Origin of the sequence: Halobacillus sp. GSS1 (assembly GCF_017307035.1) — a bacterium.
GTDB lineage: Bacteria > Bacillota > Bacilli > Bacillales > Halobacillaceae > Halobacillus > Halobacillus litoralis.
This window is the reverse complement of the sequence record NZ_JAFLHE010000001.1, coordinates 229,677-287,347: the sequence shown is the minus strand read 5'-3', so window position 1 is coordinate 287,347 and position 57,671 is coordinate 229,677. Positions and strand designations below refer to the sequence as shown.

At 43.2% G+C, this 57,671-nt stretch carries 57 protein-coding genes (2 of these 57 cut by a window edge); all 57 read right to left on the bottom strand.

Going from position 1 to position 57,671, the window contains the following annotated elements:
* Positions 1-167: the 5' portion of a DUF3243 domain-containing protein gene (locus J0K78_RS01450; RefSeq protein ID WP_160913302.1), read on the bottom strand. The gene continues 94 nt to the left of window position 1, outside the view; only the first 167 of its 261 coding nucleotides appear in the window; it begins with the start codon at positions 165-167; its stop codon lies beyond the left edge, outside the window.
* Between the two features lie 67 nt (positions 168-234).
* Entirely contained in the window at positions 235-939 is a 705-nt protein-coding gene (ymfI, locus tag J0K78_RS01445) for an elongation factor P 5-aminopentanone reductase (RefSeq protein WP_370550844.1), read from the bottom strand.
* Between the two features lie 7 nt (positions 940-946).
* Positions 947-2,239 carry an EF-P 5-aminopentanol modification-associated protein YfmH gene (gene yfmH / locus J0K78_RS01440; protein ID WP_206945084.1) on the bottom strand — a complete coding sequence of 431 codons (1,293 nt, stop codon included), beginning with the start codon at positions 2,237-2,239 and terminating at the stop codon, positions 947-949.
* Positions 2,239-3,525 carry an EF-P 5-aminopentanol modification-associated protein YfmF gene (gene yfmF / locus J0K78_RS01435; protein ID WP_206945083.1) on the bottom strand — a complete coding sequence of 429 codons (1,287 nt, stop codon included), beginning with the start codon at positions 3,523-3,525 and terminating at the stop codon, positions 2,239-2,241. Before yfmF ends, yfmH begins: the two co-directional genes overlap by 1 nt.
* A gap of 140 nt (positions 3,526-3,665) precedes the next feature.
* Positions 3,666-4,625, bottom strand: coding sequence for an ABC transporter permease (locus J0K78_RS01430; RefSeq protein WP_206945082.1), 960 nt, complete (start codon positions 4,623-4,625; stop codon positions 3,666-3,668).
* Entirely contained in the window at positions 4,626-5,672 is a 1,047-nt protein-coding gene (locus tag J0K78_RS01425; RefSeq protein WP_206945081.1) for an ABC transporter permease, read from the bottom strand.
* A complete protein-coding gene (locus J0K78_RS01420) occupies positions 5,672-7,198 on the bottom strand; it encodes an ABC transporter ATP-binding protein (RefSeq protein WP_206945080.1) in 1,527 nt (508 codons plus the stop codon). Before J0K78_RS01420 ends, J0K78_RS01425 begins: the two co-directional genes overlap by 1 nt.
* Positions 7,199-7,326: 128 nt before the next feature.
* Positions 7,327-8,442 (bottom strand): BMP family lipoprotein, encoded by a 1,116-nt coding sequence (locus J0K78_RS01415; RefSeq protein ID WP_305037800.1) that lies wholly within the window; start codon positions 8,440-8,442, stop codon positions 7,327-7,329.
* Positions 8,443-8,557: 115 nt separating this feature from the next.
* On the bottom strand, positions 8,558-9,283 hold the full coding sequence (locus tag J0K78_RS01410) for a GntR family transcriptional regulator (RefSeq protein WP_160913291.1): 726 nt from the start codon (positions 9,281-9,283) through the stop codon (positions 8,558-8,560).
* Between the two features lie 541 nt (positions 9,284-9,824).
* On the bottom strand, positions 9,825-12,116 hold the full coding sequence (locus J0K78_RS01405) for a DNA translocase FtsK (protein ID WP_206945079.1): 2,292 nt from the start codon (positions 12,114-12,116) through the stop codon (positions 9,825-9,827).
* 128 nt (positions 12,117-12,244) lie between these two features.
* Positions 12,245-12,451 (bottom strand): YlzJ-like family protein, encoded by a 207-nt coding sequence (locus J0K78_RS01400; protein WP_160913287.1) that lies wholly within the window; start codon positions 12,449-12,451, stop codon positions 12,245-12,247.
* Entirely contained in the window at positions 12,448-13,167 is a 720-nt protein-coding gene (locus J0K78_RS01395; protein ID WP_206945078.1) for a ClpP family protease, read from the bottom strand. The genes J0K78_RS01400 and J0K78_RS01395 overlap by 4 nt, the downstream gene beginning before the upstream one ends.
* Before the next feature lie 228 nt (positions 13,168-13,395).
* Positions 13,396-14,268 carry a 4-hydroxy-tetrahydrodipicolinate synthase gene (gene dapA, locus J0K78_RS01390; protein WP_206945077.1) on the bottom strand — a complete coding sequence of 291 codons (873 nt, stop codon included), beginning with the start codon at positions 14,266-14,268 and terminating at the stop codon, positions 13,396-13,398.
* Complete coding sequence (dapG, locus tag J0K78_RS01385) at positions 14,265-15,506, bottom strand: aspartate kinase (RefSeq protein WP_160913282.1); 1,242 nt, start codon at positions 15,504-15,506, stop codon at positions 14,265-14,267. The genes dapA and dapG overlap by 4 nt, the downstream gene beginning before the upstream one ends.
* Positions 15,507-15,531: 25 nt before the next feature.
* Positions 15,532-16,578, bottom strand: coding sequence for an aspartate-semialdehyde dehydrogenase (gene asd, locus J0K78_RS01380; RefSeq protein ID WP_206945076.1), 1,047 nt, complete (start codon positions 16,576-16,578; stop codon positions 15,532-15,534).
* Positions 16,579-16,682: 104 nt separating this feature from the next.
* Positions 16,683-17,282, bottom strand: a complete 600-nt coding sequence (locus J0K78_RS01375) for a dipicolinate synthase subunit B (protein WP_370550837.1) — start codon at positions 17,280-17,282, stop codon at positions 16,683-16,685.
* Positions 17,279-18,172, bottom strand: a complete 894-nt coding sequence (dpaA, locus tag J0K78_RS01370; RefSeq protein ID WP_206945074.1) for a dipicolinic acid synthetase subunit A — start codon at positions 18,170-18,172, stop codon at positions 17,279-17,281. The genes J0K78_RS01375 and dpaA overlap by 4 nt, the downstream gene beginning before the upstream one ends.
* A gap of 110 nt (positions 18,173-18,282) precedes the next feature.
* Complete coding sequence (locus tag J0K78_RS01365; protein ID WP_202412449.1) at positions 18,283-18,510, bottom strand: YlmC/YmxH family sporulation protein; 228 nt, start codon at positions 18,508-18,510, stop codon at positions 18,283-18,285.
* Between the two features lie 27 nt (positions 18,511-18,537).
* Positions 18,538-19,458, bottom strand: a complete 921-nt coding sequence (locus J0K78_RS01360; protein WP_206945073.1) for a polysaccharide deacetylase family protein — start codon at positions 19,456-19,458, stop codon at positions 18,538-18,540.
* 161 nt (positions 19,459-19,619) lie between these two features.
* Positions 19,620-21,743 carry a polyribonucleotide nucleotidyltransferase gene (pnp, locus tag J0K78_RS01355; protein WP_206945072.1) on the bottom strand — a complete coding sequence of 708 codons (2,124 nt, stop codon included), beginning with the start codon at positions 21,741-21,743 and terminating at the stop codon, positions 19,620-19,622.
* Positions 21,744-21,865: 122 nt separating this feature from the next.
* A complete protein-coding gene (gene rpsO, locus J0K78_RS01350) occupies positions 21,866-22,135 on the bottom strand; it encodes a 30S ribosomal protein S15 (RefSeq protein WP_128522718.1) in 270 nt (89 codons plus the stop codon).
* 198 nt (positions 22,136-22,333) lie between these two features.
* The gene (truB, locus tag J0K78_RS01345; protein WP_206945071.1) at positions 22,334-23,230 is read right to left on the bottom strand and encodes a tRNA pseudouridine(55) synthase TruB; all 897 of its coding nucleotides are present in this window, start codon (positions 23,228-23,230) and stop codon (positions 22,334-22,336) included.
* 68 nt (positions 23,231-23,298) lie between these two features.
* On the bottom strand, positions 23,299-23,649 hold the full coding sequence (rbfA, locus tag J0K78_RS01340) for a 30S ribosome-binding factor RbfA (RefSeq protein ID WP_075037583.1): 351 nt from the start codon (positions 23,647-23,649) through the stop codon (positions 23,299-23,301).
* Positions 23,650-23,675: 26 nt separating this feature from the next.
* Entirely contained in the window at positions 23,676-23,954 is a 279-nt protein-coding gene (locus J0K78_RS01335; RefSeq protein WP_146816380.1) for a DUF503 domain-containing protein, read from the bottom strand.
* Complete coding sequence (gene infB, locus J0K78_RS01330) at positions 23,951-26,011, bottom strand: translation initiation factor IF-2 (RefSeq protein ID WP_206945070.1); 2,061 nt, start codon at positions 26,009-26,011, stop codon at positions 23,951-23,953. The genes J0K78_RS01335 and infB overlap by 4 nt, the downstream gene beginning before the upstream one ends.
* Before the next feature lie 7 nt (positions 26,012-26,018).
* Positions 26,019-26,333 (bottom strand): YlxQ family RNA-binding protein, encoded by a 315-nt coding sequence (locus tag J0K78_RS01325; protein WP_160913265.1) that lies wholly within the window; start codon positions 26,331-26,333, stop codon positions 26,019-26,021.
* Positions 26,330-26,605 carry an RNase P modulator RnpM gene (rnpM, locus tag J0K78_RS01320; RefSeq protein WP_206945069.1) on the bottom strand — a complete coding sequence of 92 codons (276 nt, stop codon included), beginning with the start codon at positions 26,603-26,605 and terminating at the stop codon, positions 26,330-26,332. Before rnpM ends, J0K78_RS01325 begins: the two co-directional genes overlap by 4 nt.
* 14 nt (positions 26,606-26,619) lie before the next feature.
* Positions 26,620-27,729, bottom strand: a complete 1,110-nt coding sequence (gene nusA, locus J0K78_RS01315) for a transcription termination factor NusA (RefSeq protein ID WP_206945068.1) — start codon at positions 27,727-27,729, stop codon at positions 26,620-26,622.
* Between the two features lie 14 nt (positions 27,730-27,743).
* Positions 27,744-28,217, bottom strand: a complete 474-nt coding sequence (gene rimP, locus J0K78_RS01310; protein WP_206945067.1) for a ribosome maturation factor RimP — start codon at positions 28,215-28,217, stop codon at positions 27,744-27,746.
* A gap of 577 nt (positions 28,218-28,794) precedes the next feature.
* Positions 28,795-33,087: a PolC-type DNA polymerase III gene (locus J0K78_RS01305; protein ID WP_206945066.1), complete on the bottom strand. Its 4,293-nt coding sequence runs from the start codon at positions 33,085-33,087 to the stop codon at positions 28,795-28,797.
* 89 nt (positions 33,088-33,176) lie between these two features.
* The gene (locus J0K78_RS01300; RefSeq protein WP_206945065.1) at positions 33,177-34,880 is read right to left on the bottom strand and encodes a proline--tRNA ligase; all 1,704 of its coding nucleotides are present in this window, start codon (positions 34,878-34,880) and stop codon (positions 33,177-33,179) included.
* A 145-nt stretch (positions 34,881-35,025) separates the two neighbouring features.
* A complete protein-coding gene (rseP, locus tag J0K78_RS01295; RefSeq protein ID WP_206945064.1) occupies positions 35,026-36,282 on the bottom strand; it encodes an RIP metalloprotease RseP in 1,257 nt (418 codons plus the stop codon).
* A gap of 106 nt (positions 36,283-36,388) precedes the next feature.
* Positions 36,389-37,534 carry a 1-deoxy-D-xylulose-5-phosphate reductoisomerase gene (gene dxr, locus J0K78_RS01290; RefSeq protein ID WP_206945063.1) on the bottom strand — a complete coding sequence of 382 codons (1,146 nt, stop codon included), beginning with the start codon at positions 37,532-37,534 and terminating at the stop codon, positions 36,389-36,391.
* Positions 37,535-37,554: 20 nt separating this feature from the next.
* Complete coding sequence (locus J0K78_RS01285; protein ID WP_206945062.1) at positions 37,555-38,352, bottom strand: phosphatidate cytidylyltransferase; 798 nt, start codon at positions 38,350-38,352, stop codon at positions 37,555-37,557.
* A 16-nt stretch (positions 38,353-38,368) separates the two neighbouring features.
* The gene (locus J0K78_RS01280; RefSeq protein WP_206945061.1) at positions 38,369-39,136 is read right to left on the bottom strand and encodes an undecaprenyl pyrophosphate synthase; all 768 of its coding nucleotides are present in this window, start codon (positions 39,134-39,136) and stop codon (positions 38,369-38,371) included.
* 275 nt (positions 39,137-39,411) lie between these two features.
* The gene (gene frr, locus J0K78_RS01275; protein WP_089652385.1) at positions 39,412-39,969 is read right to left on the bottom strand and encodes a ribosome recycling factor; all 558 of its coding nucleotides are present in this window, start codon (positions 39,967-39,969) and stop codon (positions 39,412-39,414) included.
* A gap of 2 nt (positions 39,970-39,971) precedes the next feature.
* Complete coding sequence (gene pyrH / locus J0K78_RS01270; protein ID WP_089652386.1) at positions 39,972-40,694, bottom strand: UMP kinase; 723 nt, start codon at positions 40,692-40,694, stop codon at positions 39,972-39,974.
* 116 nt (positions 40,695-40,810) lie between these two features.
* Positions 40,811-41,695 (bottom strand): translation elongation factor Ts, encoded by an 885-nt coding sequence (gene tsf / locus J0K78_RS01265; protein ID WP_160913246.1) that lies wholly within the window; start codon positions 41,693-41,695, stop codon positions 40,811-40,813.
* 121 nt (positions 41,696-41,816) lie between these two features.
* The gene (gene rpsB, locus J0K78_RS01260; RefSeq protein WP_074734064.1) at positions 41,817-42,554 is read right to left on the bottom strand and encodes a 30S ribosomal protein S2; all 738 of its coding nucleotides are present in this window, start codon (positions 42,552-42,554) and stop codon (positions 41,817-41,819) included.
* A gap of 145 nt (positions 42,555-42,699) precedes the next feature.
* Positions 42,700-43,188 (bottom strand): DUF6115 domain-containing protein, encoded by a 489-nt coding sequence (locus J0K78_RS01255; RefSeq protein WP_206945060.1) that lies wholly within the window; start codon positions 43,186-43,188, stop codon positions 42,700-42,702.
* 87 nt (positions 43,189-43,275) lie between these two features.
* Complete coding sequence (locus J0K78_RS01250) at positions 43,276-44,052, bottom strand: FliA/WhiG family RNA polymerase sigma factor (RefSeq protein WP_206945059.1); 777 nt, start codon at positions 44,050-44,052, stop codon at positions 43,276-43,278.
* 43 nt (positions 44,053-44,095) lie between these two features.
* Positions 44,096-44,386, bottom strand: coding sequence for a hypothetical protein (locus tag J0K78_RS01245; RefSeq protein ID WP_206945058.1), 291 nt, complete (start codon positions 44,384-44,386; stop codon positions 44,096-44,098).
* Entirely contained in the window at positions 44,383-44,880 is a 498-nt protein-coding gene (locus tag J0K78_RS01240; protein WP_206945057.1) for a chemotaxis protein CheD, read from the bottom strand. The genes J0K78_RS01245 and J0K78_RS01240 overlap by 4 nt, the downstream gene beginning before the upstream one ends.
* Positions 44,873-45,517 carry a chemotaxis protein CheC gene (locus tag J0K78_RS01235; protein WP_206945056.1) on the bottom strand — a complete coding sequence of 215 codons (645 nt, stop codon included), beginning with the start codon at positions 45,515-45,517 and terminating at the stop codon, positions 44,873-44,875. Before J0K78_RS01235 ends, J0K78_RS01240 begins: the two co-directional genes overlap by 8 nt.
* Positions 45,510-45,977, bottom strand: a complete 468-nt coding sequence (locus J0K78_RS01230; protein ID WP_206945055.1) for a chemotaxis protein CheW — start codon at positions 45,975-45,977, stop codon at positions 45,510-45,512. The genes J0K78_RS01235 and J0K78_RS01230 overlap by 8 nt, the downstream gene beginning before the upstream one ends.
* Before the next feature lie 18 nt (positions 45,978-45,995).
* A complete protein-coding gene (locus J0K78_RS01225; protein WP_206945054.1) occupies positions 45,996-48,005 on the bottom strand; it encodes a chemotaxis protein CheA in 2,010 nt (669 codons plus the stop codon).
* A 4-nt stretch (positions 48,006-48,009) separates the two neighbouring features.
* Positions 48,010-49,062, bottom strand: coding sequence for a protein-glutamate methylesterase/protein-glutamine glutaminase (locus J0K78_RS01220; protein ID WP_206945053.1), 1,053 nt, complete (start codon positions 49,060-49,062; stop codon positions 48,010-48,012).
* A gap of 4 nt (positions 49,063-49,066) precedes the next feature.
* On the bottom strand, positions 49,067-49,927 hold the full coding sequence (locus J0K78_RS01215) for a MinD/ParA family protein (RefSeq protein ID WP_206945052.1): 861 nt from the start codon (positions 49,925-49,927) through the stop codon (positions 49,067-49,069).
* The gene (flhF, locus tag J0K78_RS01210; RefSeq protein WP_206945051.1) at positions 49,911-51,017 is read right to left on the bottom strand and encodes a flagellar biosynthesis GTPase FlhF; all 1,107 of its coding nucleotides are present in this window, start codon (positions 51,015-51,017) and stop codon (positions 49,911-49,913) included. The genes J0K78_RS01215 and flhF overlap by 17 nt, the downstream gene beginning before the upstream one ends.
* On the bottom strand, positions 51,014-53,044 hold the full coding sequence (gene flhA, locus J0K78_RS01205; protein WP_206945050.1) for a flagellar biosynthesis protein FlhA: 2,031 nt from the start codon (positions 53,042-53,044) through the stop codon (positions 51,014-51,016). Before flhA ends, flhF begins: the two co-directional genes overlap by 4 nt.
* A gap of 17 nt (positions 53,045-53,061) precedes the next feature.
* The gene (flhB, locus tag J0K78_RS01200) at positions 53,062-54,147 is read right to left on the bottom strand and encodes a flagellar biosynthesis protein FlhB (protein ID WP_206945049.1); all 1,086 of its coding nucleotides are present in this window, start codon (positions 54,145-54,147) and stop codon (positions 53,062-53,064) included.
* A 5-nt stretch (positions 54,148-54,152) separates the two neighbouring features.
* Positions 54,153-54,929, bottom strand: coding sequence for a flagellar biosynthetic protein FliR (gene fliR, locus J0K78_RS01195; RefSeq protein ID WP_206945048.1), 777 nt, complete (start codon positions 54,927-54,929; stop codon positions 54,153-54,155).
* Between the two features lies 1 nt (position 54,930).
* Positions 54,931-55,200: a flagellar biosynthesis protein FliQ gene (fliQ, locus tag J0K78_RS01190; RefSeq protein WP_089652403.1), complete on the bottom strand. Its 270-nt coding sequence runs from the start codon at positions 55,198-55,200 to the stop codon at positions 54,931-54,933.
* 17 nt (positions 55,201-55,217) lie between these two features.
* Positions 55,218-55,883, bottom strand: coding sequence for a flagellar type III secretion system pore protein FliP (gene fliP / locus J0K78_RS01185; protein WP_206945047.1), 666 nt, complete (start codon positions 55,881-55,883; stop codon positions 55,218-55,220).
* The gene (locus tag J0K78_RS01180) at positions 55,876-56,535 is read right to left on the bottom strand and encodes a flagellar biosynthetic protein FliO (protein WP_206945046.1); all 660 of its coding nucleotides are present in this window, start codon (positions 56,533-56,535) and stop codon (positions 55,876-55,878) included. The genes fliP and J0K78_RS01180 overlap by 8 nt, the downstream gene beginning before the upstream one ends.
* A gap of 11 nt (positions 56,536-56,546) precedes the next feature.
* Positions 56,547-56,909: a response regulator gene (locus tag J0K78_RS01175; protein ID WP_160913216.1), complete on the bottom strand. Its 363-nt coding sequence runs from the start codon at positions 56,907-56,909 to the stop codon at positions 56,547-56,549.
* A 27-nt stretch (positions 56,910-56,936) separates the two neighbouring features.
* Positions 56,937-57,671, bottom strand: partial view of a flagellar motor switch phosphatase FliY gene (gene fliY, locus J0K78_RS01170; RefSeq protein WP_206945045.1) — the 3' portion only. 480 nt of this gene lie beyond the right edge of the window; 735 of the gene's 1,215 nt are visible here — the last part of the coding sequence; its start codon lies beyond the right edge, outside the window; it ends in the stop codon at positions 56,937-56,939.

Here is a 57,671-nt window from a genome sequence, read left to right as displayed (position 1 = left end):
AAGACAGCTTCCTGCTCATTCTTTGCATCCACGGAGTTAGCTAAATAACCACCAATTTCATAAGCAAGTTCAGAAACCGCTTGTTCTTGCATCCCTTGACCTTTCGCCTGATGTAAGCGATCACCCAAGAAATCCTTCCAAGAATCGAAATTATCGAGAACAGACATGATGTAACCTCCTCTGAATTTTTTCATGCTTAGTATGAGAAGGAAACAGGGATCTTATGCAACAGAATTAAGACCAACCCCCATCGACTTGGATCACTTGCCCCGTTATATAACTGGATTTGTCACTTAACAAAAAGCCAGCCAGGTCTGCGACTTCCTCAGGTGTTCCAGATCGTCCAAGAGGAATGTCGTCCTCAAGGAAGTCCAGTTCTTCCTGATTAAGATGTGCGTTCATCTTTGTTGCAATTAAGCCTGGGGCAATACTGTTGACTCGAATTCCACTAGGTGCGACTTCCTTTGCAAGACCCTTCACAAAGCTGTTCTGCGCACCTTTTACAGAGCTGTAAATAACCTCCATACTGGCACCTTCAAGACCGAAAATAGAACTGATGACAAGAATATTGCCCTTCTTCTTTCGAATCATGTATGGAATTACTTTGTGAGCAATCATCCACAAAGATTTAACGTGAACCAAATAAAGTTCGTCCATCTCACTGGATTTCATATCCTGGAACAAACCGCTGTACATTTGACCACCAGCAAAGATCATAGCGTCCCAATCTTCATCAATTTTATCTAAAAGTACATGAATGCCTTCTATGGTAGAGAGGTCTGCTCCATATGCTCCAGCCCATTGAGCATCAGGGATCTGCTTCTTGCTTTCTTTAATGGTTTTTTCACTATGATTGTAATGCAGACCAACGGAATAACCCTGCTCAACCACACGTTGCACGATTGCCTGACCAATTCCTCCGCTGGCCCCTATGATCAAGCACTTCTTAAGCATCAGCTTGAGGTTTGATTTGGAAGACAGTGATGGCGTCTTCTTTCAGCCAGTGTTGCAAATATTCTTCCGCATCATCAGCGGTCAAGGATTCAATGATTGGCAGTACTTCAAATAAGTCTGTACCAAGTGTATGGTAGTGAGTAAACTGATTAGCAATAAACTCCAAGGAGTTCATAGCTCTCATAAACTGACCGATTTTTTTCCTTTTCATCCTTGTGAAATCTTCATCAGAAATCCTTTGTTCCTTTAATTCGTGCAACATTTCCTTAATTCGAGAAGCCATTTCGTCAGGCTTCCTGGAGTCCCCTCCTAGAATAGTGAAGCCAAACTGGCGATCAAGCTCCGTTTCAAACTGGAAACTGTCATCAATGAGGTCGTTTTTGTACAGTTCTTCGTAGAAAACGCCGCTTCTTGAAAAGTAATAATCAAGAATCATCCCGGAGAGAAGTTCTCCACGTACCAATTCTTCACCTGTTAACCCATCCACATTTTCCTTGACCCCGACCATAGCCTTTGCTGTTGTCACAGGCATCGTAATCGAGTGTTCTTTTTTAGAAGCAGAAGGCGGTTCTTCAGGATAAGATCGATTGATTTCAGGTGCCTCAGGGAATTCTTTTTTCGCTTGATTGTCCCTGATCATTGTCATCATTGATTCAGGTTCAATATTTCCAGCTACGAACAAGACCATGTTGGAAGGATGATAAAACGTCTCATAACAGGTATAAAGATCATCTTTGGTAATTTTCTGTATACTCTCAACTGTTCCTGCGATGTCTACCTTCACAGGATGGTCGTGGTACAAACTTTGGATGGTTCCGAAAAAGGAACGCCAATCAGGCTGATCATCGTACATGCGGATTTCCTGAGCGATGATTCCTTTTTCTTTCTCCACAGACTCTTCTGAGAAATAAGGGTCCTGAACAAAATCAAGAAGTGTCTTTACATTCTTGTCTATTTGACTGGTTGCAGAAAACAAATAAGCCGTTTTAGTAAAGGATGTAAAGGCATTTGCCGATGCGCCGAGTTTAGTGAAATCCTGAAACACATCACGATCTTCTTTCTCAAACAATTTATGTTCAAGAAAGTGTGCAATCCCTTCCGGTACCGTCACTTTCTCATTTTTCCCGATCGGTGTGAACGTTTGGTCGATCGATCCATAATTTGTCGTAAAGATCCCAAATGTTTTAGCCATTTCAGGCTTAGAAAGTAAAAACACTTTCAATCCGTTATCCAATGTTTCCTGATATACTGTTTCATTCAGTTGAGTATAGACCAGTTCCTCCATTAAGATTCCCCTCCTTCTTTGCTCGTCAAAAAGTAAATCGTGTCCAATTCAATCTTTTTAGCCATCTGGACAACTTGTTCTTTCGTAACTTTTCGGATATTATCGATCAACTCATTTGCAGGCATTTCTGCACCTGATAACATTTGATGATAAAGGACTTCAATCATCCCATTCGCATTATCCATCGTTTCTTGAAGTTGGTGAATAACCTGTTCTTTCGTTTCTTCGACCTGCTCCTCTGTGAAATCCCCGTTTTTCATAGCATCCATCTGCTCCAGGATAATCGATTTCGCCTGATCAAAATCTTTTGGATCAACGCCACTGAACACAAGCAGAAGCCCTTTATGACTTTCGAACCTTGAAGCGGCATAATAGGCCAAGCTGTGTTTTTCACGAACGTTCATAAACAATTTGGAACTAGGGAACCCTCCAAAAATGCCATTAAAGATTTGGAGTGCATAATAATCATCATCTCCGAATTTCGTGTATGTCCGATAGCCAAGATGAAGTTTACCCTGGTTCACTTCTTCCCTTTCGACAACTTCTTTTGCTTCCTTGACTTCTTTCGTGACAGCTACCTGATCGTCATCCGCATTTGTGCTTCCTTTTCTAGCGAAATACTGATCTGTAAGCTTTTCAATTGCTTTTTGATCCATGTCACCAATCACATATACGTCAAGCATATCCTTGGAAATCATTTCCTTATAATAAGCGTACAGCTTTTCAGATGTAATGGTTTTAAGATCCTCCAGGTATCCATGGACATGCAGAGCATAAGGTTCGTCTTTACACATATGATCCATGAGCCTCATATTGGCATAACTCATTTTATCATCTTTGATGCTGGTGATTTTTTGCTCAAGTGTCTGCTTTTCACGCTCGACGATGGAGGAATCAAAACCTTCTCCTTCTGTCTTCGTATCAAACAAGACTTCGTTAAACAATTGGACGGCTTCCTCAAGAATCGGTTCCTGGTCATTTAAGTACGCCTCGTTAACAACTTCCATGCGGAAGCTGATCACATGGTTCTCACCTTTCTTTGAGCCATCGCTAGAAAGAGCGGTTCCATAAAGGTTTTCAAAAGCAGACTGCAGCGAGCGCACATTAGGATGGTTGTTCGTGGCTTTTTGCAGGACATGAGGCAGTAGCGCCCGTTCTGTTATCCCTTCTCTCTTTAAAGGGGCTTTGAATTTTGCAACAATCGTAATGGTTTTGTATTTTTTACTTGGTAAAATATGTAGACGATACCCTTCTTTTTCGAGTAACGTTTCTTCAGTTATTTTCATATTCATCCTCCTTATCATTCTCTTCTATTATAGACCTACATGTCCATATTCATCCATTCGAGCTAAGTCTTATGCTAAGGTATATGTGTGAAAAAGTAAAAAAATTAAGTCCGGCACTCTTGTGCCGGACTTTAAAACCCTTAACGATTCCCTTTTACATAAGCTTCTCCTAAAGACTTTGGTGCTTCTGCTCTTCCGATAAAGCCTGCCAAAGCAAGGATTGTCAGGACATAAGGAGCGATAAGCATAAAGACAGAAGGAACATTTTCCAAAAGGGCGATATCTGATGAAACAATACTTAAACTTTGAGCGAATCCGAAGAAAATAGCTGCGCCGAGCGCTCCCAGCGGATGCCATTTCCCAAAGATGACTGCTGCCAATGCAATAAACCCCTGACCTACGATTGTACCATGAGAGAAATTATGTGTGACTGTCAAAGCATAGACAGCACCACCAAGACCACCAAAGGCTCCAGAGAGCATCACTCCGATGTATCTCATCTTGTATACATTAATTCCGTTGGTATCTGCAGCCATTGGATGCTCACCTACCGAACGTAAACGAAGTCCAAATGGTGTTTTGAAAATAATGAACCATACAAGAAAAGCCATAGCAATCGCCAAGTAAGAAGTCCAGTACCACCCAGTGAAAAACATGTCCCCAATAATAGGGATCTTATTAAGTAATGGGACATTCGAAGAATAGATCGGACTTTCGATGAAATCTGTCTGCCCCTTGTCGTACCATTGCTTAGTAAGAAATAGACCGATTCCTAAAGCTAGAAAGTTTATAGCTACTCCACTCACCACTTGATCCGCACGGAATGTAATGGAAGCGACCGCATGCACGAGTGCAAAGATAGCGGATACGACCATAGCGATAATAAGAGATACAATCGGAGTCGCGGCACCGAAAACACTATAGAAAGTCAAATTAGAAACAATCGCAACGAAAGCTCCCATAATCATTAAACCTTCAAGTCCAATGTTGATGACTCCTGATCGCTCACTGAACACTCCCCCTAATGCGGTGAAAATAAGAGGGGTTGCGAATACAACAGATGCGCCGAGAATACGGCTGATCAGTTCAATAATCTCCATTTACTTCCCCTCCTTTTTAAACCGAAGAATGACCCAGCGGATCATATAGCTGGAAGCTACGAAAAATATAATCAAAGCAATAATGATTTCTACAAGTTCAGTCGGTACACCAGCAGCTGTGGGCATATTTAACGCCCCTATTTTCAGGATACCGAAAAGGAAAGCTGCAAGAATTACTCCAAAAGCTGTATTCGCACCGAGTAAAGCAACGGCGATTCCGTCAAATCCGATATTGGTAAAGCCAGATTTGATCGACATAAAACCAAATGTTCCGAGGCCTTCCATCGCACCTGCAAGACCTGCGAAAGCACCGGAAATGACCATTGCAAGGATGATGTTTTTACTAACATTCATTCCGGCATACTTGGATGCATGCTGGTTAAACCCTACAGATCTTAATTCAAATCCAGTTGTCGTCCGGTTAATAATGAACCACATAATAAGTGCCATAAGTAACGCGACAATAAAACCATAGTGGATCCTTGAATAAAAGGTCATTTCTGCAAGCCAGGTAGATTGTAAAGATGCCGTTTCAGCAACGTTTTCTGTTCGATCCGCACCGTCGCTCAGTAAATTACGGACGATAGAATTACTTAAATACAAGGCAATGTAGTTCATCATGATGGTGACGATAACTTCATGGACACCTAATTTCGCTTTCAAAAGGCCTGGAATAAAGCCCCAGAAGGCACCTGCAACAGCCGCAGCTAATATAGCTAAAGGCAAATGAAGGATCATCGGCAGTTCAAAAGAAATACCGATCCAGACCGAAGCCAGCCATCCCATAAATACCTGACCTTCCACTCCAATGTTCAACAGCCCAGACCGAAGAGCAAATGCGACTGCAAGACCTGAAAGAATATAGGGAGTCACCTGCCTGATCGTCTCTCCAAAGAAGTAAGCATCACCAAACGCCCCATTCCACAGGGCAGCAAAGCCTGCAAGCGGATTATAGCCGAAGATCAGCATAATGATGGCACCGGAAATCAGACCGAGCAAAACAGAAATGATCGGTACTAATATATTAAACAGTCGATTGGAAAACATCATTGCTCACCTGCTTTCTCTGTAGAATTACCAGCCATCAGCAACCCTAGCTTCTGCTCATTCGTTTCTTCCGGTTGGACATCAGCAATGATCCGTCCGTCGAACATGACGGCGATCCGGTCACTTAAGTTCATGATTTCATCGAGTTCAAATGATAGAAGGAGAACGGCGCGCCCTTTGTCTCTCTCTTCAATCAATTTTTTATGGATAAATTCAATGGCTCCTACATCCAAGCCACGTGTGGGTTGAGCAGCAATAATCAAATCCGGGGATCTGTCCACTTCCCGGCCAATGATGGCTTTTTGCTGGTTTCCACCTGAAAGTGCCCTGGCTGGAGTATAGGCATCTGGAGTACGGACATCATACTCCGCAATTAAATCTTTGGCCTTTTGATAAATATTCTTAAAGTTCATGACACCTTTTTTTGAATATGGTTTTTGATGGTAACTTTGCAGCACCATATTTTCACCAATAGGAAAATCAAGTACAAGACCGAATTTATGACGATCCTGAGGGATATGCGAAACACCGGATTGAGTGACTTTACGAGGCGTCAAATTGGTGATTTCCTTATCATGAAGACGGATGATTCCTGACTCACTTCTCCTTAGACCTGTAATCGCTTCGATTAACTCGGACTGGCCATTTCCATCAACACCTGCAATTCCAACAATTTCGCCAGCACGAACTTCCAAGTTCAGCCCTTTGACCATTTCGACACCACGGACATCCTTCACCCGTAAGTCCTTTATAGAAAGATAGGATTCTTTCGGTTCAGCCTTTGTTTTCTCTGTTGAAAAATTGACATCACGCCCCACCATCAAAGAAGCAAGTTCTGTAGGGTTGGTTTCAGACACATCTACAGTTCCAATACCCTGCCCTTTCCTTATGACGGTACAGCGGTCACAGACCTCCATAATCTCCTTCAACTTGTGCGTAATCAGGATGATAGATTTCCCCTCTTTTACAAGGCTTTGCATAATATCAATCAGTTCTTTGATTTCCTGAGGAGTAAGAACCGCTGTGGGCTCGTCAAAAATTAAGATTTCCGCACCACGATAAAGCGTTTTCAGGATCTCGACACGCTGCTGCATACCTACGGATATATCTCGGATTTTCGCTTTTGGATCGACATTTAGACCGTATCTTTCCGAAAGCTCTCTCACCTGCTCTTCTGCATGTTTTAAGTTCACGGTTCCCGCCTTCTTCGGTTCGCTTCCTAAAACAATATTTTCAGTAACCGTAAACGTGTCCACGAGCATAAAGTGCTGGTGAACCATCCCGATCCCCTGTGCGTTCGCGACGTTGGGATCTGTGATGTTGACTTTCTCTCCGCGCACCCTGATTTCTCCTCTTTCCGGCTGATAGAGGCCAAACAGGACGTTCATCAGTGTAGATTTACCCGCTCCATTTTCCCCAAGAAGAGCGTGGATTTCACCTTTTTTCACCTGCAAATTAATATTGTCATTCGCTACAATACCCGGGAATTCTTTTCTAATGTTCAACATTTCAATAACATAGTCCATTCGTCTCTCTCCCTCCCCCGTTCACCTTAAAAAATCACCAAAGGAAAAGGGCCGGAACAAGCTTTTCATTTGATGACTTTCCTTGACAGAAGAAAAGGCCGGCTCTCACCAGCCCTTTCTGACAATTGTTACATTGAATCTAAGAATGTTTGAAGATCTTCACGTGTGCTTGGCACTTCAACGTCACCGTTGACGATTTTCTCTTTCCACTCTTCAACAGCAGAAACGATTTCTTCTGTCATCGCTTCTTCGTTTGTGCGGGCAATGCTGATGGCATCATCAGCAAGACCAAACTCAAGAACTTCCCCTCCAGGGAACTCTCCGTTCATCGCTTGATTTGCTACTTCTTGAACAGCAATATCTACACGTTTAACCATGGAAGTAAGTGTGACGTTGGAGTCACCGATCTGACCTTCTTCATGTTGGTCACGGTCTACACCAATGACCCATACCTCTTCATCAGGGTTACTGTTCTTGATGTCTTTCGCCTGAGCGAATACACCGTTACCTGTACCACCAGAAGCATGGTAAATGACATCGATATCTTTGGAGTACATGTTGGACGCGATCGCTTGTCCCTTTTGGGAATCATTGAAACTCTCTGCATACTCTACTTCTACTTCGATTTCAGGGTTCACAGATTTAACACCTGCAACGAATCCTGCTTCGAACTTGTTGATCAAGCTTCCATCAACGCCACCAATAAAGCCGACTTTATCCGTGTTTGTCTTGTTGGCTGCAGCTACACCTGCAAGGAAAGAACCCTGGTGCTCTTTAAACACGATACTCGCGACGTTATCGCCTTCTTGGACGGAGTCTACAAGCGCGAAGTTTGTATCTGGATATTGTTTAGAAACTTCAGCGATTGCCGGTTGAAGAAGGTATCCGATTCCATAAATCAAATCATAATCCTGACGAACAAGACGGTTCAGGTTTGTCGCATAATCGGCATCACTCTCAGATTGAGCGTAATCAATACCTTCCCCTTTGCTCATGTCATTTTCTTCACCGAAAGCCTGTAAGCCTTCCCACGCGGATTGGTTGAATGACTTATCATCAACCCCACCCACATCTGTAACCATAGCTACAGAGAAATCGCTGTTTTCTTCTCCAGAAGATTCCTCACTGCCAGAATCATCACTGCTGCCACTGGACTCTCCCTCTTCTTCTGAAGAACCACAAGCGGCTAAAAATACACAAAAAGTTAAAAGAAATACTAGAACCATAAGAAAACGACTTTTCAACAAAACGATTACCCCCTAATTGTTTAGTATGACGTTAATCAAAATCCAGCAGATTTCTAGAATCTATGACCAGCCTCACCTCCCTAAAATGAATCTGTCACACTTTTGTAAGCCCTTACACTCTTTTTCTTAGTACGTGAAAGCTGAACTTGTCAGCTCGGAAGTAATTGGAGGAAAGTAACATTGGAACATCGTCCTGAGAGTAATGCATTTGTCTCAAAAGTAAGAGCGCCTGGTCGGGTTCACAATTCAGAATCGGAGAAATCCTTTCATGAAAGCCAATCGGTTCAATATGTGTCACCGCATAGCCAATCGTTTTCCCTGTATAGCGCTCTAAAACGTTAAATAAGGAATCGGATTCCCTGATTTGATCGATTGGGAGTAAACCTTCAGGGATTTTATCTGTACAATAAACCACTGGCTGGTCGTCAGCTGTCCGAACACGTTCGACCTTCGCAATACTATGTACTTCCAGTGGAGAGAATCGTTTCCGATCTTCTTCTGTCGGTTCGATGAGCTCTGCAGACAAATACTGAGATCCCGGTGTCATTCCTGACTTGGCAATCATGCCTGTTACACTATCTAATTCCTCAATGCCTGATGTGAACAGGGGTTTAGGGTTAACAAAAGTACCCACCCCATGCCTTCGAGTAACGACACCTTCTTCTTCTAAAATCCTTAATGCTTCCCTCAGTGTCGCCCTTGAAACCCCAAGCGATTTGGAAAGTTGGAATTCGGAAGGCAATTTTTGCTTTTCTAAAAAGATACCGTTTTCAATATCGCGTTTAATCTGCTCGATCACCTGTAAATAAAGATGTCGAGTATCTTGTCTGATGGACATCACTTTCACCCCAAGTCTATTGAACTATACGTCTAGAGATCTGACCTCTGACGTTCGACACATCACATTTTGACAATAATATAACACTATTCGATAAATAAATAAATAGAATTAGGACATTTTTATGAATTTTGACTCATTTCCATGTAAGCGTTTGATAGATTTACTTCATCATTCCATTATTGTTAAATATATACATTTATAATAGAAACGCTCCCTTTTCTTGAAGACTCAGTTTCGAGACTTTTGTTGGGCGGATGGGGCTGCGGGCAATAGCTCGCTTTCCGCAGGAGCTTGGTGAGCCTCCTCGGACTGCGTCCTGTGGGGTCTCACCAAGCACTTTTTTCCCGCAGGAAAGCGAGTAGCTTCCCAGCCAACTCTGACGCCCAATAACGTAACGAACCCCGAAAACATCTCGATACTGAGTCTTAAACAATCATGCCCAGTTTGTTTAATAAGTAAAAAGGGAAGCTTTGGTCATGTCTAAATTGAAGCACACAAAAAAAGGATCCAACCTAATTAGGTTGGATCTTTTTAAGATTTATGAAGTATGTTGTTCTTCTGCTTGCTGTGAAACAAGGACAGCACGTGGTTTACTGCCTTCATATGGTCCTACGATGCCGTTGTCTTCCATGGCATCGATCAAGCGGGCTGCTCTCGTATATCCGACACGAAAACGTCTTTGAATCATAGAGACACTAGCGCTCTGCATTTCGATGACCATCTGAACAGCTTCCGGATAAAGATCATCATCTACTTCCTGTTTAACTTCACTTTCTTCTTCCGGAATCATCTCTTCCTGATACTGAGCTTTTTGCTGCTCTACACAGAAGTTGACGATCCTTTCCACTTCTTCATCAGATAAAAAGGCACCTTGCACCCGTGTCGGCTTGTTGGATCCGACAGGCGTAAACAGCATGTCCCCTCTTCCCAGTAGCTTTTCTGCTCCTCCGGAGTCCAAAATCGTTCTCGAATCCGTCTGTGAAGATACACTGAAAGCAATTCTGGAAGGAATATTCGCCTTGATGACACCAGTGATGACGTCTACCGAAGGACGCTGCGTGGCGATGATTAAATGAATACCTGCTGCACGGGCCATTTGGGCAAGACGGGTGATGGCGTCTTCTACTTCGTTTGAAGCAACCATCATTAAGTCTGCAAGTTCGTCAACAAGGACAACGATGTATGGAAGTTGAGGCTGTTCGTCTTCATTTTCCTTGTTATGCTTTTTAATATATTCATTGTAACTTTCAATATTTCTTGTGCCCGTATCTGAAAAAAGATCATACCTTCGTTCCATTTCAGATACTACTTTCTTCAAGGCGCGTGAAGCTTTCTTAGGGTCTGTGACAACCGGAGCTAAAAGGTGCGGAATTCCATTATAGACATTCAATTCCACCTTCTTCGGATCGATCATCATCATTTTCACTTCATGGGGCTTTGCTCTCATCAAGATACTTGTGATGATTCCATTAATACAAACACTCTTACCACTTCCAGTAGCACCTGCGACAAGCAAGTGTGGCATTTTATTCAATTCTGACATGACTGCTTCACCCGAGATGTCTCTTCCAAGGGCAAAGCTTAACTTCGCATCTGGTTTTGATTTACCCGTTTCTAATACCTCACGTAAGGAAACCATGGAAACTTCCTGGTTCGGTACTTCAATTCCAACCGCTGATTTTCCTGGAATCGGGGCTTCAATCCGAATATCTTTCGCTGCTAAAGCAAGAGCTAGATCATCGTTCAGGTTTACAATTTTGCTTACTTTCACTCCTACATCCGGATACACTTCATACTTCGTTACAGATGGCCCCACATGAACTTTAGTTACTTTCGCTTTCACACCAAAGCTTTGAAATGTCTTTTCAAGCTTCCTAACGGTTGCCTGGATGTGCGAACGCCCCTGACTTTGTGGGGTTGAGGTAGGCTCATCCAACAACTCCAGGCTTGGTAACTGGTAATCCATGTTTTCAAGTTCAGCTGTCGGCATCGATTTTTCAATGTTTACCTCGTCATCCTGTTGGTCATCCGTAACATTTTCAACAGGCTTGTGCGTTTTCTCAGAAGCATAAGCAGTATCTGTAAAGTCCTGGATAATCGGCTCTTGGTCTGCTTCCTGATCACTCGCCGTATCATTCAATTCATAAACCACAGTATCTTCTACCTGTTCTTCTAATGCCTGTTTTTTCTTTTCTGCTTTCTGCTCTTTCTGTTCCTTCATCTTCTGTACTTGTTCTGTGCTCATCTCTTTCACTTTTCGACCAAGCTTAGCAAAAAGCTCACCTATGGATTTTTCACTGACAAAAATCACACCAATGATAAATAGGAAAAACGACAAAATGGCTGCTCCAGCTTTTGCAAAAAGGTAATAGCTGATCGAAAGCAGGATGGCACCTGTCAATCCTCCGCCAATACTGTAAAACGGAAGTTCTCCCCTCATCATTCCGGTGATTCTGTCCCAAGTCATGGCAAAAATGGAACCTTCCCCAGAGCCAAGCTCAGCTGAAAGAGTTTCAAGGTGTGTGAATAAGAGTAAAGCCGTGACTATGGTGTACACACCCAACAGGCGTTTATGTAAAAATGCAGGCCATTTTCTTTTTACCATTAAATACACACCAACAATTAAAAAGAACAGGGAGGCAATAAAGTACCATACCCCAAATAAGAACTGCCAGAACCTCTCCAAACCTCCTGGAACCGCTCCATCACTAATAGCAGAAGCACCGCTTCCGATGACTGCAATGAAGAGGAAGAATAGCCCTAAAAGTTCAAACTTTAAATGGCTTTTCATATTCGATTGCTTTTTTTTCTTTTTTCTTTTTCCAGCCATGGTCTTTCCTCCCCATATGTAAAACTAAAACGAGAAAAATGCCGATGGTTCCTTCAATATTCATGAAGAAATACAGCACCGGCATCCAGTCACTCATTTATTCTATTATACCATAGCCATCTACAATGTTACGAGTCCAACCATTGTCCTGGTTGAAGATCCGGATCCATATAATGAGAGGGATCTGTCGAAAGGACTTGCATAATCTGTTTTCTACCATCTTCCGATTTGCGACACATTAATGGGCAATTGTTATGCTCATGATACACCACAGACATTTCTTCTTCCATTGGAAAAATGTCATGTTCACTTAAGGGCGTGTATAGAATGGTCATTGAACCACCTGCTGGTCAGGACCTTTTCTTTGCTCAATAAGCTCATTCAGTTTGGACATGGCTTCTTTCACACCACCGACAGCATCAATAAGACCGTGATCCACTGCTTGCTGACCCACAACGTTCGTTCCGATATCCCGAGTTAAATTCCCCTTATCAAACATAAGCTCCTTGAACTTATCTTCTACTACATTCGAATGCCTTGTCACAAAACTGATGACACGATCCTGCATTTTATCCATGTACTCAAATGTTTGTGGAACACCAATGACAAGCCCTGTCATACGTATCGGGTGAATCGTCATAGTCGCCGTTTCAACAATAAACGAATAATCTGCAGAGACAGCAATTGGCACACCAATGGAGTGCCCCCCTCCTAACACAATGGATACCGTCGGTTTGGATAGGGAAGAAATCATTTCAGAGATGGCAAGACCAGCCTCAACGTCTCCTCCTACTGTATTTAACAGGACGACCAAACCTTCAATTTTAGGGTTTTGTTCAATCGCAATCAATTGAGGAATCAAATGCTCATACTTCGTTGTTTTATTTTGTGATGGCAACTGAACATGTCCTTCAACCTGCCCGATAATCGGCAGCACATGAATATTGGAATCAGCAGGCTGAGGGACATTGCTTTGTCCAAGCTGCTGAATCTTGTCAACCAGAGAGGATTGCGATTTGGATTGATCTTTTTCTTTAGAGTCGTCTTTCATGGATCGATCTCCTTTCGCTCTTTTCCCGTAGTATGACTCAAACGATGTGAAACATACTTTCAACATGAAGCTGTTGTTAACATTCTTCATAAGTCCTTCATTAAAATTTTTTTTAGGATGTGGCAGCCTTGGGTAAGACTCAGTGTCATCCCCCTACAATCACAAAAATATCTTGTATCGGGAGCTTGTCTATAAGAGTTCAATTAAAAAACCAGGGATGGCCCTGGTTTAGGTAATATGCTGTAAGCAGTTTGCAACGGCTGCTTCTTCATCTTTAGTTAAAGGAACCAGCGGTAGCCTTACTCCACCGGTTTCAAGACCCCGGATTTTCAAAGCTGCTTTCACAGGTGCGGGAGAAGGAGCGCTGAACATCCCATTAAACACTGGCAAAAGCATTCGATGGAGTTCTCCCGCTTCTTTCCATTTTCCTTTTTCAAAAAGGGAGAGCATCGTTTGCATCTGATTTCCAATGACATGAGAGGAAACCGATATGATGCCGTTTGCACCGACAGCGTAGGCAGGAAGGGTAAGATGATCATCTCCACTGTAAATGGAAAAGTGCTCATCCGTGCATGCACGGATGTTGGCCATCCCTTCCAGGTCTCCAGTGGCTTCTTTTAAAGAGACAATGTTTTCAATCTTAGAAAGTTCAATAATGGTTTCTGGTTGAATACGTACGACCGACCTTCCCGGAACATTATAAATCATCACAGGAAGCTTCACCGATCCTGCAATGGTTTTGAAATGTTGATAGAGACCTTCCTGATTCGGTTTATTGTAGTAAGGGGCAACAAGCATAATGGCATCCACGCCAGTGGCTTCCGCTCTTTTGGATAATTTTATGGATGATTCTGTACTGTTGCTTCCTGTTCCGGCGATGACTGGCGCTCGACCGTCAACGGTTTTGACGACATGCCGCCATAAGCTTACTTTTTCATCAGCTGTAAGCGTCGGGGATTCACCCGTGGTTCCGGCAATAACAAGGCCGTCGGATCCATTCTTTAATAAATATTCCACCAGGTCGGTCGTTTTATTAAAATCAATCTCACCATGTCGATCAAACGGAGTCACCATGGCAGTTAGGACCTTTCCGAAGTTCATGTCAGTTGTTCCCCTTTCTTAGGTGCTTTGCTCAATCGGAAAGTTTTATGGAGAGCGTTGACGGCTTCTATTAGGTCATCTTCCTTGACTAGGACCCAGATTGTCGTGTGGGAATCGGCGGATTGTAGAATTTGAATCCCCCGGTCAGTCAACGTCTGAACAATCTCTGCCGTTACCCCGGGAATCCCTGTTATGCCGGCTCCGACTGTGGAAACTTTGGCACAGCCTTCTCTCACTTCTGGTTCGTAGCCTAGTTCTTCAAGTATTTGGATGGCTTTGTCTGTAAAGATGTGGTTGATGGTGTAAAGGACACCGCTCGGAGATATATTGATGAAGTCTACAGAAATGTTGGCGGAAGCCATGGATTTGAACACATCAGATTGTAGTTTGGAAGGATCTTCTTTCGATTGAACTTTTATTTGTGTAAGGCCATCCATATGAGCAATTCCAGTTACGGTGCGTTCGGATATGTCTCTTCCTGTTCGATCTTCTTTCGTCCCTGTCACAAGTGTTCCAGGAAGATCAGAGTATGTGGAGCGTACACGAATGGGGACTTTTGCATACATAGCAATTTCCACAGCCCGTGGATGGATCACTTTAGCTCCTTGATATGCCAAGTTGCATATCTCATTGTACGTGATGGTGTTTAGGGGTCTCGCTTCTTGAACCAGTCTGGGATCTGCCGTCATGATCCCTTCTACATCAGTAAAGATATCTATAAAGTCAGAATGCAAAGCCGCTCCCAAAGCAGCAGCCGTTGTGTCACTGCCTCCACGGCCAATCGTTGTGACTTCTCCGTGAATCGTTTGCCCCTGAAATCCTGCCACGACTACGACTTCGTATGTCTTCAGTTCTTCTAATATCCTGCCAGGGTTTAATTGAGTAATTTTAGCTTTCGTAAAATCCCCATTGGTCATTATCCCTGCCTGAGCTCCTGTTAACGAAACGGCGTTTACTCCCGCCTGATTCAACTCATGTGCAAAAACGATGGAAGAAATCGTCTCCCCGCATGACATCATCAGATCCTGCTCTCTTGGCGAAACGTTTGTTTTCGGAAAGTCAATTAACCCAAGCAGTGTATCTGTGGCATATGGACTTCCTTTTCTCCCCATAGCTGAAACAGTAACGACGATTTTATATCCTTCTTTTAAGCCGTTTTTCACATGGTGGATGGCCCGGGACCGACTCTTCTGGTCCCGGACGGACGTTCCACCGAACTTTTGTACAAGTAGCTTCATTTGGCCACCTCAACTCAATAAAAGTTTACAGCCACTCATTCGCAATCAAGCGTTCTGCAATCTGCACGGAATTCCATGCTGCACCTTTTAACAAGTTATCTGATACAACCCATAAATGGAATCCTTTTTCATCATTGAGATCTTTTCTGATTCTGCCGACAAAAACATCTCGCTTTTCTGCCGCACTCAATGGTGTCGGGTATGTTTGTGTAGCAGGATCATCTTCGAGAACGATTCCAGGCGCTTCATTCATCAACTGTTTCACTTCTTCTACCGTAACCCCTTCTTTTTCTACTTCAATATATACACTCTCCGCGTGAGATGTGAAGAAAGGAAGGCGTACACAAGTAGCAGCTACAGAAAGGTCAGGAGCATGCATGATCTTTTTCGTTTCGTTGATCATTTTCATTTCCTCGAATGTGTACCCATTCTCCTGAAAAACGTCAATCTGGGGTAATGCATTGAATGCAATGGGATAGTGCTTTTTATCCCCTTTGACAGGAAGAAGATTCGCTTCAAGCTCTTCCCCATTCAAAAAGGATTGAGATTGTTCCCGCAATTCTTCAGCTGCTTCATTTCCAGCTCCGGAAACCGCCTGGTAAGTGGACACAATGACACGATTCATGCCAAAGGCTTTACGAACCGGCTCAAGGGCAGCCACCATTTGAATGGTTGAACAGTTTGGATTGGCAATAATTCCTTTGTGTTCCTTGATATCTGCTTCGTTCACTTCGGGTACGACGAGAGGTACATCTTCCGTCATACGGAAAGCACTCGTATTATCGATGACAACCGCTCCATGTTTCACAGCTTCAGGAGCCAGTTTCTTAGATATAGACCCTCCCGCAGAAAACAAAGCAATGTCTACACCTTGGAAGCTTTCAGGCTTCGCTTCTTCGAGTGTATATTCCCGGCCATTAAATACCATTTTCGTTCCTGCTGATCGACTTGATGAGAGAAGCTTTAAGTTATCAATAGGAAACTTTCGATCTTCTAACGTCTCCAGCATCTTTTGTCCGACAGCCCCAGTTGCTCCGACGACAGCTACATTATATTTTTTAGTTTCACTCATATTCGGCATCCTCTCTTGTATATCATTTGTAAGAATAGTAAGACATGTCACTATTTTTGTTATTTTATCATATTTACAAGAACACCTGGTATGAAAAAAAGATATTAATTCGGATACCTTTCAATTAAGACGGGCTGAAGCTGCTTTCCTTCAAGCGCTGTTTCAATCGTTTTAGGAATTAATGTCATATCCGCTACCAACGAATTCGGTTTTTTGAAAGGATGATCCTGACCTAAAGGTACAAAGTAAATGTTCTTCGTAGCCATGAGACGCATAATGTTCACACCATTCAATCCGAGAGCATCATTGGTTGAAACGGCTACGACAACAGGGCTTTCATTCCTCAAAGTCGCTTTAGCAGCCATCAACACAGGGGAATCTGTTAACGCATTAGCAAATTTACTCGTCGAATTCCCTGTAAGAGGCGCAATAAGCATGCAGTCCAAAGGCCGTTTAGGTCCGAGAGGTTCCGCATCAGGAATCGTCAAAATTGGTTCTTCCCCAGTAATTTCTTTTATTTTTTCTAAATGATCGGAAGCATCTCCAAAGCGTGTATCCGTTTTTTGTACCGTGTAAGATAGAACAGGTACCACAGTTGCTCCAAGATCAACGAGCTCCTGCATAACAGGAAAAACCTCATGGTACGTGCAATGGGATCCGGTTAACCCGAACCCAATCACTTTTCCTTTTAATATTGACATCATTCATTCTCCTTTCGTGAACCTTTCTGAACGATTCGTGACACCACATCCGCTATGATTCTACCTGCCGTTTTTGGAGCTACAATCCCAGGGAGACCTGGTGCGAGTAATGCTTTGATCCCGCGTTTATCTGCATAACGGAAATCGGTCCCTCCCGGTTTAGATGCAAGATCCAAAATCATCGCATGAGAAGGCAGCTGCTTAATAACCGAAGCATCTACAACCAGATGTGGAACAGTATTCAGTAAGATATCACAGGACATATCTGCCTTCTCCATGTCCTTCATATCAATCGGTTCCAGACCCATTTCATAAACTCTTGCTGCTGCCTTTGATGAACGTACTCCAACAGATACTTTGGCACCAAGGTGGTCAAACGTGCGCGCAAGACTCATCCCTACCCTACCCAGACCAAGCACAATAATTTTAGAGCCGTGTATCGTAAAATCTGTATGTTGAATGATCAACATGAGCGTTCCTTCTACGGTAGGAATAGAATTATAAATGGCAACATCATCCCGATCCATCAAGGGGATGAGTGTACGATTGGTTTTTGCGGCTAACTCTTTTAAATGATCATTAGCGATTCCAGAAAATACTTGACAATGGGCGGGCGTTCTTTTCAGCCATTCTTCTGATAAGTGAATCAACTGGTTGGAGAATATCCCTTCAATCTTTCCTTCCGAGTCCGTGCCCGGTACAGGAAGAATGATGGCATCTAATTTTTCCACCTGCTCGCTGTCAAAATCAAGGTCTATGGCTTCTCTAAAGCTTTCATTCAATTGGTCGAACCCGGCCAAATAGACGGTGGCATCCCACTCATTCAACCTTCGAATAAGTTCAATCTGCCGGGCATCGCCCCCTATGACTGCTACATGATATCCTGTTAGCATCCCGGATGTCTCCTTTATCTAGTATCTTATCTCCTTGTATCCTATGCCGGAATGCGGAGTTAGTGATTTCGATTAGCAAACAAAAAACACTGCAGCCTGGGCTGCAGTGTTCAACGTTTTTTTAAGAGGATCGTCTCTTCACCAATGGTCTCAATTTGACTCCAATCGATCGTCATCGCCTTTTTGGAAGATCCAAATCCAATAAATCCGTGATTCATAATGACCAATGACTTGATTACTCCTGAATCTGGGTCAATGATTAAGTCTGCTTTTCCTAAAATGCCTAATTTTTCCCCATTCTCTACATCAATCACTTGTTTTTGGGCTAGAGATGTCATTCTCACAAGAGCTTCTCTCCTTCTTCTCTATCTCTCTTCACTCAATAATTTTTGCAGTGAAGTCAGTTTATACCCTTGATCTTTAATCTGCTCAATGAGTTTCGGCAGGCTTTTTACTGTCACTTCAGTCGGATGCATGAGAATGGTTGCCCCATTATGGACTTTGTCCATCACCCTTGTGATCAACACATCAGATGTTGGCTTTTTCCAATCTATTGTATCCACTGTCCATAAGATGGTTTCCATATCCATTTCATCGGCGGCTTCAACGGTAGCCGTATTATAACTTCCAGATGGAGGAGCGAAATATTTCACTTTTTCTTTTGTTAAGGCGAATAAGAGCTCATCCGCCTGCTCTAGATTCGATTTCGCTTGCTCCTTCGTCATCCTCCCCATGTCCTTATGTCTGTACCCATGACTTCCGATTGTATGTCCTTCTTCTTCAATCATCTGCACGAGGTGTGTAAAATCATTCGCAAAAGCTCCATCAATGAAAAATGTTGCTTTCACTTGATATTCATTTAAAATCTCCACCATATCCGGAATGTATTCTTCTCCCCAGGAGACATTGATTAGAAAAGAAACGGCTTCTTTATCTGGATGACCTCTATAGATTGGAGAAGCTGGTAAATCCTCTAAAGAAACTTCTGGTTTAATCAATTTATAGACATATAATTCAGGATTGTACTTGCCGTATTTTTGCATTTTTTTATAGGAAGCTTCGACATCTACTTGGCGGCCAACAATCCCAGGTGTCTTTTTCCACACAGAATCAATTTTCGCATCCTGCGCTTCCCATTCGAACTTTTCTTTTTCATCCTGGATTTTTTGGTAGATGGTATCTTCTTTATTGACGGTTACGACATGGTCTGCAGTCAGAAAAGCCATGCCAAACCCTATAAAAAAACAGAGATTGACGCTGAATAATACGATTAATCTGAAGCTCATGGACCATCACCCCTATACCATCCTATGGGACAGGTCCTACTTCTAGACCAAAATCATTCTCCATTCTACGTACCGGAAATATCCTCACAAGACTCAGACGCTGAAATTCAGGCAAAAAAAAAGAGACTGGCAAGCCAGTATCTCTTCTTTACGTAACCCTATTAAGATTGTTCAACATTTTCCTGTTTTTTCTTCTCATCAAGAAGGATCGCTTTTCTGGAAAGGTTGATTCTTCCCTGGTTATCGATTTCTTTAACCTTAACTTTGATTGTATCGCCAAGGGAGACGATGTCTTCCACTTTACCAATGCGCTCTTCAGCCATTTCAGAAATGTGGACAAGCCCCTCTTTTCCTTTGAAAAGCTCAACAAAAGCACCGAACTTCTCGATACGTTTCACTTTACCATCGTAAACTTCGCCGACTTCTACTTCACGTACGATATCCTCAATGATTTTCTGAGCTGTTGTATTCATGCTGGCATCTGTAGAAGAAATGAACACCGTGCCATCCTGTTCGATGTCAATTTTCACACCAGTATCATCAATGATTTTATTGATTTGTTTGCCGCTTGGTCCAATGACATCACGGATTTTGTCTGGATTGATCTTCATCGTCATGATCTTCGGAGCATGGGCGGAAAGTTCTTTGCGAGTTTCAGGTATCGTTTCAAGCATGTGACCAAGGATTTCCATACGTCCTTTTTTCGCCTGAGCTAATGCTTCTTCAAGAATTTCTCTGGAAAGACCTTCAATCTTGATATCCATTTGAAGGGCTGTTACTCCCTTTTCAGTACCGGCAACTTTAAAGTCCATGTCTCCTAGAGCATCTTCCATGCCTTGGATATCTGTCAGGATTGTATAATCATCACCTGATTTCACAAGTCCCATCGCAATTCCTGCAACTGGTGCTTTAATTGGAACACCCGCATCCATCATAGCAAGGGTACTTGCACAAATACTCGCTTGAGAAGTAGAACCATTTGATTCAAGAACCTCAGAAACTAGTCGGATGGTGTAAGGGAATTCATTCTCAGAAGGAATAACCACTTCAAGCGCACGTTCACCTAAAGCACCATGACCGATTTCACGTCGACCAGGTCCTCGGATCGGCCCTGTTTCTCCAACAGAGAATTTAGGGAAGTTGTAATGGTGCATAAAACGTTTGGACTCTTCAAGGTCAAGACCGTCAAGGATCTGTACATCTCCAAGAGCTCCAAGGGTACATACACTAAGGGCCTGGGTTTGACCACGTGTGAACAATCCGGAGCCGTGTGTACGTGGAAGCAATCCTACACGGGAAGTCAGTGGTCGAATAACGTCAACACCACGGCCATCTGGACGAATCTTATCTTTCGTAATGAGACGGCGCACTTCTGTTTTCACCATATCTTCTAATATGGATCCTACTTGTTTAATTGTTTCTTCATCTGCTTCCTGATCTTCGTAAGAAGCGACCACATCAGCTTTCACTTGGGCAATGGCATCTTCACGAGCTTTCTTTTCTTCTGTTTTGATCGCTTGAACAATGGCGTCTGTTGCTTCTGCTTCGACCTTCTCTTTCAGTTCAGCATCGAGATCGAACAACTGCACTTCCATTTTCTCGCGACCTACTGCTTCAACGATTTCTTCCTGGAAGGCAACCAAGCGCTTGATTTCTTCATGTCCGAACATGATCGCTTCAAGCATGTCCTCTTCAGAAACTTCATTGGCACCGGCTTCAACCATATTAATGGCATCTTTCGTACCCGCTACTGTAAGGTCGATATCACTTTTTTCTTGTTGTTCAACGGTAGGGTTGATGACAAATTCACCATCTACTCGTCCAACGATGACACCTGCAATCGGTCCTTCAAAAGGAATGTCAGAAACACCTAAAGAAATGGAAGACCCTAGCATTGCAGCCATTTCTGAAGAACAATCCTGATCCACACTCATAACAGAACTGATCACCTGTACATCGTTTCGATATCCCTCAGGGAATAATGGACGGATCGGACGGTCAATAAGACGGGAAGCAAGGACCGCCTTGTCGCTTGGACGACCTTCACGTTTGATGAAACCACCTGGGATTTTACCTACAGCGTAAAGACGCTCTTCATAATTTACGGTCAAAGGGAAAAACGGCAGGTCCTTCGGCTCTTTACTTCCGGTAGCCGTGGAAAGGACAGTCGTATCTCCGTAATGAATGAGTGCTGCACCATTCGCTTGTTTCGCCAACTCGCCAATTTCCACGGAAAAAGTACGACCGGCTACGTCAATGGAAAACACTTGTTTTTCTTCTGCCATATAGAACTTAACTCCTCTCGATAACTCTTCTTATTTCATTATAAGGGTTTATTGTCAGTTTACACCCTTCTGTATGTAAACATACAGAAAAAGCGGGAATAACTCCCGCTTTTTCCCATACATTAGCGACGCAAGCCAAGGCTCTTGATTAGCTCACGGTAACGTGTAATGTCCTTATTACGAAGGTAGTTCAATAGGTTACGACGCTTACCTACCATTTTAAGCAATCCACGACGAGAGTGGTGGTCTTGCTTGTGAGCACGAAGGTGCTCGTTCAAAGTAGTGATCTGCTCTGTTAGTACAGCAATTTGTACTTCAGGAGATCCTGTGTCGTTGTCATGAGTTTTGTACTCATTGATTAGTTCTTGTTTACGTTCTTGTGTGATAGCCATTATAGCTACACCTCCTGGTAAAATTTAGAATTCCCTTTCCCCGAGCGGCCGTCGGAGTTACGTTCCGCCAAGCGAAGGTTCCATATTAAAGGGTACATTTTTTTCGAATGAATTGCAAGGAAAACCAACAAACTCTGATAAAAAACTATGCTTATGTTCCTAAGTAAGTCTCATTTCATACATCTAAAAATGAGTGCGTTAAAATACACGTACCGGCTTAATGAGACCGTTTTTTCGTGGATGCTGCTGGTAAATGGCCAAGACCTCCCCAGCATAGGTCACTGCAAATTGCTCTTCATGAACATGAGCAGGTTTATTGAAGACTTGTCCGTGTTTAATTTTATCCACCTGTTCCACATCGACTTCCCAGGAGTCCAAATGGGCAAGCCCTCTGGATAAAGGAAGTAGTAATTGTTCCCCTTTGCTTTCATCTACCACCTTTTGAATCTCATCGAAGGAATAGCAGTCTTCCTTTGTAATATCTGCTGTTTGTGTCCGTACCAAAGAGGACATGTGAGCGGCATATCCAAAAGACTTTCCAATGTCTACACATAGGGTCCTCACATAGGTGCCTTTGGAACAGATCACACGGAAAGAAAAAGTGAAGGTGTCGCCGTCGTGCTTAGGTTCAGGCGGCATCATTTCGATGTGTTTGATGTGTACTTCCCTTGAAGGTCGCTCCACTTCCAATCCTTCACGGGCATATTCATAAAGCTTCTTCCCGTTAACTTTCACCGCAGAGTACATGGGTGGTGTCTGCGTAATCCATCCTTTAAAAGTTCCAAGTACGTCGTTGATCGTTTCCATGGAAATGCGTTCATTAACCGGAGTTGTTTCCACCGTCGTACCTGTTGCATCCTCGGTGTCTGTTGCATACCCGAGCGTAACAGAAGCTTCATACACTTTATCTGTCTCTGTTAAAAAAGGAACGATTTTCGTCGCCTTCCCTACACAAAGAGGCAGCACCCCTTCTACTTCTGGGTCAAGCGTGCCTGTATGACCGACCTTTTTCGTTTTCAACATACCACGGGCCTTACTGACACAATCATGGGAAGTAAAACCCTTTGGCTTCCATAATGGAAGAATCCCATCCATTTACCTCTCACCTCGAAACTTTTTTATCCTATATAAAATCCGTGCTGGATCCAGCACGGATTTTACTGTCATTCTTCCGTATCGTTTAAATCGCGAAGAATCGTTTCAATACGATTTCCTCTTTCGATCGCTTCATCAAACTCAAACATAATTTCCGGAGTCTTACGCAGACGGATTCGCTGGCCGATCTCAGATCGGATGAACCCTTTCGCTTTCGCAAGACCTACGAGGGTATCATGTTTCTGTTTATCGTCACCCAATACAGAAATATAAACTTTTGCTTGTTGTAAATCACCTGTCACTTTCACTTCAGTAACGGTGACGAACCCTACACGTGGATCTTTGATTTTCTTACTGATGATGTCACTCATCTCTTTTTTCATCTGTTCTCCAACGCGGTTCGCTCTTAAATCGTTCATGTATACTCACCTCTTCTAACCAGACATCACAGCCATTCCTGATGGGTCTCTGTCCGTTCAAATTCAGGAAATGAATCAATGAAAGCCAAAGCTTGCTGCATCGTTTGTTCCGCAATCACCTTATCACTAGCAATCGTGACGAGGCCGATCCGAGTTCTCTGCCATAAGTCTTGATATTCAAGTTCACTTACAGCAATGTTGAACTCGTTCCTCAGCCTGGTCATGATGCGTTTCAAAACCGCACGCTTGTTTTTCAGTGACTGCGCATCATAAATGATACCATCCACTTCTACGCTTACGATCATTTACGTTCGATTTCCTGCATTTCAAATGGTTCAATGATGTCGCCTACTTTAATGTCATTGAAGTTCTTAATTGTAATTCCACATTCATATCCTTGTTGCACTTCTTTTGCATCATCTTTATACCGCTTCAGAGCATCGATTTCACCTTCGTAAATGACGACACCATCGCGAATGACACGGATACCGGAATTACGGCCGATTTTACCATCTGTAACATAAGAGCCGGCAATTGTACCGATCTTAGATACTTTGAAGATTTCACGGACTTCCACCTGACCGATGATTTTCTCTTCATATTCTGGATCGAGCATTCCTTTCATAGCCGCTTCGATCTCTTCCATCACCTTATAAATGATGTTGTGAAGGCGGATTTCTACATCTTCTGCCTCAGCTGCTTTTCTAGCATTCCCGTCAGGACGGACGTTAAAACCAATAACAATCGCATTGGAAGCAGAAGCCAGTGTAATGTCAGATTCTGTTATGGCACCGACACCTGTGTGAATAATTTTAACTTTCACACCTTCAACTTCAATCTTCTCAAGAGATCCAGCAAGGGCCTCTACTGATCCCTGCACATCGCCTTTAACAATCAGGTTGATTTCTTTAACATCGCCTTGTTTAATTTGATCAAACAAGTCGTCTAAGCTTACTTTTGCGTTAGAGCCACGGTTTTCTTCTAATTGTTTTTGAGCACGTGCTTCCCCTACAGAGCGCGCTTTCTTTTCATCATCAAAGACTAGGAAGCGGTCGCCTGCCTGAGGAACATTGTTTAACCCTGTGATTTCTACTGGTGTGGAAGGTCCGGCAACTTTTACGCGACGGCCGATATCGTTCACCATAGCACGTACGCGCCCCCAAGTATTCCCCACTACAATGGCGTCACTGACATTTAAGGTACCGTTCTGAACCAGCAATGTGGCTACAGGACCGCGTCCTTTATCCAATTCTGCTTCAATAACCGTACCATAAGCAGCTCGCTCAGGGTTGGCTTTCAATTCTTCCATCTCGGATACAAGACCGATCATTTCAACTAGATCGTCGATACCTTCTCCGTTAACGGCGGACATTTTGACAAAGATTGTTTCTCCACCAAAGTCTTCAGCAATCAGCTCATATTCCATAAGCTCCTGCATCACACGGTCAGGATTCGCGCCTTCTTTATCCATCTTATTGACCGCAACGATAATTGGTACTTCTGCCGCTTTCGCGTGACTGATGGCTTCTTTTGTCTGGGGCATAACTCCATCATCCGCAGCAACAACAAGGATGGCGATATCAGTCACTTGAGCACCACGGGAACGCATGCTTGTAAATGCAGCGTGACCTGGTGTATCAAGGAACGTAATTTTCTTGCCATTGTCTTCGATTTGGTAAGCACCAATATGCTGGGTGATTCCACCGGCTTCGCCTTCCGTCACTTTCGTGTTACGGATCTGGTCAAGAAGCGTCGTTTTTCCGTGGTCTACGTGACCCATGATGGTAACGACAGCAGGGCGGTCCTGCAAATCTTCAGGTTCGTCGGCGAACACCATGTTTTCAATGTCCGTCTCGTCCACAATGACCTCTTCTTCGACTTCTACACCGAATTCCTCACAAATTAGTTCAATGGAATCTCCATCAAGTTCCTGGTTAATGGTAGCCATTGTGCCTAGGAACATAAGCTTTTTGATGATTTCTGAAGAGTCCTTGTTCAGTTTTTCTGCAAGCTCTCCAACCGTGAGGCTGCCTGAATAAGTGATTTTTTCAGGTGTCTGCTTTTTAGACTTTTTAGGTGCTTGCTGCGGTGCAGGTTTGTTGTTCTTCTGGTTGTTGTTTCTTTGCTTTTTGTTTGCTGGCTTTTTATTATTGTTAGGCTTTTGAGACTTTGATTTATTCTGGTTTTGAGCTTTTGGTGCTTGGCCTTTTCCAAATGCCTGGTCCAGCTTCTTCGCTGCATCCTCTTCCAAAGTGGACATGTGGTTGTTCACTTCGATATTCAGATTTTGCAGTTTTTGAATCACTTGTTTACTAGATAGTTCGTTTTTCTTGGCATATTCGTATACGCGCATTTTACTCATAAAATCTTCACCCCCGAATAGATTCATCGAGTAGCGATTGCAACTTTTTCGCAAATCCTTGGTCAAGAACTGCGATCGCGACTCTCCCTGCCTTTCCGATAGCCTGTGATAATGTGTCTCGATCATCGACTTCATAGCAAGGTATTTCATAGAAGCTGCATTTATCTGTCAGCTTCTTTTTTGTTTGTTTCCCTGTATCATTGGCAATGAGGACGAGCTTAGCTTTTTGTCTTTGAATGTCTCGTACGATCGACTCCTCACCGAGCGTACACTTCCCGGCTCTAAGGGCCAGTCCCAACAGGTTCAAATAGCTGCCGCTCATGATGGGTCAGCCTTCACTTTTGCTCTCAATTCCTCGTAGATATTTGCATCCACCTTGGTTTTAAGGTGACGGTTCAGCACCTGTTGCTTTTCAGCCTGATCAATGATTTCTAGTTTTTTCATGAGATAGGCTCCGCGTCCATTCTTTTTTCCTGTGTCGTCCACAAAAACCTCTCCATCTTTGTTGCGCACTACACGGATCAATTGCTGTTTAGGAACCATTTCCTGTGTGACGACACATTTTCTTAATGGTTGTTTTTTGGAACGGGTCATCGTTCTCCCCCTCCTTAATCTTCAGACACTTCTTCGTCGAAAAAGTCTTCCTCTTCAACATCAGTCTCTTCTGTAGATAGAAGACCTTGTTCACGTGCTTCACTTTCACTCTTAATATCGATCTTCCAGCCTGTCAATTTAGCTGCAAGACGTGCGTTTTGACCACGTTTACCAATGGCAAGGGAAAGTTGATAATCAGGAACAATCACCGTTGTCGCCTTATCTTCCTCATCTACAAGCACTTCGACGACCTTAGAAGGGCTTAACGCATTCGACACATATTCAACGGGATCTTCAGACCATTGAACAATATCAATTTTTTCACCCTTCAGTTCATTTACGATAGCCTGAACACGTTGACCTCTTTGACCTACACAAGAGCCAACCGGATCGATTTCCTGATCTTCAGCATATACAGAGATTTTTGAACGGTCGCCGGCTTCACGCGCTACAGACATGACTTCGACTGTACCGTCATAAATTTCAGGTACTTCCATCTCAAACAAGCGCTTCAAAAGCCCTGGGTGTGTACGGGATACATAGATGTGTGGCCCTTTGTTGCTGTTTTCCACCTTCGTCACAAATACTTTGAGGCGATCATGGACTTCATAAGTCTCGGTCGGCATTTGCTCCCCTTCTGGAAGACGGGCTTCAATTTTCCCAAGATTTACATAGACGAAGCGGGGATCTTTCCTTTGGATGATCCCAGTCATGACGTCCTCTTCACGATCGACATATTCGCCGTAAATGATGCCGCGTTCCGCTTCACGGACACGCTGCGTGACGACTTGCTTAGCTGCTTGAGCTGCGATACGACCGAAGTCCATAGGTGTCACTTCTACTTCAATGACATCTTCAACCTCATAGTTCGGATCAATGTCTTTCGCTTCTTCTAAAGAGATCTCCTGCTGCGGATCCATGACTTCCTCAACGATTTCTTTTCGCGCAAGAACTTTCATGGCACTTTCTTCTTCATTAATATCCACACGGACGTTCGTTGCGGAATTGAAGTTTTTCTTATAAGCAGAAATCAATGCTGCTTCAAGTGCTTCCAATAAAAGATTTTTGTCGATGCCTTTTTCCTTTTCTAAATAATTCATGGCATCAAATAGTTCACTACTCAACAGTCTTCTCCCCCTTAATTAAACGTGACAGCTAAATTGGCTTTAGCAATCTTTTGATATGGTACTTCCAGTTGTTTCTTACGTGTTTTAATACGAATTTCTACAGTTGCCACGGAATTTTCAAAGGACTTCAGTGTACCTTCAAACTCCTTCTCCCCATCAATCGGTTCATATAGTTTCATATACACATACTCACCAACAAACTTCTTAAAGTCTGCTTCTGTCTTTAAAGGACGTTCTGCCCCTGGTGATGCAACTTCAAGAAAATACGGAATTTCAATGGGATCTTCTTCATCTAATTTTTCACTCAGTTGTTCAGATACTTGTCCGCATACTTCTATGTCCACACCGCCTTCTTTATCGATGAAAACGCGAAGGTACCAATTCTGACCTTCTTTCTTGTACTCAATATCGACAAGTTCGAGGTTCATATCCTCAAGGATCGGCTGGACAAGACGTTCTGTAACGGATGTAACATGATTGCTCATGCTCTTCCCTCCTTCGAACACAATGTAATGGTTAGTACTTATTATTATGGGATGTATTCGCTCATTTCATTAAGTAACGGGGGCCGTATATGCAGGTACCATGAGAAACCGCTATGACATAAGATCATAGCGGTTCATCTCGCGGGTACTAAAACCCCTCATGCATCGAAGTTTCTCCACAAGCAAGAGGCTGGAATATGACGAAAGAGTGGGTTGCCCCACTCTTTCGCCGTTCGTATCACTCTTCTCACCATAAAAAATATATCATAGATGCGTATTCTATGCAACAAAGGAAGAAACCAACAGCTTTTCCTATACCCTCAATTGACGTTATTTCATAAAACTCCCGCTTTTGTAAGACTTGATTTCGAGATGAATGTGACCAGAGACGAGGAGTGCGGGGGATGGCTCGCTTTCCACGGGAGTCTCGCCACTCTCCCACAGGAAATGAGTGGTCCCCAACCACCTCTGGCTGTCATTAAAACAACGAACCTTGAAAAATCTCGAAACTGAGTCTCAACTATGCTATTTCCTATAACAATGGAACGGCAATGTTATTTGTCGCAGAGCTGAGAAGTTAGAAAAGGGACAGTTGGTTTTCATCAGGCATTCCCTCTAAACATCCGAAGTTATCCAGATACTCAAGAACTGTTTTGGAAATACGACTCCGCTCTCTCAAGTCCTGCTTGGATAAAAATTCGCCTTCTTTTCGTGCATTGACGATATTGATGGCTGCGTTCGTGCCTAATCCATCGACGGCATTGAATGGTGGAATCAATTCATTACCTTCGACCAGGAAGTCCGTCGCACTGGATTGATACAGATCCACGTTTTTAAATCCATATCCTCTTTCACACATTTCAAGAGAAAGTTCAAGAACAGTCATCAAACTCTTTTCTTTCGGAGTAGCATCGAAGCCTTTATCCTGAATCTCTTTCATACGCTTACGGATGGCTTCGGAGCCTTTCATCATGGTTTCCAATTCGAAATCGCTCGCCCTGACGGTGAAATAAGCCGCATAGAAGTAGATCGGGTAGTGGACTTTGAAATAGGCAATCCTTACAGCCATCAGTACATAGGCAGCGGCGTGGGCTTTCGGGAACATGTATTTGATTTTCTTACAAGAATCAATGTACCAGTCCGGCACGCCATGTTTTTTCATTTCTTCAATCCACTCATCTTGAAGTCCTCGGCCTTTACGAACAAATTCCATGATCTTAAAGGCAAGGGAAGGATCGAGACCTTTGTGCATGAGGTACACCATAATATCGTCACGACACCCGATAACCTCGGGTAGTGTACATATGCCATCATTGATCAACTGTTCGGCATTTCCAAGCCATACGTCCGTTCCGTGTGACAGTCCGGAAATGATGACGAGTTCTGCGAATGTTTTCGGCTTGGTATCTTCTAGCATCTGCCTTACAAACCTTGTACCAAACTCCGGCACTCCGAGGGTCCCTGTTTTACACATAATCTGATCCGCCGTCACTCCCAGTGCTTCGGGACCACTGAAGATCTTCATCACTTCAGGATCATCGACCGGGATTTCCTTCTGATCAATTCCGCTGAGGTCCTGAAGCATACGAATAACGGTCGGGTCATCGTGACCAAGGATATCCAGTTTTAAAAGGTTATCGTGGATGGAGTGGAAGTCGAAGTGCGTCGTCTTCCATTCTGCTTTCGTATCATCCGCTGGGAACTGAATCGGTGAAAAATCATAGATCTCCATATCATCAGGGACTACGATAATTCCTCCGGGGTGCTGTCCGCTCGTCCTTTTCACACCAGTACAACCTTGAACAAGTCGGTCAATTTCAGCATTTTTATAAAGCAGCTGATGATCTCCTGCATACCCTTTTACATACCCGTACGCAGTTTTTTCTGCAATCGTACCAATCGTTCCGGCACGGAATACACTATCTTCTCCGAACAATTCTTTCGTATAGTTGTGCGCATGTGGCTGATATTCCCCAGAGAAATTCAAATCGATATCCGGAACCTTATCCCCTTTAAAACCGAGGAAGGTTTCGAAGGGAATGTCCTGACCGTCTTTCGTTAGTGAAGTACCACACTCCGGACAATCTTTTTCCTCAAGGTCAAAGCCGCTTCCGACAGATCCGTCTGTAAAGAATTCATTATATTGACATGACGGACACACGTAATGCGGTGGCAGTGGGTTCACTTCTGTAATGTCAGTCATTGTAGCAACGAAGGACGATCCGACAGAACCACGTGAACCAACGAGATAACCATCTTCCAGAGACTTGGTTACAAGTTTCTGTGAAATGAGATAGATAACCGCGAACCCGTTTCCGATGATACTATCAAGTTCTTTTTCCAACCGTTTGACGATCAAGTCAGGAATAGGCTCTCCGTAAATGCTGCGTGCTTTGTTGTAGGACATTTCACGAATCTCCTGATCCGCCCCTTCGATGTTAGGCGTATATAGATCATCCTTCACCGGAGAAACTTCACCAATCTGTTCTGAAATTTTATGAGTATTGGTTACGACTAACTCTGTGGCTTTGTCTTTTCCTAAGAAACCAAGTTCATCAATCATTTCATTCGTCGTTTTAAAGTGGACCTCCGGTAGTGTCTGCCTGTTCAGCGGGTTTCCATTTTGGGATGAAATAAGAATTTGACGGTACTGCTTTTCATGAGGCTCTACGTAGTGAGTGTTTCCTGTAGCCACCACTGTTTTCCCCATCCGTTCCGCCATAGCAACAAGCCTTTTCAAAATATCGAGAATTTGCGCTTCCGTCTGGACTAGATCTTTTTCCACTAAGTGATAGTAGTTCCCTGGCGGCTGAATTTCGATGTAATCATAAAATTCGGCCACTTTCTCTGCCTCTTCTTCTGATTTCTGCATCATCGTTTCAAAAACTTCCCCTTTGTCACAGCCGGAACCGACAAGGATTCCCTCACGGTTCTTCGCGAGAAGGGAGCGTGGAACGCGTGGAACACGGTAGAAGTAATTGACATGTGCTTCTGATACGAGACGATAGATGTTTTTTAGTCCCGTGCTGTTAGTGGCAAGCAGGGTACAATGGGAAGGTCGTGAACGTTGATACGCTTTTCCCTCACCCATATAATCGTTCAAGTTTTTATGGTTCGTAATCTCTTTTTCCATGGCTCGTTTTACGAGTTTCCAAAGTAAATACCCTGTTGCTTCAGCATCATAAATCGCCCGGTGGTGCTGGGTCAACTCAATATCGAATTTCTTACAAAGCGTATTTAAACGGTGATTTTTTAATTCCGGAACGAGAAAACGGGCGAGCTCTAACGTATCGATGACTGGATTCGTGGACTTCTCCAGTCCAGTTTTCTGATAACCAGCATTCAAAAAGCCCATATCGAAACTAGCGTTGTGAGCGACAAGGATGTCTTCTCCTGTCCATTCATGGAAGTCCTTGAGTACCTGTTCAATTTCAGGGGCATCCTTGACCATGTCATCCGTGATTCCCGTAAGGTCAATGGTTGTCTGAGATAAAGCTTGGTGCGGGTTGGCGAAGGATTCAAATCGATCGATGATTTCTCCACCCTGCACTTTGACGGCAGCTAGTTCTATGATCTTGTCGTAAACCGCGGATAGTCCAGTGGTCTCCACGTCAAAAACGACGTACACAGCATCCTCAAGATCACGATCCTGTTCTTCATACGCAATCGGGACCCCATCATCCACCAAATTTGCTTCTACACCATAAATGATCTTCACACCATTTTTCTGGCCTGCGGCATAGGCATCCGGATAAGCTTGGACGACTGCATGGTCTGTGATCGCAATCGCTTCATGTCCCCAGTCTGCCGCTTGCTTGATGAGACGTGACGGCGAAACAGGTGCATCCATCGCACTCATCGTAGTATGGGAGTGCAACTCAATCCTCTTCTCCCCTTCAGGCGCTTCATCTTCTCTCAACTTCGGTTTCACTTCATTGATGTCGTTGGCCATCATCGTCAATTCGTTCGTGAAGTTATCTGTCTGGATTCCCCCGCGGGCTTTAATCCACATACCTTCTTTGACATGCTTAAACAGTTCCGCATGATCGTCTCCGCGTGAAAACATCTTGATCGAAAAAGAGTCCGTATAATCGGTAACCTTCAAGAGTAATAAATGACGCCCGGAGCGAAGTTCTTTAATTTCCACATCAAAGATATATCCCTGGACAGCAATTTTCTTCTCTTCTTCCTGGATCTGCTCCATCGGAATGATGTCATCTTGAATTTTGTATCCAATTTCAAGCGGTCCTTTTGGTTTAGAGTCGTCTTTATCTTTAGCTCTTTCTTCTTGTTCTTTCACCGCTTGCTGGACAAGTATTTTATCTTCTTTTTGTCGTTCTTCCTGGAAACGTTTAATCTGTTCCGTTTCTTCTTTCACACGTGTGGAAAGCATGAACGAAGGAAGACCGCATTTAAGACAGAAAGTTTTTAGAGGTTCTTCCAACTTTTTCTGTATGGCATGGCTTTCGGCTAAGTTCCTGCAAGTTAACATAACCTTATTTCCGTTCACTTCAGGTTGCTGCTCCATCAATAAATCTTTGTAGCTTGGCGTTAAGTTCGTTAATGTTTTAATGAAGCTCTGCCAGTATTCCAGGACATCATTCATGGCGAGTTCTTTTTCTGATGTCTCAATTGTCCACGTTACGTCTGCAATGGAGCGGAAAGTCGCTACAAGTTTACTTGTAAATAAATCATAGACAGATGGCGGCAGGGGCTTTGGCATAAGAAAATGAAAATGCCATAATTTTTGTTCTCGGTAAACCACCAGTTTCTGCATGCTGCTGTCTTTAAAGTGAGGCTCTATTAGATCATGCGGGAACTGAATCTGTTCCAGCAAATAGTGCATTTTTTCCTTGTTGCTGACACTCAAACGGAATTCCTCCTCTTTCCTAACCCAACACCCGACATGGAAAAACCCTTGCTCTTTCCTTTAGCAAGGGTATAGTTTTCCAAGAAATATTAGGCTTTGTACCAGTTCTTTATATATTCTAAGACTTCACTAGTTTCTAATTCATTCTGATCGCCCGTTGCACGTTCCTTCACTTCGACAACGCCTTCACCGGCACGTTTTCCTACCGTAACCCTTACGGGTACACCGAAAAGGTCACTGTCGGCAAATTTCACACCGGCACGTTCTTTACGATCATCATATAAGACTTCGATCCCTGCATCAAGCAGTGTGTCATATAATTCATCTGCCAATTCTTTCTGTTCTTCTTTTTTAGGATTTAATGAAAGCAGATGGACTTGATATGGGGCAATATTCTTCGGCCATGTGATCCCTCTATCATCGTGGTATTGTTCCACGATTGCTGCAAGCGTACGGGATACGCCGATTCCGTAGGAGCCCATGATCATTGTCTTCGCTTTTCCTTGATCATTAAGGAAAGTCGCATTCATCCGCTCGGAATAAAATTCACCCAGTTTGAAGACATGTCCCACTTCAATCCCTCGGGCAAACTTGATGACTCCCTCTCCATCCGGTGATGGATCTCCTTCTTCAATAAATCGTAAATCAGCATAAGACTTGACCTCAAAGTCTCTTTCAGGTGTCGCATTCTTAAAGTGATAGCCTTCTTCATTAGCTCCACATGATACGTTAACCAAGGTTTCTACGGCATGATCGGCGACAACTTCCACTTCTTCAGGTACTCCAATTGGTCCAAGGGAACCAAACCCTGATCCGAGGAGGCGTTTTGTATCTTCTTCTGATGCCAGTTCAACGATATCTGCATCGTATAGGTTTTTCAACTTGACATCATTCACTTCATGATCCCCACGAGTAAGGGCGAGCACAAATTTCTCATCGACTTGGAAAAGAATCGACTTGATGCCTTCCTGTACATCATGTCCCAGGAATTCGGCTACATCCTTCATTGTCTTTTGACCTGGTGTTTCGACTTTCTCCAAAGTTTCAGGAGCAGCTGTGGACTTTTCATACGTTGCAACGACCGGGGCCATTTCAATGTTTGCTGCATAACGGGAAGTATCGGAATAGGCAATGACATCCTCACCTACTTCAGATAAAACCATAAACTCATGGGTATCTTTCCCGCCCATGGCTCCGGAGTCCGCGATGACAGCACGGAAGTTCAAACCGCAGCGTCTGAATACATTCGAATAGGCTTCGAACATTTTGTTATAGGTTTCATCTAGGCTTTCATAGGATTCATTAAAAGAATAGGCATCCTTCATTAAAAATTCTCTTCCTCGTAAAAGACCAAAGCGAGGACGGGCTTCATCACGGAATTTATTTTGAATTTGGAAAACCGTCAAAGGAAGCTGCTTATAACTTTTCACCTCATGTCTTACAAGACTTGTGATGACTTCTTCGTGAGTCGCTCCAAGGGCGAACTCCCGATTGTGACGGTCGTTCAAACGCATCAGTTCCGAACCGAACGTCGTCCAACGTCCCGTTTCCTTCCAAAGTTCGGAAGGCTCAAGAGCGGGCATCGCCATTTCATGGGCACCGATTTTTTCCATCTCTTCCCTTACGATATTTTCAACCTTACTTAATACTCGGCGGCCGATCGGAAGGAAGCTGTAAATGCCAGATGCAATTTGGCGTATGTAACCAGCGCGAACGAGGAGCTGGTGGCTCTTAATTTCAGCATCAGCAGGGTTTTCTTTAAGGGTAGGTATTAACATATGACTTTGTCTCATAAATGCACCTCAGTTCTATTTAATCAAAATTTATAAAAGGAGGAAATCACTAGTATCAAAGATTCCCTATCTTTTTGACGTTAATAAAAAGAAGCCGGAAGCCTGGGAATCGCCGATCACCTCAGGACTTCCAGCTATAAATCAATCACAAGAATAAACGTTGGATATCGTTCCATGTGACTACGAGCATCAATAACATAAGTAATGCAAACCCGATGAAATGTACGATCCCTTCTTTTTGAGGATCGATCGGTTTTCCTCTAAGCCCTTCAAGACCCACGAACAAAAGACGTCCTCCATCCAAAGCAGGGAGTGGAAGAAGGTTCACAATCCCGAGGTTAATACTTAAGATGGATGTCCACATGACGAAATTCGTAAATCCTGTGCGGACGACCTGGTCAGTGGCATCATATATGCCGACAGGTCCTGACAACATATCTAATGAAAATTGTCCAGTCACTAATTTCCCTAGATTCGTTAATATCAATGCTGACCAATCATAGGTCTGTGTAAATCCAAACGTTAATTTTTTCGCAAAAGATTCTTCAAAAGCTCGGGCGACACCTACTTGGCCGATCGTCGCTTCTCTACTTTCGACGGCGGCCGGGGTGACGTTCAACTGATTCGTTGCTCCTTCTCGATTGACCGTCAATGTCACTTCTTCCTCAGGATGAGCCCGGATGATGGTGGTGAATTCTTCCCATGTACTTACGGATTCACCATCCACTGCAACGATTTCATCACCAGCCTGCAAACCAGCCTGTGATGCTGGTGAGTTGTCCTGGATTTCTCCGAGCTTGGCTTCATTTGAAGGGACACCTTGAATGAAGCCAAGAATCATGAACAATACAATAGCCAAAACGAAGTTCATCATGGGCCCTGCGAAAAGCTGCATCGCACGCTGCGGGACAGACTTGGATGCGAATTGTCGGTTGTAAGGAGCAATTTGCGTTTCTTTTTCATCCATGACGAACATTGCTTTTTGATCTACTTCAAAGAAGAGTTTTTCATCTTCATCGATTTCATAACCTTCAATGACAAGGCGATGATCTAAATCCGCTCGTTCGACTTCAATCACACGTGCGTGCGGATGCTTGTCTTTATTGTTTACGATGATTTTATTTACTTTCCCCGCTTCATTGAATTCAAGACCAATATGATGGCCTGCTTTCAATTCTACGATTTCTGGATCTTCACCTGCAACTCGAACATAACCGCCAATGGGAAGAAGACGGATTGTATAAAGAGTTTCATTTCGAGTGAATGCAAAAATCTTAGGTCCAAATCCTATCGCAAATTCCCTTGCGAGCATTCCCGACCGTTTGGCAAATATGAGATGCCCCCACTCATGCACGAACACCAAAAGTCCGAACATAAGAATAAATGCAACCACTGTAGTCAAATGAAGCACCTTCCTTTTTAGCTCTCATTGTTCTATGGATGTGAATAGCGGAAGTGAACCATCAACGTTTAGACGGCCGCATGAACTTCTCCAACAACCAGAGCTCTTAATTTATTTGGAAACGAACTCTTTCCCTCGTTTCCTTATCTATAGAAATTATGGTAGACAAGTCAGGGTTATGAATCCTGTCATGGTTTTCTAATGCTTGACCGATGTATTTTTCAATATCAAGAAAGGAGATTCTGCCTTCGAGGAACTGCTGCACAGCTTCTTCGTTAGCCGCATTCAAGACTGTCGGCATGGATCCGCCTGCTCTTCCTGCTTCAAATGCCATTCTCAAGCAAGGAAAACGATCCATGTCCATCTTTTGAAAATTCAACGTTGCGATCTCTTCCAAATTCAAGTTTTTGGTGATCGGAAGCTCTTTCCTTTCAGGATAGGTCAATGCGTACTGGATAGGAACTTTCATATCCGGTGTTCCTAATTGTGCAATGACATTCCTATCCACATATTCAACCATGGAATGGATGACACTTTCTCTATGAAGAATAACATGAATTTGGTCATAAGGTACATCAAAAAGCCAGTGTGCCTCAATAACTTCTAATCCTTTGTTCATCATAGATGCAGAATCAATGGTGATTTTCGCCCCCATCTTCCAATTTGGATGGTTCAATGCATCATCCACTGTCACTCCGACAAGTTCTTGCCTTGTTTGATCTCTGAAGCTTCCGCCAGATGCGGTAATGATAAGTTTATTGATGTCTTTCCTCTGCTCACCGTTCAATGCCTGAAAAATTGCTGAATGTTCACTGTCTACAGGGAGAAGGTTGACCTCATGCTTTTTAGCTTCTTCCATAACGAGATGCCCCGCTGTCACGAGCGTTTCCTTGTTCGCAATCGCGATTTGTTTTTTCGATTGAATCGCTTTTAAAGTCGCTGGTAATCCGATACTCCCCATGACTGCGTTTACGACTACATCTACAGGTTCGGCTACACTTGCCTCAATTAAACCTTCTCCACCACAAAGAATTTGTGAGTGAGTCACTTCTTTTTCCAGTTTTTTCTTCGTTTCTTCATCTTGAACGACAATCATGGCAGGTTCGAACTCTCGAATCAAAGGAAGAGCTTTTTCTACGTTTCTCCCAAACCCCATGGCATATAAAGAAAATTGATCTGGATGCAACCGAAGTACATCAAGGGTTTGAATTCCAATTGAACCCGTTGCCCCAAGTAATGATACTTGCTTCATTGTTCCATGGCCCCTCTCTCCTATGAAATAAAGTTAATCAAATGCAAGATCGGTAAAATGAAGATCAGACTGTCAAACCGATCCAATACACCCCCGTGTCCGGGCAGGATTTTCCCTGAATCTTTCACTGCATAGTGCCGTTTGAATGCCGATTCAACGAGGTCCCCTATTTGTCCTGCAATCGATACAAGTACAGTGACAAGTAACACGATAATCATCGAATGTTCAAGAGGATAAACCAACTGGAAAATCAGTGCGACTATACAGGCAAGGATGATCCCACCAACGGAGCCCTCGATTGTCTTCTTTGGACTGATTTGCGGCCAAAGCTTATGTTTACCTAAAGCACGACCAAACAGGTAAGCACCTGTGTCTGTTGCCCAAACGACAAACAATGCAAAGAAGATATATTCCAGTCCCTCTTGCCGTGTCTCCATTAAATAATTGAATCCCATTCCAATATAGATGGCTGATAATAATAGAAATCCAGCATCATCAAAAGTGAAACGGTTTTTGACAAGTACTGTGTAACTTAACAGTACGAGTACCGCCAGTAGTGTAATTTCGGATTTTGTAATGAGGTCCTCTGAGCTGATGGTTTCATCGAATACCTCATACGGGAACATCAGGGCCCACATCAGAAGCAAACCAAGTCCAGAGGCTACCGAATAGCGGGCTATTTTTTTCATACGTACCAACTCAAGCAATGCGATGCTTGCAATGATATACACAAACGCCTTGAAAGGCCATCCCCCCAACATGACGATTGGAAGGAAAATGAGTGCTGCAACGATAGCTGTAATTGTTCTTTGTTTCATAAGTCTTTTTCACACCTTATACTCCGCCGAAACGACGTTTACGATTTTGGAAGTCATAAAGAGCTTTTTCAAAATGACTTTCATCAAAGTCCGGCCAATAAACCTCTGTAAACCAAAATTCAGCATAGGCCAGCTGCCATAATAAGAAGTTTGACAACCTCTGTTCTCCACTCGTCCGGATAAGCAGATCAGGTTCAATCAACTCTGACGTGTACAATTCTTGAGAGAACATGGATTCGTCAATGTCTGAAATGTCCATTTCTCCTTTTTGTACTTTAGAAGCAATTTGCTTGACTGCATGCACCATCTCATAACGACTTCCATAATTCAGCGCAAAATTGAGAATCAGCCCATTATTGTCCTTCGTTTTTTCCATAGCTTCTTTGACGGCCTTTTGAGTATGGGCAGGGAGGACATCGAAATCACCGATGGTCCGGACTTGGACATTTCGCTCGATCAGTTCAGGCAAATATGTACTTAGAAAATCGACAGGAAGCTTCATAAGAAAGTCTACCTCATTTTTCGGGCGTTTCCAATTTTCCGTAGAAAAAGCATAAAGGGTAAGAACCTTCACACCGACATCTGAAGCGTATCGAACGATTCTCTTCACGACGCCCATGCCCTCTTTATGTCCGGCAATCCGAGGCATTCCTCTATTCTTCGCCCATCTTCCATTTCCGTCCATAATAATCGCAACATGTTGAGGAATATGGTTTTCTTCAAGGCCTAATGGCTCGGTGCGGGGCTGCTTTTTATCTTTCTTGAATGGAAACTTGATAGGCATGTTCAATCCTCCAGTCCAATTGTTCCATCTATTTATTATATACTAAATTCAAATATATTGCCGAAATCCTTAAAGAGACTCAAGGAACACACGTATTTACACGAATCGTGAAACATCATGTCACGACTGCCTACGTGCTCAAGCCTATTGATGAAAGTCTCCACAGGATGTTTTCCTCCTCAAGTAAATGTTTGAGGCTAAACTAAAATAAAAGCCGCGCTGCCAAACATCTACAGCGCGGCTTGATACACCTTAAGGCATATAAAATTGAAGAATCATACTTCCATGATTTCCTCTTCTTTTGTTTTTGCAAGTTGATCGATTTTCTCAACGTGCTGGTCTGTGACCTTCTGTACGTCATCCTGGTAAGAACGAAGATCATCTTCCGTTAGCTCGCCATCTTTTTCAAGCTTTTTAAGACGGTCATTGGAGTCACGGCGAATGTTACGGATTTGTACCTTCGCCTCCTCAGAATACTTCCCTACAACTTTAGCAAGGTCTTTACGACGTTCTTCTGTCAGTGCAGGAATGTTGATTCTTACAACATTTCCGTCACTAGAAGGAGACAAGCCAAGGTCTGCTTTTTGAATCGCTTTTTCAATTTCTGCAATCGCACTCTTATCATATGGTGTAATGACAAGTAAACGCGGTTCAGGTGCAGAGACTTGTGCCAGTTGATTCAATGGAGTCGCGGCTCCGTAGTAATCCACGTACACGTTATCAAGAATTGAAGGATTCGCACGTCCTGCGCGGACCGTTGCAAGCTGACGAGAGAAAGCTTGTGTCGCTTGTTCCATTTGTTGCTTCGTTTCATTAATTACTGCATCAGACATAATTATTTCCCCCTCACAATAGTTCCAATATTTTCGCCCATTACGGCTTTCTTGATGTTTCCGTCTTCTGTAATTGAGAATACCAATAAATCGATATCGTTGTCCATACATAATGATGAAGCTGTAGAATCCATGACCCCAAGACCCTCGTTCAAAACGTCCATGTAAGAGAGCTGATCGTACTTCACAGCATCTTCATTGGTTTTAGGATCATCTGTATAAACACCGTCTACATTGTTCTTCGCCATTAAGATTACATCCGCTTCCACTTCTGCAGCTCTTAGAGCAGCTGTTGTGTCCGTAGAGAAGTATGGGTTCCCTGTCCCAGCCGCAAAAATGACGACGCGTTTCTTTTCCAGATGACGAATCGCTTTTCTGCGGATGTATGGTTCCGCTACTTGTCTCATTTCAATGGAAGTTTGGACACGGGTCGGAATCCCTAAGTTTTCCAGACTATCCTGAAGGGCAAGAGAGTTCATGACCGTTGCAAGCATCCCCATATAATCAGCGTTTGCACGATCCATTCCCATCTCGGCTCCTACTTTACCGCGCCAGATGTTTCCACCTCCGACGACGACAGCGACTTCCACACCGAGTTCAGCCACTTCTTTGACCTGACGGGAGACTGATTTGATGATGCTGGGTTCTAGTCCAAACCCTGCTTCTCCACTTAAAGCCTCTCCACTTAGTTTTAATACGATACGACGATAGCGAGCAGTAGTCATAGTTACCTCCCGTGTTTTAACTGTATTCCTCTACATTTTCTTGCACATCGTTCTGCAATTATGTAGCATGTTTGAAAATAGGGAACACCGGAAGTGTCCCCTATTTTCCATGTTCATTATTTTTTAACCTGGTTCATAACTTCATCCGCGAAGTTTTCTTCGCGTTTCTCCATACCTTCACCAACTTCGAAGCGGTCGAAACCAGTGATTTGGCCACCAGTAGATGCTACGAATTGTTTTACTTTCTGGTCTGGATCTTTAACAAAGCTTTGGTCAAGCAGGCAGATTTCTTCGAAGAACTTGTTCAAACGGCCTTCGACCATTTTTTCAACGATGTTTTCAGGCTTGCCTTCGTTCATCGCTTGCGTTTTAAGCATTTCACGCTCTTTGTCTGCTTCTTCTGCAGGAATTTCTTCACGGGAAACATAACGAGGGTTTACAGCTGCTACGTGCATCGCAACGTCTTTCGCTGCAGACTCATCTGTAGAACCTTCAAGAACAGTCAACACACCGATGTTTCCGCCCATGTGAAGGTAAGCACCGAATGCATCGTTATCCGTTTTCTCTTTGATAACGAAACGACGAAGGGAAATCTTTTCACCGATTTTCGCTACGCGTTCTGTGATATAGCTGCTTAGTACTTCTCCATCACCGTGAAGCTTCTGTTCTAGAGCTTCTTCAACTGTTGCAGGCTTTTGAGAAAGCAAGTGCTGACCTAGGTCTTTAAGCAAGTCTTTGAACTGGTCGTTCTTTGTAACGAAGTCCGTTTCACAGTTCACTTCGAAAAGTACAGCCGTGTTACCGGAAATTTCAATTGCAGCAGAACCTTCCGCAGCAATACGGTCAGCTTTCTTAGCTGCCTTGGAAATTCCCTTCTCACGCAACCATTCCATTGCTTTATCCATGTCACCATCAGTTTCAGTGAGTGCTTTCTTACAGTCCATCATTCCAGCACCCGTTTTTTCACGAAGTTCTTTTACCATTTTAGCATTTACAGCCATTGTAAAGCCTCCTTATTAGTTGCATATAAGTATAGCTCTTGCGCTTTGGAACGCTTGAGCTGTTACGGATTCTTTAAAAAAGGTGATAAAGGTATACCCCCTTATCACCTTTTGACCCATCTTACTCTTGAGCAGCTTCTACAGCAGCTTCAGTTTCTTCCGTTGTTTCTGTTTCTTCCCCTTGCTTAGCTTCAAGGACAGCGTCTGCCATCTTAGAAGTCAACAATTTAACGGCACGGATTGCATCATCGTTCGCAGGGATGACATAATCGATTTCGTCTGGGTCACAGTTCGTATCAACGATACCTACAACTGGAATATTCAATTTGTGAGCTTCAGCAATTGCGATGCGCTCTTTACGAGGGTCGATCACGAACATTGCGTCCGGAAGGCTCTTCATTTCTTTAATACCGCCTAGGAATTTAACAAGACGATCTTTTTCTTTAAGCATGTCGACGACTTCTTTTTTAGGAAGTACATCGAATGTACCGTCTTCTTCCATGCGCTCAATGTCTTTAAGACGGTTGATACGCTTACGGATGGTTTCAAAGTTTGTCAGGGTACCACCCAACCAACGTTGGTTGATGTAATACATGCCACAACGAGTCGCCTCGTCGCGAACTGTATCCTGAGCTTGTTTTTTAGTACCTACGAAAAGAATGTTACCGCCGTCAGCAGCGACCTCTTTGACATAGTTAAATGCTTCATCAACTTTCTTGACCGTTTTTTGCAGGTCGATGATGTAGATCCCGTTACGCTCCGTGAAGATGTATTTTTTCATCTTTGGATTCCAGCGACGGGTTTGGTGTCCAAAGTGAACACCAGCTTCAAGTAGCTGTTTCATAGAAATTACAGACATGATAATTCCTCCTGTTTGGTTTTTTTAGTATCCTCCGCCTCTTTCATCTTCTCTAGTGAACTCTATAAAAGAGCAACCTCACTTGAGAATCCAAAGGCGTGCGTATTGACACCGTCAGTAAATATATCATAACAGAACGGGGCATTCAAGTTTTTTTCATAGGTTTTTGATGAAATTTGAGGAGTAATTCGATTTCTGTCTTTCCTTTATCCATCATTTTTGCAATTTCCTCTATACTATAACCTTTTTCTTTCAAATCCAATACCTGTGAATGAAAAGAGGGCTTATAGCTTTCTGTTTCTTCCAACTTGGGCGGGGTATAGGTAGAGGAAGTCTGATTCTTTGTGATGTCTTCTTTATCCAGATGAATCTTTCCCCTTTCCCCTTCGTCTTCTGTTTGAGAATCATGAAAGGCAGAGGAGTGACGGTTCTTCCTGACTAGGCTTTCCATTCTTTTATTTTCTTCTTTAATTTCCATTAAATACGAAGTGAAAAGATCCTCAATTTCTGCTGCCACTTGTTTTTGTCTAAGCTCAAGTTCTTCTGTTCTGCGGACCTTCTTCATTATAATAAAGAGTGAAAAGAGCAGAACACCATCAATAATAAAACTGAAAATCAATAAAAATCCTGTCATTTCTATCCACACCATTCATTTCTGTTCCATTTATGTAGGGGCTCACAATCACCGCTGCACTGCCTTCTGTTTCATCCCCTGTTTTTTCTATACGGTTACAATTTCCCGCAAAGACCCTTTTAGCTTATAGATTGCTTTCGCATGGATTTGGGAAATCCGGGAGGTTGTCAACTCTAGCACTTGACCAATCTCCGTTAAAGTAAGCTCTTCATGATAGAAAAGACTGATAACAAGTTGCTCCTTCTCGTTTAATCGACTGATTTCTCTCGCCAATTCTTCATAGTTTTCTTTTTTAATGATCGATTCTGCGGGCGTAAATGCTCGATCATCCGGAATCGAATATCCAATTCCTTCTTTATGATCTTCGCTTCCATCATTTGTTTTTTCTTCCATGGAAAGAACATTTGCAAAAAGAGAGTCCTTGACAGTCTCTTCTACTTCTTCTGGAGACATACTTAGTGCTTCGGCAATCTCATGGGAACTTACCGGACGTTGCAATTCCTGCTCCAACTTTTCTGTCATCTGTTCAATTTTTTTAGATCGGTCCCTCACTGATCTCGGGAGCCAGTCTTCTTTTCGTAAACCATCCATGATTGACCCTCTAATACGGAAGGAAGCATACGTATCAAACTTCAGATCCCTTGTTCGATCGAACTTTTTCAATGCATCATAAAGTCCCAACATTCCTAAACTTCTCACATCATCTTTACTGACGCTTTTCGGTAAATGAGCAGAGATCCGCTGAACATGGTAGCTCACTAAATAGTCGTATTGCTGTACCAATTGATTTGCAGCTTCTCCATCCTGCTCATGTGTCCACATATTCCACCACTGTTGTTCTTGAGGAGATAAACAGCTGGTCATTCCAATCCTCCCCGTCCTTTAATTGGTTAATTACTAAAACCTTTTATGAATCTTCATTCAATAACTCCCGCACCATCTTCGAAGTTTCTTCTACATCCATATCCGATGATAATGCTGCTTGAGCCGATTCATGAGTGCCTTCTTTATCGGCTGGAGCTGTGACGAAACTCCAAAACGACCGAAATACATAGGAGAGTACAAAGAAGCATAAAAAGGCGGTGGTTCCCCTGTAAATCGCGGTATCAAAATTCGTCACTTGAGTGCTGATTGAAAAAACGAATAGAAACCCAAACACGGCTGTCCATAAATTCCACAAAAGCGTTCCTTTCATCAAATCACACTTTCTCCTTGATTCACTTTCTTAATATGCAAATTCGCTGTTTCAGGGTTGAATTCAATCGTTCGTCCGCTCTTACCTCCGACATCTTCTGCCAATATCGGAATATGAAGAGATTGAAGGTTTTCTTTCACTGCCTCCACATTCCTTGGGCCTATACGCATCATGTCACTGGTGGAGGTGAATTGAAACATTTGGGCCCCACCCGCCAGCTTCGCTTTTAAACGATAGGAAGACGCTCCAGCACCTCTAAGGGCAGTAATCAGATCTTCGATCGCTGTATCTGCATATTTCGCTCTCTTCAGTCCCTGCTTTTTTGCAAGGGAAGCTTCAGGAAGCATAATATGAGCCATCCCCGCCAGTTTTTTAATATCGTCATAAAGTACGATCCCAACACATGAACCAAGCCCTGAAGTACGAATCAAATGCGGGGAATGGACAATACCCATGTCTCCGATCCCAATTCTCACCACCTGTTTTTCCTTAATCATCTTCACGCACTCCTAAGGAAGAAAAAATCTTCTGATAAGAGGGAGGATCAGGAAAGAGGAAGAAGTGACCTTCCAGGAATCCACCTTCCCCTCCGTCTCCATCCGTAAGAGAAGTCTTGATCACAATGGCTGCGTCACTCACTTGCGAAAGTTCAACTAATCCCATGCTTAATATAGCTCCCACCATATCCTGAGATATCGATGGTACCGTTGATTGAAGATCCAATTCTGTAAAATCGCAAAGTGCGGTAAGATATGCCCCTGACAGAATATTTCCTAATTCCTGGAGAGCAGAAACGGCCATTCCCGCATCATTATCAAAACCTTCGGAAGCATTTGTCATAAGCTCTACAAAATGATGAGCTTGAGAAGGGGGCATGAGAAAGAACATACTGCCTGGAGCCTCGCCTTCCATTCTTTGAAAAATACTGACGACTTCTTTATCTGCTCCCCCAGCGAGATCCATCACTTGGTCAAAGTCCACCACTTCTACACCGGGGACATTCATCTCTATTTTCTTCTGAAGCAGTTTGGATAGAGATGTAGCCGCATGTCCTGAACCTATATTGCCGATTTCTTTCAAAACGTCCAGCTGGATGGGACCAAATTCTTCAATGAATTTTTTTGAATTAGACATAAAGCTCATTTAACTCATGAACGTCGTCTTTGGCAAGAACTTTTTCTAAATTCAACAAAATGAACAGGCGCTGATCCAATTTGGATACCCCTTGGATATAATCCGCCTCAACTGTTCCTATCACTTCTGGTGGGGGTTCAATGCTTTCTTCATCCAGGTCAAGGACATCGTTTGCCGCATCCACGATCAAACCGACACTCATATCATGGATTTTCACTGTGATGATTCTTGTAGCATCCGTGTCCGCCACTTCTTCAATCCCGAACCTTTGTCTCAAATCGATGACCGGTGTGACGACCCCTCTTAAGTTCAGGACCCCTTTTACAAATGGTTTTGTACCCGGGACACGGGTGATCGGCATTAGTCGTTCGATGGAACCTACGAGATCCACAGGTACGGTGTGTTCTTCATTGTTGATTTGAAAGACAATCACTTTCAATTTTTTATTTTCTTCTGCCACTTTCTTTTCCCTCCTTTATTACTTGATTAAAGCATTGCTGTCGAGGATTAATGCGACTTGTCCATCTCCCAGGATCGTCGCTCCTGAAATGGCGAAAGCTCCGGATAAGTAGTCGCCGAGTGACTTTAAGACGACCTCCTGCTGACCAATGAATGAATTAACAACAAGAGCTGCCATCTTTTCTCCTTTTCGAACGATAACAACAGAGTAGTATTCCTCTTCATCCAATTCCTGCGGTACAGTCAGCACATCTTTCAAAAAGACGAGTGGTACGACTTTCCCTCGGAAGTCAATGACTTTTTTGTTATGAGCATGCATGATTTCTTCTTTTTTCACGATGGCCGTTTCAATAATTGATGAAAGAGGGACAGCGTATTTTTCTTTTTGTACTTCCACCAGCATTACGGAAATAATGGAAAGGGTGAGTGGCAGCTGGATGGAGAATATACTCCCCTCATCAGGTACCGAGTCTACGGAAATATTCCCTCCAAGAGATTCGATTGTGTTTTTTACAACATCAAGTCCTACTCCTCTACCTGATACGTCAGAAATGGTGTCTGCAGTTGAAAAGCCACTTTCCATGATCAAATCGAACACTTGAGAGTCAGTCATTGCCGCTGCCTGTTCTTCTGTGACCACGCGATTGCTCACCGCTTTTTGGACAACTTTGTCACGGTTTATGCCGCCTCCATCATCAGAAATTTCAATGAAGACATGATTACCACTGTGGTATGCTTTCAATTCAAGCTTTCCTGTGGCAGGTTTCCCTTTGGCTTCTCTTTCTACTGGACCCTCAATTCCATGATCGATCGCGTTACGAATAAGGTGCACAAGTGGATCACCGATTTCATCAATGACGGTACGATCCAGTTCTGTTTCAGCTCCTACTACACTTAGATCAATCTTCTTATTCAAATCTTTTGAAAGCTGGCGGACCATCCTTGGAAATCGATTGAACACCTGCTCGACTGGTACCATACGCATGTTTAAAATGATGCTTTGCAAATCCCCTGAGATTCGTGTCATGCGTTCGACTGTTTCACGTAGTTCTGTGTGCTTTAGGTCATCTGATATTTGTTCAAGACGACCCCGATCAATCACAAGCTCTTCAAACAAGTTCATAAGAGCGTCCAACCGATCTATATTGATGCGGATGGTTTTACTCCCTACCTGTTTTCCTTCTTTCTCTTCATTTTGGACAGGCGGCTTTTCTTGACCAGCCCTTTCTTTTTGGGGAGACTTCGAATCTGTTTCTTCTTTCGTCTCTTCAGAAATCTGGTAGACCGTGACATGCACATGTTCAATTTCGGATACTTTTTTAATTTGACCTTCTATGTCCTCCGGAGAATCTTCTGTAACGAGCAAAACCTGGAAACTCGTTTCAAATTCTTCATTTTCCAAGGCTTCTACAGAAGGAGAGGACTTGATCACATCCCCTGACTGCTCTAGGATTTCAAAAACCATATAGACACGTGCGGCTTTCAAAAGACAATCCTCTCTTAATGTAACTTCAATCTGGTAATTGCTTTTTCCCAGTTCACTAGATTGTTCCAGAGCTGCTTTTGTATATTCATCAATAGAAAGTAAAGAGGCAGTTTCCGTCTTCTTTGATATAGACGCTATAGCAGGAGCCTCCGCTGCCCCTCCTTCACCGTTTTCGATGTTTTTTAATAACGCGACGACTCTTTCGACATTTCTTTCTCCTGAGCCGCCTTCCGCTATATCAATGACCATCGCTTCCAAGTCATCTACAGAATCAAAAACGACATCCAAGATGCCTTCATCTACCGACACTTTCTCATTCCTTACAGCATCAAGAACATTCTCCATTATGTGTGTCAAATTGGATAGATCTTGATATCCCATTGTTGCTGACATGCCTTTCAATGTATGGGCCGACCTGAAGATTTCATTGACGATGGTAAGGTCCTGAGGGTTTTTTTCCAAATGTAACAGTTGGTCATTGATGGATTGCAAATGCTCTTTACTTTCATCAATAAAAACTTCCAAGTATTGATTGGTTTCCATAACTCTACCTCCTTTTATTTTGAAGAGATTCTACAATACTGTGACTGATTTCATTTAATTTCCTGACATCATCAGCAAGACCTGACTTTACGATTGCCTTTGGCATTCCGTACACGACACACGTACTTTCATCTTCTGCGATCGTGAAGACAGTTCTTCCCTGCTCCTTCATGGCAAGAATACCTTCTAAGCCATCGGCCCCCATCCCTGTCATGATGACAGTGGTTGTGGAGATCCCCGGTAGATTCGCAATGGAAGAGAACATCACATTCACTGAAGGTCTATGACCATTTAGAGGACTGGATTCATTTAAATGAATCCTGAGACGCTGGTTATCCTTTACCACTTCCATGTGGTAGCCGCCTGGAGCGATATAAGCAACGCCCTTATGTATTTCCTCCATATGTTCCGCTTCCTTCACTGAAATTTCAGACAGCCTGTCGAGGCGTTTAGCCAAAGATTTCGTGAATCCTTTAGGCATGTGTTGAACGACTAAGATCGGGGCAGGAAGGTTGCCGGGAAGAGATGTCAAAACCTCCTGCAAAGCTCTGGGTCCTCCGGTGGAGGTGCCTACAGCAATCAGATGCCCTTCCTCTTTCATATCGTCAGGGGAACGTACTTTTTTACTAGCGATTATCGTAGATGGTGGCTTTACTTTGGCCTCTCCTGCAATAAGAACCTTGCGGACAACATCTTTGTCTACCTTTTCCATATCAAGGGAAATAGAGCCCGATGGTTTTTGTATAAAATCCACAGCACCAAGACTCATGGCTTTCATCGTGCTTTCTGCACCCTCCTGCGTCAAACTAGAAACCATTACTACAGGGAGTGGAGAACTTTCCATGATCTTTTGTAATGCCTCTAAGCCATCCATGACTGGCATTTCTATATCCATTGTTACGACGTCCGGCCGTAAGGTGTCCAACTTATCCAGACAATCTTTGCCATTCCTTGCGGTGCCAACAACAAGGATTCGATAGTCTTTTTCTAATATATCGGTCAAAATACGCCTCATGAAGGCGGAATCATCGACGATTAGTACCCTCAACTGTTTCATTTCTCTACCTCTCAAAAACAAATCTCTTTAATTTATCCACAAACGAAAAGGATGATGCTGCCTGAGTACGGCTCTCGTTCAAATAACCAAGCACCAGCTCCTCAAGGGATCGACTCACTCTGCTTTTAGGTCTGTCAATTACAAATGGACGCTGTTTATTGACGGCTTCAAGGACAGATCTGTCATCAGGTAAAACGCCTAATAAAGCCACTTCTGATGCTAAGAACCTCTTGACTACAACCGCTAGTCGTTCAAAAGTCTCTCTGCCACTTTTCTCATTAAGCGAACGGTTCACGAGAATTTTAATCGGAAGTCTGTTGTCTTTATGTACAAGATGCTTAATCATCGCGTAACCGTCCGTAATTGAAGTGGGTTCGGGAGTAGTCACTACGATCACCTCGTGGGCCGAGCTTATAAAGTGCAAACTGTCTTGAGTTGCCCCTGCACCCATGTCGAAGAGGATATAATCGAATGACTTGATCAATTGTTCAAATTCATTCTGAAAGTAGTTGAATTTCGAGTCGTCTAGTTCAAAAATGCGAGTGAGTCCTGAACCGCCAGCAATATAAGGCAAGGATTCTGGTCCTCGTTCAATAATATCTTGAATCGATATATCTTCCTTAAATAAGTCCACAAATGTCCTTTTGGGTGATTTTCCCATTAAAATATCGATGTTTCCCATCCCGATATCCAAATCAAAGATCAAAACCTTCCGGCCTTTCCTCATGAGCTGCAATGCAAAGTTGATGCAAAAATTCGACTTGCCTACTCCACCTTTTCCGCTTGCAACAGCTATGGTTTTCGCCTGTTTATTTCCTCCCATCTCTTGCATACGCATGCGAAGAATTTCAGCTTGATCTTTCATTTGCAAAACCCTCCACAACTTCTCTAGCAAGGACCATGGCGGACGCTGTCTTAATGTCATCCGGTACATTCTGACCATCCGTCAAATAAGCGACCCCGACATCATGAGTGAGGACCATGTTTACGGCATTGCCCTTTCGTGCGGTTTCATCGACTTTAGTGAAAATCAATTGATGGATGGGGATATCTTTAAATTGTATAAGGATCTCACTCATATCGGTGAACTTGCTCGTCAATCCTAATACAAGGAAGTTATCCGAATCCTCATGAAAGTCGATCACCTTCTGCAGTTCACGGATGAACAATGAATCCCTGAAGTTCCTTCCTGCCGTATCAACAAGTACGAGGTCGAAATCTTGAAAACGTTCCTTCGCCTTCTTGTAATCCTCCATGCTATAAGCAACTTCTAGAGGGATATCCAAAATTTTTGCATATGTTTTCAACTGGTCGATCGCGGCAATCCGATAAGTGTCTGTTGTAATAAAACCCACGTTCAACTGGTGATTTAAAGCGGCATCCGCCGCAAGTTTCGCAAGCGTAGTCGTTTTTCCCACGCCCGTAGGTCCGACTAAGTGGATGAATTTCTTATCGAAAGCAGGTTTTCCAAATTTCATTTGTTTCATAGATTCATACAATTCCAGTCTCAGGTGGTTTTCAAGCTCGTTTAAATCTTTGAAACTTTTCCCTTTTTCCAATAGACGATCAATCACATTTCCTGCTACACCTTCCGTGACTTCACGCCCTAAGAGAAACTGATAAGCCATTTCAAGCGGTTCAGGATAGGCTTCTTTTCGATTTTGAATGATGGACCTAAGCTCTTTCAATTCCTTCATAATTTCACGATTCGGGTGTACGGTGGATGGTTGTTCTTCCATTTTCTCAACGCGTCTCGTTGGATCAGGTGTCCTCTCGTGCTCATCAGAAGGGTCAATGGCAGCAATGACTTCTGTGATCTCTTTTTGGAAAAGACCTAAAAATCCATTCGTTTTCTTCACTTTGGAATTTAGGATCACAGCATCTGCCCCTAATTCCGCTCTCACTTTCTTCATGACTTCCGGCATTGTTGCCGCTTGAAATTTTTTCACTCTCACGCTACATTCACCACCCCTACACTCTGGACTTCTACCGTTGGATCTAATTCGTTATAAGATAATACAACGACTTGAGGTAAGAAACGATCCAGCAGTTGTTTTACATACATCCGTACCGCTGGTGAGCATAGAAGAATGGCTGTTTCTTCCTGTAAGGACATTTGTTCCACCTGTTCTGCAATCGCAGTAATAATGGTCTGCTGATTTTCAGGATCCAGGGCTAAATAACTTCCATGCTCTGTCTGCTGGATATGATCGGCAATGATCTTTTCCACTTTTCCAGAAACGGTAATGACTTTCACTAATTGATTGTCTTTTTTATACTGGTTCGTAATTTGCGCGGACAGAGATTGCCTCACGTATTCAGCCAGCAGCTCTGTATCATTGGTCATTCTTGCAAAATCAGCGAGCGTTTCAAAAATAACAGGCAGGTTTTTCACAGAGACATTTTCTCGTAATAATTTGGCAAGGACTTTTTGTACATCACCTACACGAAGCGGCTCTGGCGTAACTTCTTCTACAAGGATCGGGTAAGATTCTTTCAGGTGATCGATCAGCTGCTGCGTTTCCTGCCTTCCGAGCAACGCATGAGCCTGCTGTTTTATGACTTCGGTAATATGTGTTGAAACAACAGATGGAGGATCCACCACTGTATAACCGGATAGTTCTGCTTCATCCTTCTGTTCTTCCGTAATCCATTTTGCAGGAAGGCCAAACGCAGGTTCCCGGGTATCGATTCCTTCGATTCCATCATCATCTCCCGGGCTCATTGCTAAGTAATGATCCAATAAAAGCTCCCCATGAGCCACTTCGTTCCCTTTCACTTTAAGACGGTACTCGTTAGGGTTCAGCTGTATGTTATCTCTGATTCTTACAACAGGGATGACGATTCCAAGTTCAATCGCCAACTGTCTTCTGATCATGACGATACGGTCCAGGAGGTCTCCTCCCTGGTTCGTATCCGCAATCGGGATCAAGGCATACCCAAACTCAAACTCAATGGGGTCCATACTTATCAAGTTTACAACGCTTTCTGGGGATTTCATTTGATCGCTCTCCGCTTCATCCATCTCTTCCGGTTCATCAAATTCCGGTTCTTTCTCCTCTCGGGATAACCAATACCCACCAAAGGCAAGAACAGCCGCAATGAGTGTAGTCAGGAAGATCGGAATCGGAGTCAAACCAAGGAGGAAGATGGTCACAGCAGCAATGTAAAGCAGCTTCGGATAGCGAAGCAGCTGACTGGTGACATCTGTACTCAAATTCCCTTCAGAAGCCACCCTCGTTACGACAATTCCTGTCGCCGTTGAGATGAGAAGGGCAGGAATTTGACTGACGAGGCCGTCCCCTACCGTCAAGCGCATGTACGTATCTATCGCTTCGCTGAAAGACATGCCCATCTGAACCATACCAATGATCAGCCCAAAGATAATGTTGATCAAGACGATGATGATCCCAGCAATGGCATCTCCTTTAACGAATTTACTCGCCCCGTCCATCGCTCCATAAAAGTCCGCTTCATTTTCAATTTTTCCCCTTCGTTCTTTTGCCTGGTGTTCATTGATCAATCCAGCATTAAGGTCTGCATCAATGCTCATCTGTTTCCCTGGCATCGCATCCAGTGTGAAACGTGCGGCCACTTCAGAGACTCTTTCCGCTCCTTTTGTAATGACGAGAAATTGAATGATGACCAAAATGACGAACACCACAAATCCGACAAGCGGGTTACCGCCAATGACAAACGTTCCAAATGTCGCAATCACTCCCCCAGCTTCTGCTTCAGAGAGAATGGAACGAGTAGTGGAAACGTTCAACCCCAAGCGGAATAAAGTAAGTAATAATAGCAATGTCGGGAAGACAGCAAACTGCAGAGCTTCATCCATGTTCATAGACACAAGGATCACAATCAGAGCAAGGGTAATATTAATCAGTATGAAGAAGCTAAGGAGCCACCCGGGCAACGGTATGACAAGCATGACGATAATTAAAATCACGCCGATAAGTACAGATAAATCTCTTGCTGACATAAGGGTTTACTCCTTTCTTACATTTTTCTTTCTAATTGATAGACATAAGCCAACACTTCAGCAACAGCTTTATAAAACTGTTCATCGATTGGCTTTTCAATTTCTGAATGCTGATACAAAGCTCTCGCCAGTGGTCTATTTTCCACTGTCACTACATTGTTTGATTTCGCCACTTCCTTGATTTTAAGAGCGATAAAATCCACGCCCATCGCGACCACATAGGGAGCATCTGACTGGGCTTCATCATATTTGATCGCGATTGCATAGTGAGTGGGGTTGGTAATGACAACATCAGCATCCGGGACCTCACTCATCATTCTCGCTGCTGACATCTGGCGCTGCTTTTCCTTAATCTTGGCTTTAATTTGCGGATCACCTTCCATGTTCTTGTGTTCATCTTTGATGTCTTTTTTGGACATCCGTATATTTTTTTCATGGTCATATTTTTGATAGGTGTAATCCAGAACAGATAAGATCAACAAGGCTAGCGCGGAAGCCAGCCCCATGATGGTCGTAATCGTTCCAAAAAAAGCCAGTGCCGATTCCACCGACTTCTGGGACATCATCATCATTTGGTCTTTATTGACCCAAATGATAGCAAACGTGATGACCCCAACCATGCTGATCTTTAAGAGTGATTTCAGCAGCTCGACCAATGCTCTTGCAGAAAAAATCCTTTTCGCACCTTTGATGGGATCCAATTTTTTTAAATCCATTTTTAAAGGTTCTGCTGTGAACATAATCCCTACCTGAAGAAGATTCGAAGCAATACCGGCAACAACCGCTACCCCCATGATGGGTGCTATGATTTTGGTTATTTCCATCGTCATCTCCACGAACATGGCATGTGTCTGTTCTTGAGAAAGCTCTTTATGTATGTACTCATTGAATGCCACTTTGTACATCCCTTTGAGTGTCCCTTCCATATAACCACCCAGAAGGAAAAGCGTTCCGAAAATGAGGAGCAGTAAGAAACCGGTATTCACATCCTGGCTTTTAGGGACCTGCCCTTTTTTTCTTGTATCTTCACGTTTCTTTGGTGTGGCTTTCTCTGTTTTTTCATCTGCAGCAAAATACTGGAGATCAAGCTTTAACCAAACCATTATTCTCAACCTCCGAATACTTGCATAAGATCACGCATCGTCAGCAGCATTGTTTCAAATAAATTCTGTATGAGCATGACATAAAAAGTCATGGCAATGACAAGCACAGACAGGGCTACAAAAATTTTCAATGGTAAACCAACAACAAAGACATTCAGTTGAGGTACTGTTCTCGCGATGATGCCAAGAGCGATATCGACTAAAAACAGACACCCTACGATTGGAACGGCCATAAGAAAAGCAATAACGAACATTTGGTTGAAAGATTGAATGACGAACATAATCCAGCCTTCATCTCTTAAAGGTAAAAATTGATCGATGGCAATCATTTCATAGCTGTAAAACACGCCGTCAATCATCAGATGATGACCATCAACAGCTAAAATAAATAATAGAGTGATAATATATAAATATTGTCCAATTAATGGACTTTGAGCACCCGTCTGCGGGTCAATGACGTTAGCAATGGCAAAGCCCATCTGAAAATCTATGAAGCCCCCTGCGATTTGGATCGCTGAGAGGATTATGTAGGCTAAGAGTCCGACACCGATCCCAACGGCCATTTCTTTAAACAACAAAAGAAAATACTCTCCATCAATGGTCAGTTCAGGCGCAGGAACGGTGAAGTACATGATCGCAGCCAAGAAAAAACTGAAGGCGACTTTATGTCTCGTCGGAACGGTCCGATATGAAAAGAGAGGAAGCGTTACGAAAAAAGACGTCACCCTTACTAATATGAGCAAAAACGCTGGCACATTGGCCCAATTTATCGTATCCAGCATCTTATCCTACCAGGATATTCAAGTTATTAAAAATATTGGCAGTGAATTCAACCATATTGGTAAGCATCCACGGCCCAAAGACGATGAGACCAATCATCACAGCCACAATTTTCGGAATGAAAGCAAGCGTTTGTTCCTGGATTTGCGTCGTTGCCTGAAAAATACTGACAAGTAATCCAATAGCCAGTGCCAAAATCAATAATGGACCAGAAATGAGGAGGACGGTATAAATGCCTTCTTTAGCAAACGAGATCACCATATTACTGTTCATTCTTTAAACCTCCGATCTTAAAAGCCTTCCAATAAAGCTTTTGATATTAAGTACCACCCATCCACTAGGACAAAGAGTAGAATTTTAAATGGCAGGGAGATCATGACGGGCGGAAGCATCATCATTCCCATGGACATAAGGACACTCGCTACAGCCATATCAATGACTAGAAAAGGAACAAAGATCATAAATCCCATTTGAAAAGCCGTTTTCAATTCACTGATGGCAAAGGCTGGAACAAGAGTCGTGAGCGGGACATCCTGAATGCTTTCAGGTGCTTCCAAGCCTGAATAATTCATAAATAAAGCGAGATCCTTTTGTCTCGTATGTTTTCCCATGAATTCTTTCATAGGTTCACTTGCTTCCTCATAGGCTTCATCTAACGTAATTTCTTCATTAAAAAGCGGTGTCAATGCTTCTTCATTCACTTCTTGAAATGTGGGGGCCATAATGAAGAAAGTGAGGAATAATGCGATCCCGATGAGAACTTGATTGGGGGGCATGGATTGAGTAGCCAGTGAAGTCCTGACAAATGACAAAACGATCAAAATTCTTGTAAAGCTTGTCATTAATATTAAAATGCCCGGTGCCAAGGATAGGACCGTCAGCAATAAAAGCAATTTGACTGAAGTTGCGACACTCTCCGGGTCAGAACTTGAGAAGATATCAATGAATTCATTCATGCTCGGAATCCCTCCTCTTCTCATCCATAACTTTCTTCCTTTTATCTTTCATATCGTTCAATTGGTTTTCAAACAGTTGTTGAAATTGGATAGAAGAGGAGCCACTGGATTCCTGTCTGTCTTTCCATTTGTTCGTCCATTTTTTTATGTTCAAGTTTGGAGATGGACTCCCGTTCTGCTCCTGATTCAACAACATCTGCTTTGTCTCTTCTTCGGTGATTTCAGTTATGATCTGTACCGTCTCCCCCACTCCCAGGATAAAGACTTGTTCACCAATACGTACAGCTTGGATCGATCGGCTCGGGCCCAGGTTCATTCCACCCAGGTTCTCCATCGTACGGTTCTGATTAAACATTTTATTTTTTTGGTTAAAGAACTTAAGCAATCCATATAGAAGAGCCACTACAAATATCAATGCAAAAATCAGTTTAACTACATTCCAAACAAGACTGCCCCCGCCCTTCATTTCTACAGGGGAATCTGATGTCTGCTGATCTTCTATCTGCCCACCTTCAGAGGAAGGACAACCCTCAAGCTGAGGGTTCTCCAAACACTCGAAGGCCGAGGGCTGGGCAAGTCCTTGTACAGGAAAAACTGTCATCATCAGGATGATGAGCACGGCTGCCACTGTCACTCTTGTTGTAGAAATCATGGACATTCTTCTTAACTCAACGCTTTTTGAATAGCCTCGATTACACGATCAGCCTGGAATGGTTTAACGATAAAATCTTTCGCTCCAGCCTGAATGGCATCCACAACCATGGCTTGCTGTCCCATAGCGGAACACATAATCACTTTGGCATCCGGGTGTTGGCCTTTAATTTCCTTCAATGCCGTAATTCCATCCATCTCCGGCATTGTAATATCCATCGTGACCAAATCCGGCTGCTCCTCTTTATAGAGTTCAACGGCTTTTTTGCCATCTTCAGCTTCACCAGCAATTTCATAGCCATTTTTCGTTAAAATGTCTTTTACCATCATTCTCATAAATGCCGCGTCGTCTACGATCAGTATTCTTTCTGCCATATTAAATCCTCCCTATTAATGCTCTATTTATCGTAATTTTGTTAAACGTTCTTTAGGACTCAGGATATCCGTCACACGCACGCCGAAGTTCTCATCAATAACGACAACTTCCCCTTTGGCCATCAATTTTTCATTGACATGGATATCCACGGGCTCTCCCGCTAATTTATCAAGTTCAAGCACAGAACCTGATGATAATTCCAGTATTTCTCTGACAGAACGTTTCGTCCGTCCAAGCTCTACCGTCACTTTCAAAGGAATGTCCATCAACATATCCAAGTTCTTTTGTTCAGACCCATTCAATTGAACAGGTGTAAAACTTTGAAACTCTGCCGTTTGAACATTTGCATCATCTGCTGACTGTCCGGCCGGTCCTCCTACATATTGCGGAGAATGAGGGGGCTCTTCTGTCATTGAAGATTCATAGAATGTATGTTCAGCCATATTATCCGCCGGCTTCTCATGGTTCTGTACAGAAGATTGCTCTTTCACCGGTTCAGTTTCACTCTTTGAAAGTGGTTCTTCTGCAGACGTGAAGCTCTCTCCAGCCTTTGATTCTTCCTGCTGTGGGTTCATTAATTCTTCCACAAGCTCTTTAGCGAAACTCACCGGGATGAGCTGCATGATATTGGAATCAATTAAATGGCCTACTTGGAGTTGGAAGGAGACTTTTACAAGCACTTCCTCGTCCGGAATCTTGTGCGTACCTTCATCTTCCTCCAAATCCAGCACATCGATGGCTGGGGGAGATATGTCTACTTT

What these genes read in the sequence shown, in the direction of transcription:
- rpsO (WP_128522718.1), bottom strand. Translation starts at nt 22,135, where the DNA reads ATGGCTATCACACAAGAACGTAAACAAGAACTAATCAATGAGTACAAA.
- J0K78_RS01225 (WP_206945054.1), bottom strand. Translation starts at nt 48,005, where the DNA reads ATGGAAACCAATCAATACTTGGAAGTTTTTATTGATGAAAGTAAAGAG.
- yfmF (WP_206945083.1), bottom strand. Translation starts at nt 3,525, where the DNA reads ATGAAAATAACTGAAGAAACGTTACTCGAAAAAGAAGGGTATCGTCTA.
- yfmH (WP_206945084.1), bottom strand. Translation starts at nt 2,239, where the DNA reads ATGGAGGAACTGGTCTATACTCAACTGAATGAAACAGTATATCAGGAA.
- pyrH (WP_089652386.1), bottom strand. Translation starts at nt 40,694, where the DNA reads ATGACTACTGCTCGCTATCGTCGTATCGTATTAAAACTAAGTGGAGAG.
- infB (WP_206945070.1), bottom strand. Translation starts at nt 26,011, where the DNA reads ATGAGTAAAATGCGCGTATACGAATATGCCAAGAAAAACGAACTATCT.
- flhB (WP_206945049.1), bottom strand. Translation starts at nt 54,147, where the DNA reads ATGGTTTGGTTAAAGCTTGATCTCCAGTATTTTGCTGCAGATGAAAAA.
- J0K78_RS01180 (WP_206945046.1), bottom strand. Translation starts at nt 56,535, where the DNA reads ATGATTTCTACAACAAGAGTGACAGTGGCAGCCGTGCTCATCATCCTG.
- rbfA (WP_075037583.1), bottom strand. Translation starts at nt 23,649, where the DNA reads ATGAACGATTTAAGAGCGAACCGCGTTGGAGAACAGATGAAAAAAGAG.
- J0K78_RS01280 (WP_206945061.1), bottom strand. Translation starts at nt 39,136, where the DNA reads ATGCCTATCAAGTTTCCATTCAAGAAAGATAAAAAGCAGCCCCGCACC.
- J0K78_RS01325 (WP_160913265.1), bottom strand. Translation starts at nt 26,333, where the DNA reads ATGAGCGGCAGCTATTTGAACCTGTTGGGACTGGCCCTTAGAGCCGGG.
- J0K78_RS01425 (WP_206945081.1), bottom strand. Translation starts at nt 5,672, where the DNA reads ATGTTTTCCAATCGACTGTTTAATATATTAGTACCGATCATTTCTGTT.
- pnp (WP_206945072.1), bottom strand. Translation starts at nt 21,743, where the DNA reads ATGGCAGAAGAAAAACAAGTGTTTTCCATTGACGTAGCCGGTCGTACT.
- J0K78_RS01335 (WP_146816380.1), bottom strand. Translation starts at nt 23,954, where the DNA reads ATGATCGTAAGCGTAGAAGTGGATGGTATCATTTATGATGCGCAGTCA.
- J0K78_RS01240 (WP_206945057.1), bottom strand. Translation starts at nt 44,880, where the DNA reads ATGATTAAGGAAAAACAGGTGGTGAGAATTGGGATCGGAGACATGGGT.
- J0K78_RS01215 (WP_206945052.1), bottom strand. Translation starts at nt 49,927, where the DNA reads ATGAAAGATCAAGCTGAAATTCTTCGCATGCGTATGCAAGAGATGGGA.
- J0K78_RS01430 (WP_206945082.1), bottom strand. Translation starts at nt 4,625, where the DNA reads ATGGAGATTATTGAACTGATCAGCCGTATTCTCGGCGCATCTGTTGTA.
- J0K78_RS01365 (WP_202412449.1), bottom strand. Translation starts at nt 18,510, where the DNA reads ATGACATCTCTAGCCCAAAAACAAGTGATTGATGTAGAGAATGGGGAA.
- J0K78_RS01375 (WP_370550837.1), bottom strand. Translation starts at nt 17,282, where the DNA reads ATGATGTCAATATTAAAAGGAAAAGTGATTGGGTTCGGGTTAACCGGA.
- fliR (WP_206945048.1), bottom strand. Translation starts at nt 54,929, where the DNA reads ATGCTGGATACGATAAATTGGGCCAATGTGCCAGCGTTTTTGCTCATA.
- rpsB (WP_074734064.1), bottom strand. Translation starts at nt 42,554, where the DNA reads ATGTCTGTAATTTCTATGAAACAGCTACTTGAAGCTGGTGTTCACTTT.
- J0K78_RS01400 (WP_160913287.1), bottom strand. Translation starts at nt 12,451, where the DNA reads ATGACCATTCTATACACGCCCTTAAGTGAACATGACATTTTTCCAATG.
- dapG (WP_160913282.1), bottom strand. Translation starts at nt 15,506, where the DNA reads ATGAAGCTACTTGTACAAAAGTTCGGTGGAACGTCCGTCCGGGACCAG.
- J0K78_RS01175 (WP_160913216.1), bottom strand. Translation starts at nt 56,909, where the DNA reads ATGGCAGAAAGAATACTGATCGTAGACGACGCGGCATTTATGAGAATG.
- dxr (WP_206945063.1), bottom strand. Translation starts at nt 37,534, where the DNA reads ATGAAGCAAGTATCATTACTTGGGGCAACGGGTTCAATTGGAATTCAA.
- J0K78_RS01300 (WP_206945065.1), bottom strand. Translation starts at nt 34,880, where the DNA reads ATGAGACAAAGTCATATGTTAATACCTACCCTTAAAGAAAACCCTGCT.
- truB (WP_206945071.1), bottom strand. Translation starts at nt 23,230, where the DNA reads ATGGATGGGATTCTTCCATTATGGAAGCCAAAGGGTTTTACTTCCCAT.
- fliP (WP_206945047.1), bottom strand. Translation starts at nt 55,883, where the DNA reads ATGAATGAATTCATTGATATCTTCTCAAGTTCTGACCCGGAGAGTGTC.
- J0K78_RS01235 (WP_206945056.1), bottom strand. Translation starts at nt 45,517, where the DNA reads ATGTCTAATTCAAAAAAATTCATTGAAGAATTTGGTCCCATCCAGCTG.
- rimP (WP_206945067.1), bottom strand. Translation starts at nt 28,217, where the DNA reads ATGAGCAATCATGTTACATCCGTTACAGAACGTCTTGTCCAGCCGATC.
- frr (WP_089652385.1), bottom strand. Translation starts at nt 39,969, where the DNA reads ATGTCTGATGCAGTAATTAATGAAACGAAGCAACAAATGGAACAAGCG.
- fliQ (WP_089652403.1), bottom strand. Translation starts at nt 55,200, where the DNA reads ATGAACAGTAATATGGTGATCTCGTTTGCTAAAGAAGGCATTTATACC.
- rnpM (WP_206945069.1), bottom strand. Translation starts at nt 26,605, where the DNA reads ATGACCCGTTCCAAAAAACAACCATTAAGAAAATGTGTCGTCACACAG.
- J0K78_RS01285 (WP_206945062.1), bottom strand. Translation starts at nt 38,352, where the DNA reads ATGAAACAAAGAACAATTACAGCTATCGTTGCAGCACTCATTTTCCTT.
- J0K78_RS01420 (WP_206945080.1), bottom strand. Translation starts at nt 7,198, where the DNA reads ATGGACTATGTTATTGAAATGTTGAACATTAGAAAAGAATTCCCGGGT.
- tsf (WP_160913246.1), bottom strand. Translation starts at nt 41,695, where the DNA reads ATGGCTGTAAATGCTAAAATGGTAAAAGAACTTCGTGAAAAAACGGGT.
- J0K78_RS01395 (WP_206945078.1), bottom strand. Translation starts at nt 13,167, where the DNA reads ATGAAAGACGACTCTAAAGAAAAAGATCAATCCAAATCGCAATCCTCT.
- J0K78_RS01360 (WP_206945073.1), bottom strand. Translation starts at nt 19,458, where the DNA reads ATGAGCTTCAGATTAATCGTATTATTCAGCGTCAATCTCTGTTTTTTT.
- asd (WP_206945076.1), bottom strand. Translation starts at nt 16,578, where the DNA reads ATGAGTGAAACTAAAAAATATAATGTAGCTGTCGTCGGAGCAACTGGG.
- dpaA (WP_206945074.1), bottom strand. Translation starts at nt 18,172, where the DNA reads ATGCTAACAGGATATCATGTAGCAGTCATAGGGGGCGATGCCCGGCAG.
- J0K78_RS01220 (WP_206945053.1), bottom strand. Translation starts at nt 49,062, where the DNA reads ATGAAACAGTTGAGGGTACTAATCGTCGATGATTCCGCCTTCATGAGG.
- J0K78_RS01250 (WP_206945059.1), bottom strand. Translation starts at nt 44,052, where the DNA reads ATGACCAGCTGTTTATCTCCTCAAGAACAACAGTGGTGGAATATGTGG.
- flhA (WP_206945050.1), bottom strand. Translation starts at nt 53,044, where the DNA reads ATGTCAGCAAGAGATTTATCTGTACTTATCGGCGTGATTTTAATTATC.
- dapA (WP_206945077.1), bottom strand. Translation starts at nt 14,268, where the DNA reads ATGAACTTCGGAAAGGTCCTAACTGCCATGGTGACTCCGTTTGATCGA.
- J0K78_RS01255 (WP_206945060.1), bottom strand. Translation starts at nt 43,188, where the DNA reads ATGACAGGATTTTTATTGATTTTCAGTTTTATTATTGATGGTGTTCTG.
- J0K78_RS01410 (WP_160913291.1), bottom strand. Translation starts at nt 9,283, where the DNA reads ATGTCCATCAGACAAGATACTCGACATCTTTATTTACAGGTGATCGAG.
- J0K78_RS01405 (WP_206945079.1), bottom strand. Translation starts at nt 12,116, where the DNA reads ATGGCTGGAAAAAGAAAAAAGAAAAAAAAGCAATCGAATATGAAAAGC.